The following is a 57,671-nucleotide window of genomic DNA, read 5'->3' on the forward strand; positions in this document are numbered from 1 at the left end:
ACAATCCGCACCAAACTTTCGTAAGAAACTTCAGAGCGAGTTCGTCGGTCGCCAGCAGCGCCGCCGCCCTCGTTGGTGAGCGGTTTATAGGCGACACACCCGAAACAAGTCAACACAGAGTTCAAAAGAAAATTAAGTTTTTCATAAGTGTCTGTTATTGCTGATGTATTCTGATTATCTGTGTGAGGACGTCAAAAGCCGGCGAATTAACCGGTCTTTAATCCTCGACGCGAGCAAAGGCTCTGTTTCGCGAGATTAGGAGAGAAGCCCACGCAGCATGCTCATTTTCGTGCGGCGAGCTGCCGTGATTCAACGCCGAGCGCGACAGGCTCGGCCCTAAGGCCAGACAAGGCGTAGCCCACAGCAAAACCATATTGCCGCATCGGCAACCGCCGGATATCGTCGGCGTGAACAGCAACCGGTTCCGCGAAAGACCATGTCATGACGGAAAGTGCAGTACGCAGAGCGCATGAGTTCGTTTCGACACCATCGGCGCGGACGCTTCATGCAGAACTGATGCTACTCTGTGCCCGTATCGGCTATTCGCCGCCCGTATCCATCTGACCCTGTTTCACCAAACATCAGAAATTCAAGGATACGATGATGACCCTCTCGAACCACAAATATTCCCTGCCGGAGTTGCAGGCGCAGGACGCTGCGCATTTTCTCCATCCGTTCACGGATCACAAGGAGTTGCGAGCCCACGGATCGCGCATGATCGTGCGCGGCGACGGGGCCTTTATCTACGATAGCGAAGGCGGCGAGCTTCTCGATGCGATGGCCGGCCTCTGGTGCGTCAATATCGGCTACGGCCGCGATGAACTGGCCGATGTTGCCGCCGCACAGATGCGCGAATTGCCCTATTACAGTGCGTTCTTCAAATGTGCGACACCGGCCCCGGTGCAGCTGTCCGCCAAGCTTGCCGAGCTTGCCCCACCGAATATCAACCAGGTGTTCTACGGCTCGTCGGGTTCGGAATCGAACGACACCGCTGTTCGTCTCGTGCGCCACTACTGGGCGCTGGAGGGCAAGCCGGAAAAGAACATCATCATCTCGCGCCACAATGCCTATCACGGCTCGACCCTGGCCGGTGTGTCGCTAGGGGGCATGAGCCATATGCACAAGCAGATGGGCGGCATGGTGCCCAACATCGTGCACGTAATGGAACCCTATCCCTATGGGCTGGCACTGCCCGGCGAAAGCGATGATGATTTTGGCCTGCGGGCGGCGGGCGCCATCGAGGAGGCGATTCTTGCGGCCGGCGCCGACAAGGTTGCGGCCTTCATCGGCGAACCGGTGATGGGTGCCGGCGGCGTCCGCATCCCGCCCGCCAGCTACTGGCCGGAAGTTCAGCGGATCTGCAGTAAATACGACATCCTGTTGATGCTCGATGAGGTCATTACCGGTTACGGCCGCACCGGTGAGTGGTTCGCCGCCACCACCTTCGGTATCGAGGCCGACACGATCACCACGGCAAAGGCGCTGACCTCTGGGTACCAGCCGTTGTCGGCACTGCTGATCGGGGACAGGATCGCCAGCACGCTGGTGGAAAAGGGTGGCGAATTCAACCACGGCTATACCTATTCCGGTCATCCGGTCTGCTGCGCCGTCGCCTTGAAGAACCTGGAGATCATCGAGAATGAAGGCCTGGTCGAACGGGTCCGCAACGACACGGGACCCTATCTTGCCAAGGCGCTCGCGGGACGGCTGAGCGATCATCCGCTGGTCGGGCAAACACGATCGGTCGGACTGATGGGTGCGGTTGAAATCGTCCGGGACAAAGGGGAACGGACACGGTTCAAGCCGGATGGGTCCGCCGCGATCAAGGTGCGCGACCACGCGGTGCAGAACGGCTTGATGATCCGTGCCACGGGCGACACCTTGATCATGTCGCCGCCACTGGTCTGGACCCGCGACACGATCGACCTCGCCCTGGACCGTCTGCTGGTGGCTCTTGACCTCGCAGAAGCCGAATTGGCGCCGCTTCGATAAAATTGGAACCAATGGCTGCCGTGCCCGCTACGGCGGACGGCAGCCATTGTTTTGAACCCCATTACCGATTGAAATCTGCGGGCCTGGGTGGTGCCAGATTCAGCGGCCGGTTCGAACCGCATCGATGAGCTTGCGGCAGGCGGCGGGAAGGTCGGACTTTTCACGCAACAGGGCTCCGCCGATCAGGTACATCACGTTGTCGCCATAGGCATCCCGCATTTCCGGCACGCGTTCGAAGGTCATGCCGCCGCCAGGCGCGGGCAGGATCGGTTTGAGCCCGCCGAGGTCGCATGTGCAGCCATCCACGATCGCCAAGCATTCATCACGGGAGAAACTGAAACGGCCACCGAAATTCGGATAGATCACCGCATCGACCCCCATCAGCCGCTGCAGGATGCCGTAAAAAAAGCGGTGAGAAAAGCCGATAGTGGGCGTGATGACGTTGGTTCCGCCGAAGGTCGGATGCGAGACGATCGGCAAGGCGAAGTCAGGGTTCGCGGCCAAAGCACGCGAAACGTCGAAGCCGACCAGCGACGGCGCCAGCATGATACCGCCGGCCCCCATCTCCTTGGCCATCCAGGCACGCTCGAAGATTTGATCGGATGGGCCGGTGATGTTCGGCACATAGGTGGTGGCAAAGCCGGTCTTTGCATTGGCATCGCCGATGGCGTCGGTGCAGGCTTTCAGGCGTTCAGTGAACGGCGATGTCTTCTGGTTGGCAAGGCCATGGTCGTCCTTGACATAATCCATTCCGCCCAACGCAAACTGATGGGCGAGCCCGGCAAGTTCGGCGGTGGAGAGGCCAACGGGTTTGATGGCTGACATCAGGATTGGGGCCCGTTTGACACCGGTGCGCTCGCGCAGTCCCACTATTCCGAACCGGGGACCGGACAACAGCGTGGTGATCGCGGGCGAAAGCGTCATCGTATCGACACGCGTCTGTGTCCGGATCGAGGAATTGCCGAAGACGATGTTCAGCAGTTGCGGAAAGTCGTCACCGATATCATCGTCGCTATAGGAGATTTCCGTGAGAAACCCGCCGCGCGCGTCAGTGCAGGGGTGGACGCTCTCGATCTGCCCGAGAATCTCGTCCTCGATATAACCGGCCGGCACGATATCGCGGGGGATTTCCACCGTCTGCTCGACGGCAATCTCCAGAGCCCGCGCGCGGGCCTCCGTTTCGCTGGCCACGCCGATCCAGTAGGTCACCGAAAAACGGGCCATTTACAGCGCCTCCGCCTTCTGGGCCGAATGCACGGTGTCGATCCGCACGGCTTCGAGCTCGGCATCGTCGATATCGAGATCCTTGCCGAGAAGCTGGCTGATGGCAGAGACCAGCGCGCTGGCATCGAGCCCGTATTTCTTCATCAGGTAAGGCTTGGAGGCGCCATGCGCGAACGTATCCTGCAGGCCGAGACGCCGCAGTTTGACGCCGAGCCCTTCCTCCGCCAGGATTTCCGCCACCAGCGAACCGAGGCCACCAGTGATGGTGTGGTTCTCCAGCGTAACGACCCCCTTCTTGCCGCGCGCCGCCTTGATCAAGCCGTTACGATCGAATGGTTTCAGGGTCGAGACATGCAGGTGGTGGATGCCAACGCCACGAGCCTTCAACGGCTGGGCCGCACGCAGGGCCTCTTCGGTGCAGACGCCCGCGGTCACGACCAGAACGTCGTCGCCTTCGCTGAGTGTGCGCAGCTTGTTGAATTCGAACGGGGTCGAAAACAGCCGGGGCACCTCGCCGCGCAGCACGCGAACATAAACCGGTCCATCGATGCTGTCGGCAACTTCGAGCACTGTTTCGACTTCGGTGGCATCGCCGCATTCAAGGATGGTCATGTTCGGGATGGCACGCATCACCGAGATGTCCTCGATCGCCTGATGGGTGATGCCGCCCGGCGTCGTGATGCCCGGTAGGAAGCCCATCAGCCGCACCTTGCGGTTGGAGTAGGCGATCGAATTGATCAGCTGGTCATAGGGGCGGCGATAGAGAAACACCGAGAACGTATGCAGGAACGGCCGGAAGCCCTGCATGGCGAGACCGCCGGCGAAGGACAGCATGTTCTGCTCGGCCATGCCGAGCGACAGGAACTGATCCGGGTGCCGGTCGCGGAAACCATCGACTTCGCAGGATGACGTGAGGTCGGCCGACAGGCATAGGATTTCTGGGCGGGCGGAAGCGAAGGTCTCGAAAGCCTTGGCATAGGGACGGTTGACGATATCGACCATGATCAGGCCCTCGCGATTTCGGCTTCATCGACACCGAGCTCGGCAGCGATGGCGGTCTGCATTTCCCGGCGTTCGTCAGCTGATTTGAACCGGACGTAATGGAGGCGAGGAAAGCGCTTTTTCAGGAACTCCATGCCCTGGTAAGGCGACGTGTTGGCCAGAATGATCAGCGGCTTGCCGGGCTGGGCGCTATCGGCAGCTTCACGCATGGCATTGAGGTCATGCCCGTCGATCGAGCGGCAGGTGACGCCGAAGGAGGCGACGCGGGCGGCGAGGTCTCCAAGGTCAAGCACCGACGACATCGCACCGTCGCATTGCTGGCGGTTGACGTCGACGATGACACGGATGTTGTCGATACCGTGATAGGCCATCGCTGCCAGGCATTCCCAGGTCTGTCCCTCTTGGAATTCGCCGTCGGACATGTAGACCCAGACCTTGCCGGGCTCACCCTGGCGCTTGCGGGCCCAGGCGATACCTGAAGCCATTGAAAGCCCCTGCGCCAGCGAGCCGGTGGTCACTTCCATGCCGGGGCTGTGCTCGGCGCCAATCATTTCGACGGAGCCGCCGTCGACGTTGAAGTGATCGAGCGCATGTTCGTCCATGCGGCCGACCTGGATCAGCGCCGAATAGATCACCAGCGCATAATGTGCCGGCGAGATGATCAGCCGGTCGAATTCGGGAGCAAACGGACCGTGATAACCGGCACCGGTAAAGGCATCGGGGTTGGTGGCCGACGGCACACCGCCGAACGGCAGCGGCACCTTCGGCAAGGTCGGTTCACCCAGCGTCAGCGCCTCGTTGTAGAGAAAGGCGAGGCTTTCGGCAGCCGAACAGGCTTGGCTCAGATAGCCGCCATTGTTGCGCATCGTATGCAGGAAGACCCGCTTGCGAATGCCCGCTGCGACATCCTCGGTGGTCTGCTGGTTGGACAGGTTCATCGCACTCAGCTCCGTTCCGGAAACAGGGCTTTCAACCCTTGAGGCGAGGCATCGGCAATGCCGCGCTCCGTGATCAAGCCGGTGATCAGCCGTGCCGGGGTGACATCGAAGGCCGGATTGGCGGCCGGGCTGCCCTCCGGCGAGATGCGCACCGTGGCAATCGAGCCATCGGCGGCGCGCCCCTGAACAAAGGTCACTTCATCGCTGTTGCGCTCCTCGATCGGGATTTCTTTGACGCCGTCATGCACGGTCCAGTCGATCGTCGGCGAGGGCAGGGCGACATAGAAGGGGACGCCATTGTCCTTGGCGGCGAGCGCCTTCAGATACGTGCCGATCTTGTTGCAGACATCGCCATCGGCGGTGGTCCGGTCCGTACCGACGATCACCATGTCGATCTGGCCATGCTGCATCAGATGGCCGCCGGCATTATCGACGATCAGCGTATGCGGCACGCCGTGGCCGTTCAGTTCCCAGGCGGTCAGCTGTGCACCCTGATTGCGCGGCCGCGTTTCGTCCACGTAAACATGAACCGGGATGCCGGCTTCCGTCGCCATGTAGATTGGTGCGGTGGCCGTGCCATAATCGACGGTGGCCAGCCAGCCGGCATTGCAATGGGTGAGAATGTTGACAGGCTCTCCGGGTTTCTTCTTTGCGGCGATCTCGCGGATTACCTTCAGCCCGTTGGCGCCGATGCTGCGGTTGAGCTGCACGTCTTCCTCGGCAATTTCGGCTGCACGCTTATAGGCCGCAATGGCGCGTTCGGACACGGGCAGCTTCCGAAGTCCGTTGCGCATTTCATCCAGCGCCCAGCGCAGGTTGATCGCCGTCGGGCGGGTTTCGTGCAGAACGTCCCAGACGGCGTCGAGTGCTTCGTCGCTGGCGTCGTTCTGCATGGCGATGGCAACACCATAGGCGGCTGTGACGCCGATCAGCGGCGCGCCGCGCACCCACATGTCACGGATGGCGACGGCGACATCATCGACGGTCTTCAGCGTAACGACGCGGAACTCATGCGGCAGCCAGCGCTGGTCGATGATATCGACCGACCGGCCATCCTCGTTGAGCCAGATGGTATGATAGTGACGATCTCCGACGTTCAAATGACTGTCTCCTTCTCGAGGCGTTCCGCAAGCGCATTGATCTCGGCAATGCTGTGGATGCGGCGCCGATTAACGGCAAGGTGGCGCCCAAGCTTGAGCGCCTTGGTTTCGCAGCAGGCCCGGACGTCCGGGTCTTCGATGGTTTCGAAATCGGCATTATGGGCCAGACCGAGGATGCGGCGGTGCATTTCGATGCCGGCGAAACCAAGCATGTCGGTCCACAAAGTATGCAGCACCTCGTTCAGGGCCTGCTCCGATCCCAGGTGATCGCCCTGGTCTTCGAACAATGTGCGCTGGTAGAGAATACCGGTGCGCTCGGTGCGCCAGAGATGCGCAAATTCGGCTCGGAAGGTCTCCCATATCTCAACGATGACACCGAGAAGATAGGTCCTCATGTCTTCGCGGCTGCCGCCCTGTTCGTGGCCGGACTGCGAAAAGTAGCTCATCCAGAAATTCGACAGCAGCATGCCGACATCGATCGCCATCGGCCCGTAGAAGGCAAATTCCGGATCGATGACTTTCGTTTCCGTGTCGGTGACCATGACGGAACCGGTGTGCAGATCGCCGTGCAGCAGCGTTTCGGCATTGGCCGTGAACAGATGTTTCAGCCGCTGCGCCTCGACCTTGAGATCGCGGTCGGCGCGCAGTTCTGCAACGATCCCGTCGAGCTGCGGCGTGGTGTAATGATTGAGCTTAGCGTCGAAATAAGGGTCCGAAAAGACCAGGTTTTCGGTGATGTCGCAGAGCTCGACATTATCAGCGAAGAGCGCCAGATCTTCCTTGCGCTTGCGCGCTTCCATGGAAAGATCGGAGCCGCGAAACAGCGTCCGGGCAAGGAACAGGCCCAGGTCGCGGCCGATCTTCGGCAGTTGCCGTCCATCGATCAGTGCCCGGCGCAGGATCACGTGCGGCGTCAGGAATTCCATGACGATGATCGCTTGTTCGCGGTCGAAATGAAGAACCTCCGGCACCATGCCGGGATCGCGCTCCGCCTCACGCTTCAGCGCATGATATTCGAAATAGGAGCGCTTCAGCGGCAGCGGCCAGCTCTCACCGACAAGACGCACATAGGGCAGCGCCTGCTTGACGATAGCGCTGCCAGTGTCGCCATCGACGATGAAAACGAGATTGAGATTGCCGTCGCCGACTTCGCGCACCTTCCAATGTGCACTATTCGCGCCGATCCGGCCTGACAGGGCGGCATTGCTGCCCAGCCGCTGCGGCAAGGTCTCTGGCGTCAGCGCTTCGAAATTGGTCGTACTCATGTTTCCTCCTCTCCATCGGAGCGGCGCGCCGGTTAGAAAAACGCCCGGCACTCTCCTCGTTCCGCTCCCGGCGCGATGCGTCTCCACACGCATTCACGCCGTCCTTTCCCTTTTGGTAAGCCACCATTCTGTCAAATGTCAATGGGCTTGACATTTGATTAGATGGCAGCCTAACCTGATTGTCAGGGAGGAGCAGATGATACAGGAACACGTTTTCCGTATTGAGGGTCTGCGCAAATCGTTCGGTCCAATCCAGGTTCTGGGTGGGGTCGATCTGAATTTGCGCGCCGGGGCCGTCACGGTGCTGATGGGCGCCAACGGAGCAGGGAAATCGACACTCGTGAGGATCGTCAGCGGTGTCTATGGACGCGACGCAGGCACGATCACGCTTGCTGGTCAGCCGTATACGCCTGTTACACCCGCCGATGCCATGCGCGCCGGTGTCGTCACCGTGCACCAGAACATCAATGACGGTGTCATCGCCGATCTCGATGTTGCCACCAACCTGACGCTCGACCGCATGAACGGTCGTGGCGCCCACCTGATTTTCAATCCTCGCCGCATCCGGCGCGAGGCAAAGGCTGTCGCCGACCGCATGGGGCTGGCCATCGATCTCAATGCGACGGTCGCCGATCTTTCACTGGCCGACCGGCAGATGGTATCCATTGCCCGCGCCATGGCGCACGAACCCAAGGTCCTTATACTCGACGAACCGACCTCGTCGCTGTCGAGTGCGGAGGCTGACCGGTTGTTCGAGCTGGTCGACCGCTTGCGCGCCCGTGGCGTTGCCATTCTCTATATTTCACACCGCATGTCCGACATCCGGCGCCTTGCCGACAGCATCGTCTCCCTGCGGGACGGCCGCATCGCCGGGCTGTTCGAAGGCGAAAACCTCGACTACGAGGGCGCCGTCAATGCCATGCTCGGCCAGAAGATCAGCCTGAGCAACATCGTTGTGCGCGACGGTACGGCCGCTGTGTTCAAGGCGGAGAAGCTCACCATCGCGCGGGGTGCAAAGCCGTTTTCAATGACGCTTGGCGATGGCGAAGTGGTGGCGATCACCGGCCTTGTCGGTGTCGGCAAGACGGCCCTGGCCGAGACCCTGTTTGGCGCCCGTGTCCCGGTGTCTGGATCGATGATGCTCGATGGGCGCGCCTATGCGCCGAAAACGACCCGTGCAGCGATCGACCAGGGCGTCTTCCTGGTTGCCAAGGATCGCGGCGACAGCGGCATCGTTCCGGATTTCAACATCTACGAGAATGTCAGCCTGCCGTTTCTGAAGCGGATCTCAAATTTCGGCATTTCCAATCGCCGGGCTGAGCGGGCACAGGCGCGCCAGCAGATTTCAGCGCTCGGCATCGTCTGCCGGACCGAGCGCGACGAGATGCACACATTGTCGGGCGGCAACCAGCAGAAAGTCATGGTTGGCCGATGGCTGAGCCAGGCATCGCGCCTGCTCATTCTCGACGAGCCGTTCCAGGGCGTCGATATTTCCGCGCGCCGGGATATCGCCGCGAAACTGCGGGCATCCGCCTCAGGCCGCGCCACCATCGTTTTCCTGACCGAGCTGGACGAAGCCTTCGAGATCGCCGACCGTATTCTGGTGATGTCGGAACACACGCTGGTCGGCGAGCACCGCAACGCCGACGTCAATGTCGACAGACTTCTGGCCGAAATTGCCGGCCAACATGAAATGGTACTTTAGACATGAGCATTGAACAGACGACTGCCAGTCCATCCAGCCACAAGGCCGCACCGGCGGCCGCAACGCTGACACCGCGCGAGATCGCCATCAAATATGGCTTCATCACGCTGCTGTTCGGCATGATCCTCTATTTCTGCATCATGACCAGCGGCTTTGCCTCACCGCAGAGCGCCGTCTTCATCTTCCAGTCCGTGTCGATCACCGGCATCCTGGCGCTCGGGGTGACCGCCACATTGGTCGTCGGCGGCTTCGATCTGTCGATCGGATCGGTCGCCACTACGGCGATGATGGCGTCGTCCTATGTCATGGTGGTGATGGGTGGCGATGCGCTGACGGCAACGCTTGTCTGCCTGGCCATCGGTGTCATCGTCGGCCTGATCAACGGTTTCCTGATCGTCTACATGCGCGTTCCGGACCTTTTGGCAACGCTCGGCATGATGTTCCTGTTGGTCGGCCTGCAGCGCATTCCAACCGAAGGCCGCTCGATCGCCACCGGCATGAGCATGCCGGACGGTTCGACCGCCACCGGCACCTTCAGCCCCGCCTTCCTGGCGCTCGGCCGTCACCGTTTCGATTTCGTCCTGCCCAATCTAGTGCCAGTGTCGGTCGTAGTCCTGATCGTGCTTGCCATCCTCATCTGGTTCTTCCTGGAATATACCCGCTTCGGCCGGATGATGTATGCGGTCGGGTCGAATGAGCGGGCGGCCGGGCTCGCAGGCGCACCCGTTAACGCCTACAAGATCTGGGCCTACATCATCTCCGGCGTCTTTGCCTCTATCGGCGGCATCCTGCTGGCAGCCCGTCTCGGGCGCGGCGATATCGCGTCGGGCAATAATCTTCTGCTCGATTCCGTCGCCGCGGCCCTGATCGGCTTTGCCGTGCTCGGCGCTGCCAAGCCAAACGCGTTCGGCACCGCCATCGGCGCACTGTTCGTCGGCGTGCTTCTGCAGGGGCTGACGATGATGAACGCGCCCTATTACACCCAGGACTTCGTCAAGGGCTTCGTGCTCGTCATCGCCCTGGTGTTCACCTTTGCGCTCTCGAGGAGGGGCAAACGCTAAGGAGCTAAGCTCCGTGCGGGACTGCAAATCAAACAACAAGTCTATTGTGGAGGAGACCCTTATGACTTTTACGCGGAGAACTTTTTCAAAGCTCGCGCTTGGAATGCTGGCAGCAACGACGCTCGGAGGCGCGTCGTTTGCCGCTGATATGCCGGCACCGTTCGATAAGCCCGGTGACGTGAAAATCGCACTGGTGCGCTACCTGTCGACAGGCGATTTCTTTCAGTCCTATCTGTCGGGCGTGGAAAGCCAGGCCAAGGCGCTCGGCGTCGATTTGCGCGTGCTCGACAGCCGCCAGGATGCAGCCTTGCAGGCCGACATGGTCGATCAGGCTATCGCACTTGGCGTTCAGGGCATCATCATCCAGCACGGCCTGACCGAATCCATGAAGGAAGCGGCCCAGCGCGCGGTGGACGCCGGCATCAAGGTCGTCGCCTTCGACGTCAATGTCGAAAACGAGAAGATTCCGCAGGTCGAACAGTCAGACCGCGACCTCGCCCGTCTGGCCCTGGAACAGGCGATCAAGGACAATGGCGAAAGCTGGAAGGCTGGTTATGTCTACGTCGCCGGCATCGCGCCGCTCGACCGCCGGGACGAAACCTGGAAGGAATTCAAGAAGAAATATTCGGGGATCAATGAGGCCGCGATGTTCGGCACCATGGACAATCCGATTGCCAATTCCGTCGCCAACCAGGCTCGTTCGGTCATATCAGCCAATCCGGACATCACCGTGATGTTCGCGCCTTACGACGAATTCGCCAAGGGCGTGAAAATTGCCGTCGACGAAGCCGGCATGTCGTCCAGCGTCAAGATCTACTCGGCCGACATCTCGACCTCCGATATCGCCGCGATGCGCGAGCCGGACAGCGCCTGGGCTGCAACAGCCGCCACCAACCCGGCCGTCGTCGGTCAGGTCTCGGTACGCACGCTGGCGATGATGCTGGCTGGCGAAGATCCGGGCCGGAGCGTCATCGTTCCGCCGACATTGATCACCCAGAAGGACCTCAACGACAACGACATCAAGAACATGGAAGAACTCGGCGCCAAACTGCCACAGTTCGCCCACGCTGATGTCGCCATGCCGAAGTGGATGCCGAACCCGAACGCAAAGTAATCCACACCCCCAGTGGTAACTTTAGGCGGCCTCCGGGCCGTCTTTTTTGTTTTGGTGTGGCGGCCCGGCTTGATTGCTCAGGATATCCTTTTTTGATATATGTATATCTCGAAGGGATATACACTTGGCTCTTTTCATTCGTGATGACACCGTCGATGCGCTCGCAGTACAACTGCAGAAGGCTCTCAAGACACCGACCAAGACGGAAGCGGTACGACAGGCTTTGCAGCGCGAACTTGATCGCGTGCAACAGCAGCGCCCGTTGCGGGACCGGATTGCCAAGGCCCAGGCCATCGCCGGGGCAATTGGCTCAAGCGATCCCAATTTCGATATGAAGATATTCACTGATGAGATGTGGGATAATCTCTGATGGTCCTTGATGCATCCGTCATCGTGGCTGTCATCACCCGTGAACCCGGCTGGGAGGAAATCGTCAAGCGGCTGGAAATCGGTGACGGGGCGTTCGTGGTATCGCCAGTCGCCCGTTTCGAAGCGGTGCTCGGCATCGCCCGGAAATTCCAGCCGCCAGACAAGCCGAAAAACAAGCGGACCGTTGCCGCAGCCAATGCCGCCGTCGCGGAGTTTCTGGCAGCGATCGGGACCACGGAGATGGCTGTGACGCCGGAAATCGGCTCGATCGCCATCGAGACAGCCATGATCTACGGCAAGGCGGTTGGCCACCCGGCGGATCTCAACTTCGGAGACTGTTTCAGCTACGCCTGTGCGAAGGCGCTGAACATCGCCCTTGAATACAAGGGCGATGACTTCGCGTTGACGGACCTCGCCTGAACGAGGTTACGATCTTGGCTTACCGCATCGCCGCAGCGATGTTCCCGCCATCGACTGTGGTGACGTCAGCGGTGGTGCGCTCGGCCAGAGCCTGATGCACGAAGGCCTGGGCGACGTCGTCGGCCGTCACCTCAAGGCCCAGCAGGTTGCCGCCCATATAGTCCTTGACCGACAAGCCGCGAGCCGCCGAACGATTGGCGATCATCTCTTCGTTGAGCAGGCCTGAGCGGATACGGTCGGCATTGACCGCGTTCACGCGGATGCCGTCCTTGCCGTGTTCCAGAGCATACTGGCGTGACAGGAACAATGCTGCTGCCTTGGGCAGGCCATAGGCTCCGAAATTGGCACCCGGATTGACCGCCTGTTTGCTGGCATTGAACAGCAGCACGCCGCCGGTGGCCTGCTCCTTCATGATCCGGACCGCATTCTGCGCTACGCTCTGATGCGAGAAGAAATTCAGCTCGAAGCTTTTGCGAAGCAGAGCATCGTCCATGGTGGCAATCGGGCTTTCCCACGCAGCACCCGCATTGGAGACAACGATATCGACGCCGCCATAGGTAGTGACGGCAGAATCGAAGGCTGCGCGAACCGAGGCAGGGTCGGTGACGTCGCAGGCGAGGCCGATCGATTGATTGCCAATCGACTTTGCAACCTCCGCCGCCTTGGCACCGTCGAGATCGAGTACCACGACATGGGCACCTTCACGGGCAAAAGCCTTGGCCGCCGCCGCGCCGATGGCGCCAGCGCCGCCGGTGACGATGGCGACCTGGCCGGTGAACGGCTTGGCTTTGGCGCCGGCAAGCTTTGCCTGCTCGAGAGACCAGTATTCCAGATCGAACAAATCGGGCTTGCTGACCGGCTGAAAGCGGCCGATGGATTCGGCATCGCGGGCCGCCTCGATCCACATTTCTCCGACATCGGCGGCGATCTTCGCATCCTTCAGGGTACGGCCGTGGCCGAACATGCCCAGGCCCGGCACTAGCGTCAAACGCGGCATCGGATCCAGCATGACGCGTGTGACGTCGTCGCGTCCGTCATTTGCCTCAAAATAGGCGGTATAATCCTTGGCAAAGGCCGCAACACGCTCGGCGATGACGGCCTTGTATCCATCCAGATTGTTCGCATCCGGCGCTGGCAGAACCATCGGTCCCGTCTTGATGCGGATCGACAGATCGGGCGTCGAAACGCCGCGCGAAGCCATGTCCTCGACCTGTGCGGCATTGACGAAATCGAGGATTGCCGGCGAGGTGCGGAACTCGCCGATCATCCGGTCGTACCGGCCTTCACCCTTTGAGACCGCGACGGCGCCGCGCAGCATCGCTGCGATATCGTTGGGCTTGGCGAGATTTGCGGGCAGGGCGGCCGGGGTGAACGGGTTCTTGCCGTTTTTCGCCACGTAATCTTCAGCCAACGTCACATAGTGGATCATCCGGTCATAGGCTTCCTTGGCGGTGGCGCCGAAGGTGAAGATACCGTGCTTGTCGAGGATCAGGCCATCCACCGTCGGGTCCCGGTCGAACACTTCGGCGGCCAGCTTGGCGAGATCGAAGCCCGGCATCACATAGGGCACCAGCCCCATCTTGGGCCCAAACACCTTGGCGCTGACCTCCATGCTGCCCTCAAGGTCGGCAATCGCCAAAACGCCGGTCGAATGGGTGTGATCGACGAACTTGTGCGGAATGAAGGCATGCAGCAGCGCCTCGACGGATGGATTGGGCGAGGCCGGATCGATCAGGTTGGCGCGCTGCAGCGTTACCATGTCCTCATCGGAAAGCTTGGTCAGCTTGCGGGCCTTCAGGAGTGGCGCGATCTTGACGGCGGGAAGGCCGGCAGGCTCGATGATGCCCATATCCCAGCCGCTACCCTTGACGCAGAGCACATCCCATTCGTCGCCGATGAGATCACTGACGGTTGTTTTCACCGATGTATTGCCGCCGCCATGCAGGACCAGTCGCGGATCACCGCCGAGCAGCCGCGTTGTATAGGTGCGCAACGCCAGATCGCGGTTGATGCCCTTTGTGGCATAGGTGGCGACCATGGCGTCGGCGTCGGTATCGCTCCAGAGATTTTTCATTGTTTGCTCCTCCCTTTGACAGGTATTCAAGCCCGATTCTCGCCGGGCGGATCAGGATATGATTGGGATCGTCTATGGTTTGGTGCGGCTCCGCGCCTCGGCGCTCCAGCGCTTAAGAAGCCGCCGGGCCATGGAGGTTGTCACCACCAGATGCGAAGCAAAGCCGCCCTTCAGAGCCGCCACAAGAGGTTCGAACTTGTCGTCTTCCTGCACCACCATCATGCGCTTGCCGATCGCGCGAATGGAATCGAGATCGGCGGAAATGCAGCGCCGATTATGGGCACAGTCCAGCCACCGGCCTTCACGGTCGATGATCTGGCCGGCGATGACGCCGGCAGCGCCGGTTTGCCCGAGCACATGCATTTCTTCCGCCGTCAGCGCACCGCATTTTACCAGGTGGCTATCATCTTCGATGCCGCCAACGGAATAGAGCGCCAACTGGCAGTCGGAAATCGTCGCCATCTGCTCGCGGATCACTGGTTCGGCCCGCAGTGCTGCGGCCAGTTGTTCGGAACTCAGCACCAGCGGCGCATAAACATTGATGCCTTCGGCATTGAGACGCCGGGCGATTTCCGTGGTGCACTGATCGGGCCGATAGGAATACGGCGCGCCGAGATTTCCACATAGCTGGACGACGGTGACGCCCTGCAGGTCTGCATAGGGCATGACATCGGCCAGGTGATAAACCGTGCGGCCCCAGGCAACGCCGACACGATCGCCCTTGTTGATCAATTCCAGGAACACGGCAGCCGCAACCACCGGCATTTCCGCCGTCGGATCCATGGCCTGCCGGTCTTCTGGCACGATCCACACCGAGGTCAGCCCGAGCTCATCCTCCAACTGGCGCGCCAAAATGTCGTCGGCAAACAGCTGTGTCGATGTGGCGATGTTGACGATGCCGGTTTCGCGGGCGCGCCGTAGATAGGTGGCGACGGACGCACGGGAAATATTCAGCCGCTGCGCCACTTCATCCTGTCGAAGGCCATGGGTATAATAGAGCCACGCCGCCTTGTGCAGGATCTGATCAGTGGACCGGATGGGCATCATGTCTCCTTCAAACGTCGAATTAGACAATAGTCATCACTGCTGACAAAAGTCAAATGCGACCCCTTGGAAGCAAGCATATTGTCGAGGGAGCCTTCCGATAAGGGGCGATGCACATCGAAAGGCAGGGCGCCAAATGCATTCAGTCACTCGCAAGGCGAAAAGGTCGAAGCGTGGAAGGCAGCATTGCCGTCACGCAGTCCTCAAACATGGCGAACGGCGCCGCGCTTCACGATGTGAGCGGGTCAATGGTTACGATTTTGGGCTGGGAGACAGCTCAATCACTCTGTCGGCAAAGCCGTACGCGGCGATGAAAGCGGCGTGTTCGCTGGCGCGCAGGAATGACTGGCAGCGCGGGTTCAGGCATCAGCATTATGCCGGAAAGTCAGTTTCCGGCATAACGGATCGTATCATTCACGCTGCAAGATACTTCTTCAGGAAGGCCCGGGTGCGGTCCTGGGTGGGGGCACGGAAGATTTCGCTTGGCGGTCCTTCCTCGACCACGACGCCACCGTCCATGAACAGGACGCGGTCGGCGACTTCGCCGGCAAAGCGCATCTCATGGGTGACGATCAGCATGGTCATGTGCTCGGCGGCTAGCTGCTTCATCACGGCGTTGACCTCGTCGACCAATTCCGGGTCGAGTGCCGAAGTTGCCTCGTCGAACAGCATCACCTTCGGCTGCATGGCAAGCGCCCGGGCGATGGCAACACGCTGTTTCTGACCACCGGACAGCCGCGACGGATAGGCATCGACCTTCTCCGCCAGCCCGACCTTCGACAACAGCTCGATGGCAAGCTCGCGGGCCGCTTTCTTGGCCATACCCTTGAGAATCACCGGACCCATGGTGATGTTTTCCAGAACGGTCAGATGCGGAAACAGATTGAAGTGCTGGAACACCATGCCCATCTGCTGGCGCACCACGTTGATATGGCGCTCGAAAGCAGCACCACGCAAAGGCTGATTGACCTGTACGCCATCAAGCCAGATCTCGCCGCCGTTCAATGTTTCGAGATGATTGATGGAGCGCAGAAGCGTGCTCTTGCCCGAGCCGCTAGGGCCGATAATGGCAACGATCTGCCCGCGCGTGACGGATAGATCGATCCCCTTGAGGACTTCCAAAGCGCCATAAGCCTTGCGGGCGCCCTTTACCTCGACCATGGGCCGCTGGACGGTCATCGGGTTACCTCCACTTGCTTTTCGACCTGCCGCAAACCGGTTTCAAGGACGAGATTGAGTATGTAATACAGTGCTGCCACCGTGATGTAGAATTCGAATGGCCGGAATGTTTCGCTGATGGCCAGTTGCGCCGAATGCACGAGTTCGGCGATGCCGATGATCGAAACCAGCGACGATTCCTTCAACAGGACGATGAGGTTATTGCCGATCGAGGGCAGGGTATTGCGTACCGCCTGCGGTATGACAACGTAGCGCAGCGTCTGGAACCGGCCGAAGCCGATGCTGCGCGCACCTTCCGTCTGTCCGACATCGACCGAGACGATACCGGCGCGCAGGACGTCGGCATTGTAGACGGCAAAGTGCAGCCCCAGACCAATGATGCCGGCAGCGAGCGCCGGGATGTTGATGCCGATCTGCGAAAGGCCGAAATAGATCAGGAACAGCTGCAAAAGCAACGGCGTTCCCATGAACAGCCACATGAAGAAGCGGATCGGATAGGCAATCACCTTCGGTGCATAGAGCACGGCGACGGCAAAGAAGATGCCGAAGAAGAAGCTGATGACTGCACCGGTAACGGTCAGTACCACCGTCCACCACACCCCCATAAGGAGGATGTCGGTATAGGGCGTGACGACGCTGAAATCGAGACCTTGCATGCTGCGCCCTCCCTCAGTTGATTGCGTAGCGGCGATCGAGGACATCGACCGCCCGCGCTACGGCATAAACGATGATCATGTAGAGCAGGGCGGCAATCCCAAAAATCTCGAACGGCTTGTAGGTGGAGCCGATGAAGCGTTGTGCCGTGTAGGTCAGTTCGACGACCGAGATCGTCGAGACCAGCGCCGAACCCTTGATCAAACCCACCGCGTTGACGCCGAGCGGGCGGATCATCAGGCGCGCTGCCTGCGGCAGGACCACCAGACGCAGGGTCTGAAGCTTGCTGAAGCCGATCGTGCGCGCCGCCTCTCCCTGGCCCCGGTCGACGCCGAGAATGCCTCCCCGAATGGATTCGGCCATGTAGGCGCCGATGTTCAGTCCGAGACCGATGACACCGGCAGCAAAGGGATCGAGATTGATGCCGATCTGCGGACCGCCGAAATAAAGCACGAACAGCTGGATCAGGCACGGTGTACCGCGAAAGACGCTGACATAAAAACTTCCGAATGCCCTTAAGACAAACGAGCCCGACATCTTCGCCGAAGCGATGACGGCTGCGACCGCAAGGCCGAGCAGCAACGACAGTACCGATATCTGCACTGTGACCCAAGCGGCTTCCACGAAAAACGGGAAGACGCGCAGCATCAGCGGGAAATCCATGGGAAAAACTCCGGGAGAGGCCTGCGAACGACATTTGGCCGGCTGATCTGGCCGGCCAAATGCGTCCGATTATCGATCGATCAGCGGATGTCGCTGCCAACCCATTGCATGGCGATCTTTTCGTAGGAACCGTCCGCCATCATCTCGTCGAGAGCCTTCTGCATGGCAGCCTTCAGCTCGGGATTGTTCTTGCGGATGGCGATGCCGATGGCGACGCTGCCGCCTTCGATATCAGGCGTTTCGAGACGGCGGACCATTTCACCGGTTTCCTTGACGGCAACCATCACCGGGATATTGTCGACGACGATGGCATCGACGCGCCCGGCCTTCAGTTCGAGCAGCAGCTCAGGCAGGCCCTTGTAGGTGCGCACGTCCCAGCCGCCCTGTTCGCGAGCCCATTTCTCATGGGTTTCGCCAAGCGTGACGCCGAGCGTCTTGCCCTTCAATTCGTCCAGCTTCTGGACGGCCGAAGCTTCGTTGACGAACACCGCGCGGCCGGCATGGTAGTACGGGCCGACGAAATCGACGACCTTCTCGCGCTCCGGCGTGATGGTCATCGATCCGACGACGGTGTCGAACTTGTTGGCGAGCAGGCCGGCGATAATGCCGTCCCAAGCGGTGGTGACGAGCGTACCCTTGACGCCGACCCGTTCGGCGATCGCCGTTCCGATCGAGGCATCAAAGCCAACGACTTCGTTCTTCTCGTTGACGAAGTTGAAGGGCGGGTACTGGCCGGACATGGCAATGCGGATTTCACCGGAGGACTTGATCGCCTCAAGATCGTCGGCACTGGCCGAAAAAGCGGTAAAGCTGGCAGCAAGGGCCAGGGTGGCGGCCATGAGGCCTGAAATGAGTGTCTTCATGTGCTGTTTTCCTCTGGATGAAAGCGCATTCTCTGTCGCTGGGGTACGCGTGGACGCGCCTTCCGGTTTTGATGATTGCCTTTGTGCTATTATTGCGCAAATAGATAATGGAAATAGAAGGTATAGATTTCAGGAATGATACCATCACGATCCGAAAGGCTGGTTTGGGAGCTCGACTGGAACCTCCTGCGAACCTTCGTGGTTATCGCCGAGGTCAACAGCATCACCCGCGCCGCCGAGCAGCTTAATCTCAAGCAACCCAGTGTCAGCAACGCACTTCGCCGGCTGGAAGACCGGATAGGCCGCAGGCTGGTAGAGCGCGACGCCACCCGGTTTGAGCTGACCGATGTCGGCCAGCTGCTGTATGAACAAAGCATCGAGGTCTTCGGCACGATCTCGCAGCTTCCGCAACTGGTGCGTGGCGTCGGCGACGACGTCACCGGCCATGTCACGATCGCGGTCGCCAGCCACGTCGTCTCGCCGATCTTCGACAAGGCATTGACGGCGTTTCATCGCAGCCACCCGCGCGCAACGGTCACCATCTCGGTCGCAACCAGCGGCGACGTGTCCCGGCAGGTCCGTGAAAAGCGGGCGTCTCTGGGGCTTTGCCTTGTCAGCAATCGCGATGCTGCCCTGGATTACACCATGGTCTACCGGGAATTCTTCGGTTTTTTCTGCGGGCCGGATCACCCGTTCTTCGGACAACAGGGCTTGAAGCTCGCCGATTTGAAGGGCGAGCCTTCCGTCTCGTTCCACACGGACAATGTTGCCGATGTGCTGCGGCCAGTGGCGCTTTTGCGCAGCGAGGCAAAACTGGCAAGCAATGTGGTCGGCGTCTCGTCAAGCCTTGAGGAGGTCCGGCGCATGATCGTGGCAGGGCTCGGTATCGGCCCGCTCCCTGTTCACGTCGCCAAGCGCGATGTGCAGGATGGCCTTTTGTGGCGGTTGCCGCCCTATGAGGCGCCCCCCGCGATCGACGTGTTCCTGCTGGTGAACCCTGAGAAAATCATCAACCGTGCCGAAAAGGCGCTCATCACCGGTATCCAGACCGCAATCGCCGAAACGCCGCTCGATGAGCGCATCTACGGCGCTTAACCGGCACTGTTTTCGTTGGCTGCTGCCTCAGTCTGAAACGCCTCTGCACGTGTCCGCATCTCGGGGTCGATTGCAACGGCGACCCGCCCGACAAGATCGAACCGGACGCTGACCGTGCGGTTGACCGCATGGACGACGCCGTCGAGCGAACCGGACATGACCTGCTCGAACGTCACCGAACTGCGCCCGGCCTTCACCACGCGAGAGTGGATCGTCAGCAACGCGCCAGCTTTGGTCTCGTGCTTGTATTCAACCTCCGAGCGGACATCCGCCCAGCCTCGGCTTGTATCGGCAAGACCGTCTGCGCCGGCGATATGACCAAGAAGCTGAAAACTGGCATCGTCGAACATCGCGGCATAATAGCGAACGTTCATATGCCCCATGACGTCGCACATCCACGGATGGGCCACGCCAACATAAGTGACAAGCGATTGATCCGGCATGTTTTCCTCCCGCACCGCGCCCAACGGCGAGTTTCCCGCCATCGGGCGGCGAAGGCTTAGCGTAACCGCTTAAGGGCCGCAACACGCGGTCACACGAGACGTGGCCGCTGCGAACGTCCTTTCGGACATCCGCCGCAGCGGCCTGTAGGAATTATTTCCTTTATACAGCGGAAATTCACTGAGGGTTGCAACTCGGCCACCTGCAGGGGAATCACATTTGTCTCCCGCGACCGAGGGTGCGCGCCACATGGAGAGCTATGAATGCTGGAGAAGCAACGAGGGACCTGCATCGCTGAAATATGGACTTGCAGAGCCACAAGCCTTTGGAGCTTGCAATGGTACCAGCGTACCAGCAGTCATTAACCGGACCGCTCAAGGAAGAAAAGCACTGCGGGTCGCGGATGCGATCGGCGAACGATCGACCGCCACAGCGCCACCGTCACGGCCGATGGCCGCCGCATCTCTCAAATCTACGTATCCGGAAACAACGAAAACTAGCGCGTCCGGATACCGGACGCGCCTTAGACTAGAAAGCCCCAATCTCGTCGAAAGCCGCCGCTATTAGCGGGTTGGCTTCTTCTTCGGTGCCGGCAGAAGGCCTTCGCGCTGCAGCTGCTTGCGCGCATTCTTGCGCTGACGGCTGATAGCCTCGGCCTTCTGGCGTGCCTTTTTGACGGACGGCTTTTCGTAGGCTTCCCGCATACGCATTTCACGGAAGACGCCTTCGCGCTGAAGCTTCTTCTTCAACACTCGGAGAGCCTGATCGACGTTGTTGTCGCGAACCAATACTTGCATGTGAATCTTTCAAAGTCTGATGTTCACTAAAGAGATGGCAGGGGCAGTAGAGCAATTTACGAACCAAATCCAGAGCGTGGGGCAAATTTTCTCACATAATTCGCCTAGTCTTTTGCTCAAGCCCTCACATTTTAGCAGGAACTCCCTTCATCAATCCGGCGGTTTTCCGCCGGAGACGCTGTAAAACAGACCGCAACGCCTCGCATCCAAGCCGGGATTTACAGCTCTCGCCATCCAGTTTCCTTCCAGCTGCGGCCGTCACTGGCCATAGGTGATGGTGATCGCCCGTCCAATTGTCGCTATCCACACGACAAGGGCAAAGATCGCAACGCTGCGCTCCGGGTGATCGGCGAGATTTAAAAAATTCATTGGACGCTCCAACAACAGATGATGGAGCCTGAATATGCGCAATCCTCCGGTCCGGCGGTTACCGCGGGAACACCGCATTGCCCATACACACCAGGCCGGGGCATTCCGCAAGCATGCGGGGCGGGGCGCCGGACGCTGCAGATCTTACGGCACGACAAGCAACAACCCATGCATCAGGCGCCCAGTCCCGCTTGACGACCACTTAGTAATAAAATAACATTACGTTCACGATGATGATATCGAAAGATTGGAATCCGGCGTTGTCAGGTTGTTGGAATCGTGCGAGATGTCGCTCTGATGGTGCTGCTTCCAGGTGACCCTGGAGCGGCTGAAAAGGGAACACGGTGAGGATGACCCAAAAGGGGCCAAAACCGTGGCTGCCCCCGCAACTGTAAGCGGCGAGCGCATTCACAACATCCCACTGGCCAAAAGCCGGGAAGGGGTGGATGCGCACTGACCCGCGAGCCAGGAGACCTGCCATCATCGATGATCAACTGCAACGGACGGGGTGTTCCGATGGAAAAAATCTGGCTTGAAAGCAGCGCTTTTGCGCGCCTGCACTTTGTCGCCATGTGGACTCCGGACGTTGCCTCCGGGGATAAGACATGGCGCATCATCCACAGCACATCATAACCGTCTGCACCGATTGCCGGATCACCGGAACGGCATGCCGCCCCGGATTGGAACTGCTGGCTCGTCTCAACGACAGCCTGTCGCGCCTGGATATCGCCGGCGGGTCCGACTTTTCGATCGAGGGCACCGTCTGCATGGCCGGTTGCCGGCGCCCCTGCACGATCGCTTTCCAGGCCAGCGGCAAGGCGACCTATCTGTTTGGCGATATCGCGCCGGACACGGATATCCGCGCACTTGTGGATTTCGCCGTGATCTTTGCTGAACGGCCGGATGGCCTGACACGCGAGGCCGAACGTCCGCGCGGCCTCGGAGGCAAGACCATTGCCCGGATTCCGGCCGTTTTCCTTGTGTCGGAACAGAACGGAGCGCGCATCCAATGAAAACCGTGATCCCGGGGGGCAACCGATGAGCTGTGACGGGCGTGGCGCCAGTCTGAACGTTTTGGGCCTTAGCTGGGGTCCAAAAGCCAATCTCCTTCTCGTTCGCGACGTCAGCTTCTCGCTGGGGGCCGGTCACCGGCTTGCCATCGTCGGGCCGAACGGTGCTGGCAAGACATCGCTGTTGCGCTGCCTTTATCGTGGGACGGCCCCGATCGAGGGCCGGGTCGAGATCGATGGCGAGGATATTCGCAAGCTTTCCGCCCGGGCTGCCGCCCGCCGTGTCGCCGTGGTGCTGCAGGAAATGCCGGCAGATTTCCCCTTCACCGTGCTCGATGTGGTCATGATGGGCCGCATTCCGAGACGTCAGGGCCTGACAGGCTGGACGGACGAGGACCGCGCGCAGGTTGCTCACTGCCTGCAGCATCTCGATCTCGCTTCAATGGCCAGCCGCCAGTTCACGACACTGTCGGGCGGCGAGAAGCAGCGGGTGCTGGTTGCCCGAGCGCTGGCGCAGGAACCGGATATCGTCATTCTCGACGAACCGACCAACCATCTCGATATCCGCCACCAGCTGGAAATTCTTCATCTGCTGGCCGGGCTGAAGCTCACCATCGTCACCACGCTGCATGATATCAATCTGGCCAGTACGTTTGCTACCCATGTGGCGCTGATGCGCGACGGCCGGATGGTCGGCTTCGGCCTCCCGGACGACGTGCTGACACCACACGCGATTTCGACCACCTTCGGCGTCACCGCCCTTGCCCATCCGGTAAAGGGCAACGCCGCCGCGCGCTTTTCATTTTCCCTCAAGACCGCCTGAACCGAAAGGACAAACCATGCCCTCTTTCCGCTTGCTTGCCTCTGCCGCGGGGTTCCTCGCCACCGCCCTCATCGCCATGCCGGCGCTTGCCTATCCGGTCACCGTGAAGAGCTGCAACCGCGACGTCACCTTCGAGGCCGCGCCGAAGCGGGCGATTTCCAACGATGTCAATCTCACCGAGATGATGCTGGCTCTGCAGCTGCAGGACCGCATGGTCGGCTATACCGGCATTTCCGGCTGGAAGACATTGGATCAAAAGCTCCGTGACGGTGTCAAGGAACTCCCCGAACTGTCGGAGAAATATCCGACCAAGGAAGTCCTGCTCAATGCGGACGCCGACTTCCTTTTCGCCGGCTGGAACTACGGCATGAAGGTTGGCGGCGAGGTCACGCCCGAAACACTCGCGCCGTTCAAGATCAATGTCTACGAGCTGACGGAATCCTGCATTCACATCATGGCGAAGGCCAAGCCAACGATGAGCGACATGTTTGTCGATATCCTCAACCTCGGCGCAATCTTCGGGGTCGATGACAAAGCCAAGACGCTGGTCGCAGGCTATGAAAAAGGGCTTGCCGACATCAAAAACCGGATTGGCGAGGTCAAGCAACCTGTTCGCGTTTTTGTCTACGATTCCGGCACCGAAAAACCATTCACATCCGGACGGTTCGGTATTCCAACCGCGATGATCGAGGCAGCCGGTGGCGTCAACATCATGGACGATGTGGACAAAAACTGGGTCGAAGTCTCCTGGGAGCCGGTGATCGAACGCAATCCGCAGGTGATCGTCATCGTGAATTATGGCGACGTGACAGCCGAGCAGAAGATTGCCTTCATGAAAGAAAATCCCGCGTTCAAAAACCTCGACGCCGTCAGGAATGATCGTTTCGCTGTGCTCGACTATGTCGAAGCGACACCCGGCCCACGCAACATAGACGCGATCAGCCGCCTTGCCGACACGTTTCATCCGCGCAGCATGTAGTAATTTTTGATCCAAATTATCCGGCCGGGCGGGTCTATCTGCCCGGTCTTGCTTTCTGCGTACAAAATGGACACGACATGACGAGCGGCCGAATTTTTCTGAGTGTAACCGTACCGGCGATCCTGATCGTTCTGAGCGTCACGGCAGGCGTCTCGCTGGGCGCTGCGCCCATTTCGTTCGTTACTGTCTGGTCGATCGTTGCCAACCACCTGTCGCCGGGCTTGATCAAGGTTACATGGTCTGCCGGCCGCGACAGCATCGTCTGGGATGTCCGCTTTCCGCGGGTTATCCTGGCAGCATTGGTGGGTGCAGGTCTTGCCGTCGTTGGCACCGTGTTGCAGGCCGTGACGCGCAACCCGCTCGCCGACCCGCATCTTCTTGGGGTTTCGTCCGGCGGCACGCTTGGCGCTATCGTGGCATTGCTTCACACCGGCCTCATCTTCGGTCTTGTCACCGTGCCGCTGTTCGCCTTCATCGGTTCGCTCCTCGCCACTATCGCCGTCGTCGCGGTCACGCGGTTTTCAGGCCAGGCGGCCGATCGGCTGGTGCTGTCCGGTATTGCCGTCGCCTTCGTGGCCACGGCGCTCGCCAATCTCATGATCTTTCTAGGTGACCCCCGCGCCGCTCATACGGTTGTGTTCTGGATGCTGGGTGGCTTGGGTCTGGCGCAATGGCCGCACCTTGTCTATCCGGCCGCAATTCTTGGCGTCTGCCTCGCCTGGCTGGTCTTGCGGGCGCGGGAAGTCAACGCGTTGGCCATGGGCGATGAAACGGCGGCGACACTCGGCATCCCTGTTGCCCGCTTCAGGGCACAACTTTTTGTGGTTACGGCCCTTTTGACAGGGGTGATGGTCGCCTTTTCCGGCGCCATCGGATTTATCGGACTGATGGTGCCGCACTTCGTCCGGCTCGTTGCCGGTAGCGACAATGTTCGCGTCATTCCATTGTCGGCACTGGCAGGCGCAGTGGTGCTGATTCTCGCCGATATCGCCGCCCGCGTTGTCATGGCACCGGAAGGCATCCCGATCGGCGTGATAACGGGGCTGGTTGGCGGCCTTGCCTTCATCGCAATCCTGCGGCGTTGAACAAATCAATCGCAACTATACCATGACAAAAACTGGCACCTTCGCGCATTTGGCTGGGGAGCAATCGAAATGGATCAGATTTTTGGAATTTAGGGGAAGCTTATTTCCATCGTTAACTTGCAATCTGGCTCCAGCCTCCGCAAACATATGGAATGGTCACTCAGCAAAGCCGATTTCAACCGCCGGTAAATGGCGGCCAGCATGTCAGGCGCCGCAACCTGCTTCAGCAGTTGCAGCGTGTGGCGCCGCGCCGGCTGACGACCATCATAGCCCCGGCCGGTTACGGTAAGACGTCTTTTGCCGCGCAATGGCACGATCTGTTGAGAAACCACGGGGGAAACGTGGTCTGGGTGCCGTTGGAGGCCGATGATTGCGATCAAAACCACTTCCTCCTCGCCCTGCTGGAAGCCCTTCAAGATCTCCACCCGGGCGAGGGGCGGGGCCTTGATGCCAGCAACATGCCCGTCGCCACACTTTTATCCGTACTCATCACCCGGTTGCGCCGGATCGAAGCAGCAGTCACGCTTTTCCTGGACGACTATCATTTTGCCCAAACGGATGCGACGGAATCCCTTTTGGCAAAACTATTGGCTGCGAAAGAGCTCGCCCATGTCAAATTCGTCCTGATTTCCCGCAGCGCGCCACGGTTTCCCATCTCCGCACTTCGGCTGAATGGTGAACTCAAGCAGATCGGCGTTGCTGATCTCAGTTTTTCGGACACGGAAGCGCAGGAATTCTTTGTCGGACGGGCCGAAAAACTCACGCGCGAACAGATCGGCGAACTCAACAAGCGCACCGAAGGCTGGGCAGTGGCGCTGCAGATGGTACGTGTTCTCGTTGCCGAAAGCAGCGATAGCGCCTCCATTCTGGAGTCCTTCGACGGCAGCAATGCCGAGATGGCCCGTTATCTGTCCGAACAGGTATTCTCCAGCCTACCCGAAGACATTCAGCATTTCCTCGTCGAGACGGCATCACTTCCTGCCATCAGCCGCACGCTGGCTGCAGCGATATGCGACAGCCCGGATGCGGCCACACTCTTCAATCGGCTCGCAGACTATGCGCTGCCGATCGCCACTCTGGATGCCCAAGGAATGTGGATACGCTGCCACCCTGTCTTCAACAGCTTCCTCAAGGAGGAGGCCGTACGGGTTGGCATAGAGACCCATGATTTCCTGCGAAGGGCCGCCCGCTGGTTTCAAACCCGCGACGATTGCGAAGCAGCCGTCCGTCACGCGCTTTTAGCCGGTGACACGGCACTGGCGGCTGAAATCATCGAGACATCCGGCGGATGGCGGCGGGTTTACGCGACCACTCGGGGCGGCACATTGCTGTTTCAAACATTGATCACCAAGGCGGCTGATATAAATCTTTCCGGCTACCCGCTGACAACCCTTGGCCTCTGCGTCATCAGCGCCAAGGCAGGCCAGCTCGACGCAGCCAACCACTATCTGGCGATCGCCGAGCGGGTGTGCACCGGCCAGATATTGTCACGTGACCTGCGTGTGGTGCGTGTGCTGATGTCGCTTTATACCGATCGTTGGGCCAGTACCGCCGATCTTTCCGCATTGGAAGACGACCTGGCTTACGGCAGCGATATCGAGCTTATTCACCGCGCGCTGGCACTCAACATGCTGGCCTACAATTTCCTCATCCGCACGGACCTTGATCGCGCCATCCACTATGGTCAGCTTGCCATGCGGGCATTTCGCGATGGTGGCGCGGATTTCGGCGCCATGCATCTCTATACCCATATCGGCCAGGCGGCATTCTTCAGCGGCGATAGCGCAAGCGCCGAGGATGCTTACCGAAGCCTGATTGCCGAGGCTCAATCCAATGTCGGTGAGGGCAGCGATCTTGATGCCGTGGGTCAGGTCTTGCTGAGCGAAGTTCTGTCGATGCGCGGCGAGCACGATGCGGCTTCTGCAGCCTTATCCTGGGCGCTGCCTCATCTGGAGCGCCACGACACCTGGTTCGATCTGCTTGCGGCTGGGTTCATGGCGCAACAGCGCGTGCTTCGCCTCAACGGCGACGTGCTCGCAGCTCACGCCGCAATTGACAGCGCCAGATCGGCCGCTCGCCGCCGGGGCTTCGACCGGCTGACGCGGCTGATTGACGGCGAACGGGTGACGCTTCTCGTCGCTACCGGAAGTGTCGAGGAGGCGGTCCGGTACGCCGAAGCCAGCGGCTTTGCAGTGCAGACTGCCTATGCCGACACGACCAACAATCTCAGCCTGAACCTTCGTGGTTGCGTTCCAGCTCTCCTTTGGACGCGAATTTATGCCGCGCGTGGCGATAATGCGCGTGCACGCGACGTGTTCGATCGCATGAGAACACAGCAGGCGTTGAAGCCCCATGTGCCGCGCCGGATCGAGCTCGAGATTCTGGACATCCGCTTGTCGTTGGCCGAGGATCGGCCGGACCGGGCAGCTGCCTGCCTGTCGAACCTGCTGCTGTCGCAACCGGTGGCGGACTACCGGGCAATCCTGCAGATCGAAGGCGCAGATTTCACCTGCCACCTGCGCTGTTTGGCAACCTTGATGGAAATCCCGGAGGTGATATCGCAACGGCTGGCCCATGTTCTTGATGGGCCGCCAATGCCGGCCCCGGCAGACAGTGCTTCTGCGAGCGCAGCGGCTGCCAAGACGGTAGCTGAACCTGGCGGACTGACCGAGCGCGAACGCAGCGTGATGCGCCTTCTGAGTGCAGGTCTCAGCAACAAGGAAATCGGCCGCCAGCTGGATCTCAGCGACAACACGGTCAAATTTCACCTGCGCAATATCTTTGCCAAATTCAACGTCACCACCCGCACCGCGGCAGTGACGGCTGGGCGGAACTCTGGCTTACTGCCGTAATCAAGTACCTACCCATACGGGTAGGCGGCGAAAAACCCACCACCCATCTGACCAGCTACCGGTAGGCGGAAAACGCTCCTAGTCTGCTCTTATTGAGTGCATGGAGGGTTCGCAGACGATGACCACCGGCGGGAGACTTGTCGACCCTGTGACCCAGGAGATTATCGAAGGCAAGCTGATGGCGACCGTCGATGAGATGGGGATCGTCATGGCCCGCACCAGCATGAGCCCGGTCATCTACGAAGTGCTCGATTTTGCCTGTGGTCTCTTGACTGCGGATGGCGAACTGGTCGCCCAGATGAACGGCATCACATTGTTTACCGGCACGTTCGGCGTGCAGGTCAAGGCGCTCATCGAGAAGTTCGACGGTAATCTGGCGGATGGCGACATCCTGCTGTCCAACGATCCCTATGCCGGCGGTACCCATGCCTGCGATTTCGCCATCGTCAAGCCACTGTTCGCCGGTGGTGAGATCCTGGCTTACGCCATCAATGTCGCCCACTATCTGGATGTCGGCGGATCTGTGCCGGGCAGCCTTGCTCCGGATGCAACATCGGTGTTCCAGGAAGGCTTGCGCCTGCCGGGCGTCAAGATCGTTCGCGCCGATGTGTTTTCCGATGAAATTCTGCATATTATCAGCGAGAATGTCCGCCTGCCCGATGTCGCTTTGGGTGACCTCAATGCGCAGGTGGCAACCGTCAGGGTTGCCGGACGCCGCATGGCCGAACTTGCCACCCGGTACGGGACCTCTGTCGTTCATTCCGCATTCGCCAATCTTCTGAACGCCAGCGAGACCCGCAGCCGGGCAGCGATCGCAGCTCTTCCCGACGGCCGCTACGAGGCAACCGACATTATCGATGGCGACGGTGTCATTAAGGAGCCAATCCACGTCAAGGTCGCTGTGACCATTGCCGGCGATGGCATCACCATCGATTTCACCGGCTGCCCGCCAGCTGTTGCTGGACCCATCAACTGCGCGCGGGGGGCATTGCAGTCGGCGGTTAGAACGATCGTCAAGGCGATGGTCGGTCCCCAGGCTCCGTCCAACGAAGGCTGGTTCCGGCCGCTGACGGTCATAGCGCCGTCCGGAACGATCTTCACCGCCGAAAAACCGTCCCCGACCGGTTGGTATTACGAGGGCTCGGTGCACGCCTCGGAACTGGTCTGGAAGGCATTGGCGCCCCTGATGCCGTCGCGGTTTTCCGCCGGGTCCTATTCCAGTCTCTGCGTCGTCTACATTTCCGGCAAGGACCGTAGCGGCCAGCCGTTCATCCACATCGAGCCGCAGCATGGCGGCTGGGGCGCCAGCGAACACCGGGACGGCGCCGGTGCGCTGATCGCGCTGACAGATGGCGATACCTATAATTACTCCGTCGAAGTGATCGAGGCGCGGTTCCCCTTACGGGTTATGCGCTACGGCTTCAATGTCGAAGGCGGCACGGGAGCGGGGCGCCGGCGCGGCGGCTTTGGTATCGTCCGGGAATACGAAATTCTCGGCACCGGCGCATCGGCCTATGGCAGCTTCGGGCGAACGGCGACGCAGCCCTGGGGCATGGATGGCGGCGGGCAGGGAACCGTCAATGCCCTGCAGATCGCACCGGTGCAGGGCGGCGCTGTGCGGACCTATGGCCGCGTTGCGCATATCGATCTCAACAAGGGGGACGTCTTGCGCGTCATCACGGGCGGCGGCGGCGGATGGGGCGAAGCCTGCAAGCGCGAGCCACTGCTGATCGAGCAGGACCTGCGCAACGGCTTTCTGACCAAGGCACAAGCGGCAAGTCTTTATGGATACAACACGGAGGTTTCAGGATGATCAGACTGGCAACCGATGTCGGCGGCACTTTCACCGATCTCGTCGGATATGACGAACGCAGCGGCGAACTGTTCACGGCAAAGAGCCTGACAACCGTCAAAAATCAATCCCGCGGCGTACTCAACGCCATCGCTTCGGCAGAAGAGACGTGTGGGCTTCGAACGCGGGATGTCACGTTCTTTGCCCATGGCGGAACGACTGTCATCAATGCCATCACCGAACGCAAGGGTGTTCGCACAGCGCTGGTCACCACCGCAGGCTTTCGTGACGTTCTGGAAATCGGCAGGGGAAACCGCCCCGATCTCTACAATCTGCAGTTCCACAGTCCGGAACCCTTCGTTCCGAGGGACTTGCGCTTTGAAGTGCGCGAACGGCTCGACGCTTCCGGTCACATTGTCCTGCCGCTCGAACTTGATGACCTGCGGCCGATCATTGCCCGCTGCAAGGAGGAAAAGATCGAGGCAATCGCCATTCTGTTCCTGCACAGCTACGCCAACCCCGAACATGAAATTCTGTGTGCGGGCATTCTCGCCGACGCGCTTCCAGAGGTCACGGTCTGTGCCAGCCATGCCGTATCGCGGCAATGGCGGGAATACGAGCGCACCAACACGGCGGTGCTGAACGCCTATGTCCAGCCGATCATCCAGTACTATTTCGAGCGGCTGGAAGATGCGTTGATGAAACGCGGCCTGACCTGCCCCTATTACGCGATGCAGTCCAACGGCGGCATCTCGACTTTCGATCAGGCGGTGGACAGCCCGTTGACCCTCGTCGAATCCGGTCCTGCGGGCGGTGTTGCCGGCGCGGCGCGGATCGGAGAGGCTCTCGGTGAAAGCGAAGTCCTTTCGCTCGATGTCGGTGGCACCACCGCCAAATGTTCGCTGATTCATGGCGGTCGCCCGACCTTGAATGTCGACTACAAGCTCGAACACACCCGCATCCGCCCCGGCCACCCGGTGCAGGTGCCGGTGGTGGATATCGTCGAGATCGGCTCCGGCGGTGGCTCGATTGCCCGCATCGACGATCGGGGCGCGTTGCGCGTCGGGCCCGAGAGTGCAGGCTCCACTCCCGGACCTGCCTGCTATGGACATGGCGGCAAGAAGCCGACGCTGTCGGACGCCATTCTGACCGTCGGCATCTTTGATCCGGCCACCTTTGCCGGTGGCAGCATGCATCTGGACAAGCAGAAGGCAGCCGATGCGATCGCCACCGTTGCCACCCCACTCGGCATGAGTGTCGAGGATGCGGCAATCGCCATTATCGACATTGCGCATGCCAGCATGATCAACGCCTTGAAGCTGGTGACGGTCCAGCGTGGTCACGATCCACGCGATGCGGCTTTTGTCGTCAGCGGCGGTGCGGGACCTGCGCTGGCCACCCGCCTCGGCCGGGACCTGAGCGTCAAGGCAACCATCATTCCGCCGCATCCGGGCATTTTTTCCGCCTGGGGCATGCTGGCGGCGGAACCGCGCGCCGATTTTCGCAGCACGTGGTTTTCGGCGTTGACGGCGGAGGCGCTGGACGAATTATCAGGCCGGTTCGATGACCTCGAAGCCGAAGCCATCGCCTATTTCGCCAAGGGCCACGATGCTGACATCCGCTTCACCTACCAGGTCGAGGCCCGCTATCGTGGGCAAGAGCATGGCGTCTTTGCCCAATTCGATCGCCGTGACGATGCCGGGAGTTTTGCCGAACGCTTTCATGCGGCACATGAACGCGCCTATTCGTTCCGCTTGGCCAACGCCGGAATCGAGATCACCACCCTTCACCTTGAAGCTGTTCTGAACGGTCCCGTGATTACCTTGCCGTCACTGTCTGCAACCGGTAGTAGTGCCCATGCGGCCATGACCGCCCGCCGCGATGTTTATTTCGGTGCAGCGCTCGGCTGGGTTCCATGCCCGGTCTATCAGCGAGGCCTGCTGGGAGCGGGGCAAGTGATCGAGGGGCCGATGATCGTGGAGGAAGCAACGGCGACGACACTCGTTCTGGAAAACCAGGTGCTTGAGGTGACGGATACGGGTATCCTGATCATCCGCGAGAGCAATGGTGAGGCGAGGTAAGATGGCGATATCGATCCAGATTGATCGTGTCAGCCGGGAATATGGACCGGTCAAAGCGCTCGATGATGTCACCCTCGACATCAAGGCCGGCGAATTCTTCACCCTGCTCGGTTCGTCCGGATGCGGGAAAAGCTCGCTTCTGAAGCTCATCGGCGGCTTTGACAGGCAGACCTCGGGACGCGTCGCCTTCGACGGCAAGGACTTAGGCGATCTGCCAGCCAACAAACGGCCGGTCAATACGGTGTTCCAGAGCCTCGCCCTATTCCCCCATATGAGCGTCTCTCAGAACGTCGGCTATGGTTTGCGTCTGAAAGGCCTCTCAGGCGCCTCGCTGGAAACCAAGATCAACGATGCCCTGGATCTGGTCGAACTCTCGGGCTTTGGTCCGCGCGACGTCAATCTCCTCTCAGGCGGCCAGCGGCAGCGCGTAGCGCTTGCCCGCGCTCTGGTGATGGAACCAGGCATTCTTTTGCTCGACGAACCTTTGACCGGCCTCGACGAACGTCTGCGCCAGCAGATGCGCGACGAATTCGGCCGGCTGCACAAGCGCACCGGCGCAACTTTCATTCTCGTCACACACAATCAGGACGAGGCGCTGAGCCTGTCGGATCGCATGGCGGTGATGCACAAGGGGCGGATCGAACAAGTGGATGCCCCCGCCCGTTTCTTCGAGGCGCCTGCCAACGCGTTTGTCGCTCGCTTCGTGGGGATAGATACGCTCTTGCGGCCCGAAAGTGTGGTCGCGACCGCTGGCCAGACGGTAGCGACCGTCGCCGGCCAAAAGCTACCACTCCGCGCACAAGGCGCTGCCGATCCTATGGCCAGCGTCATTGCCATCCGGCCCGACCGGCTGTTTCTTGCGCCGCAAGGCTTGCAGCATGCTTTGATGCTGACGGTCGTCGAAACGACGTTTCGCGGTCTGCATCGCGATCTGAAACTCGCTTTTGCCGATGGCCAGACACTGGTGATCGCCATCGACGCCGACACGGATATCGGACAGCTTTCCGCCGGGCAACAGGTCCCCGTCGGCCTCAAGCCCGACGCAGCGGTGCTGATTTCCAACGCAGGATTACCGCCGGCAGGATGAAACCAGAGCCCAACATTCAATGCATGCCAAAAACCAAAAGGGGAATGATCATGACAAAACAGAGCAGGCCATTTTTGCCCCGGCAACACAGCAATGTGCAACGGCGTGACTTCCTAAAGCTGATGGGGGCGGGTGGTATTGCGCTGTCGGCAGGCGGCTTGGGTTTCGCCTCGCGCCTTGCCGCCCAGGATGCTGCGACTGTGGCGTTTTGGGCAACCGCAACGCTGGATATCGGCGAGAAATGGCCGGAATTTGCCAAGCAGACCGGCGTTACGCCGGAATTCACCGATAATGGCAATGATCTCGGCCCGGTCATCGCTCGCCTGGCCGCCGGCAATGCCAACGATCTCTTCGATATCGGCGGCTTCCAGGGTGGTGCCGAAAAGGAGCTGGCACGCCAGGGCGTGATCATTCCCTGGGATACCGCCAAGATCCCCAACTATGAAAGCCTTTGGCAATGGGCAAAGGACATTCCCTACCTGAAACAGGAGGGCAAGCAGTACGGCATTCCGGCCGTGGTCAATGCCGACTCGATCATTTACCGCCCCGACAAGCTCGGCAAGATCGACAGCTATGGCGCGATCTTCGATCCGAAACTGAAGGGCCGCGTGGCGATGGAAGATGCCTGGATCAACAGCGCCATCTTTACCGCGATGTATCTGAAGGAAAGCGAAAACCAGCCGATCGCCGATCCCGGCAATCTGTCTGAGTCCGAACTTGGCCTGGTCATGGAATTCCTGATCAAGCACAAGTCCGACGGCCAGTTCCGTACCTTCTGGAACGGCTGGGAGCAGGGCGTCCAGCTCGTCGCCGATCAGGAAGTCGATGCCATGACCGGCTGGGAGCCGATCGTCTACGAAGGCCGCAAGCGCGGGCTCCAGGTGGAATATGCCACCCCCGTCGAAGGTTACGAGGGCTGGGGCAATAACATGGTTCTGCTCAAGGGCGCCGGCGATCGCGGTGTTTCGGACACCGCCCATAAATTCGTCGATGGTCTGCTCGGAGGCTTCTACGGATGCGAACTCGGCCAGGCGCGCGGCTATCTCGTGCCGACGGATAACAACGTCGCCTACGCCAAGGCCCACCCGGATGAATACAAGCCGGAGGAGGTCGAGAAGCTGGCCGAACACGTGAAGGCTAAGTTTGCCGGCAAGATTTATTGGCAGAATGCCCGGCCGGACAATTTCCAGCTCTACGAAGAATGGTGGCAGAAGCTGCGCAACGCCTGAAGTTGATGACAGGTAGCGGCAAACGCCTTGCCGCTACCGCCCGCTCTTTAAGGACAACCATGACCGGACCGCGCCTGCCAATTTCATCGGTTTTGATGACGCCGCCATTGCTGGCGATCCTGGCGTTTGGGCTGGCGCCGCTGACCATCGTTGTCGTCTGGAGTTTCTGGAGCTGGGATCCCTCGACTTATTGGATCAAGCCAGACCTGAGCCTCGTTGGATATGCGGGCATACTGGAAGCGGGGCGCTGGACGGTGATCGTCTCGACGCTGGTCAAAGCCTTCGCCACGGCGCTGCTCTGCCTGCTCATCGCCTATCCGACGGCCTATGCCGTACATTTCCTCGCCGGTCGCAGGCTCGGCATCATCCTGTTGGCCTTGATCACTATTCCCTTTTTTACATCGTATCTGATCCGATCCTTCTCCTGGCGGCTGGTGCTTGGGCGTACCGGGGTGCTCAATACCTGGCTGCAGGATTTGGGCATCACCAACGCGCCGCTCGACTGGCTACTGTTCAGCAATTTTGCTGTTGTCGTCGGGCTGGTCGCCTCCTATCTGCCGTTTGCGACTTTCCCCCTGCTCCTGTCGATGCGCCGCGTCGATCCGGCCTTTCTTGCCGCGGCCCAGGATCTGGGTGCCGGCTTCTGGAAAAGCCTGACCAGCATCCTGTTGCCGCTGACCATGTCCGGCATCTTTGCCGGCTTCCTGTTCGTTTTCGTCATGGTGGTGGGCTCCTCCACCGAGGTGCAGATGCTGGGTGGTGCCGGAGCGTCGATCGTCTCGGTGATGATCAACGACGTCATGCGCGTCGCCAACTACCCGCTGGCCTTCGCCATTTCCACCATCGTGCTGATCGTGATCTTCGGTCTTGTGCTGATCGGCAACCGCATTTTCGGGCTTGCCTCACTGTTTGAGGATCAGTCGCCATGATGATCCGGGAAGGTCTATCCAACCGCGTCCTGCTCTGGGCAATCACCATCGCCGGATTGATCGTCATCTATGCGCCGCCGCTCTATCTGCTGGCAGCATCCTTCAATCCGGCCTTGCAGCCCGGCCTGCCGCGCCTCTCCGATCTCAGCCTCACATGGTATGCGGCACTCCCGAATGACCGGGCGCTTGTCGGGGCGTTGCAGCAATCGCTGATGATCGCGACGATAACGGCGGTACTGGCGACCGGCATGTCGCTGCTGGCAGCCCTTGCCTATTTCGAATTGCGGGCACGGCGAACGGCCTGGTTCCTGACGGTGATCCTGCCGATGTTCGTGCCGGGGGTCATCCAGGGACTTGCGCTATCTGCCGTCTTCACGCGCAGCGGCATCAAGGCCTCGAGCCTGACGGTGATCGCCGGTCATCTGTTGTGGGCGATGCCTTTCGCGTTCATCGTCATTCTCACCAGTTTCGCCGCCGTGCGCCGTTCCTATCTGACCGCTGCGGCCGATCTCGGCGCGACATGGTGGCGCCAGTTCGTCGATATTACATTGCCGCTGATTCGCCCTGGCCTGATCAGCGCCTTCATCTTTTCGTTCCTGCTGTCGCTCAACGAATTCACCCGCGCCTTCTATCTGGCCGGCCGCCAGAATACTTTGCCGGTGGTTCTGTTCGGCAAAATGAACTCGGGCGCATCACCGGTGATCTACGCGATGTCGGGCGCGATTTTCCTGGTTTCGGTGGCCTGTGTTGCCCTGGCCTCGCTGCATTTCATGCTGCGCCGGAACTGACCCAGACGGGCTCTTACGCTTTCAGGTAACCGATAACGGCATCGGCAATCATCGTGCGGTGGCGTTCGATCGTGCCGGGCTCGGAGAGATCGCGGCGAAAGATCGAGCCGAAAGTGTAGCGGTTTGAAACGCGGAAAAAGCAGAACGCGCTGATCATCATGTGAATGTCGATCGGATCGGCCTGGCGTGTGAAGACACGCTGGTTGACGCCACGCTCAAGAATACCGGCGATCGTCTCGATGACGGAGACGTTGAGGTCGCGGATTGCCTCCGAGCGCAGCATATGGGCGGCATGATGGATGTTTTCGATGCTGACCAGACGCACGAAATCCGGATGCGCCTCGTCATGGTCGAAGGTGGTCGAGATCAGCACCCGCAACGCCTCTTCCGGTTCCAGATTGGAGAGCTGAAGGTCCGCCTCCAGCGTGCGGATCTTGCGATAGGAGCGCTCCAGCACCGCAAGATAGAGGCCCTCCTTGCTGCCGAAATAATAATAGATCATGCGCTTGGACGTGCGGGTCCGCTCGGCAATGGCATCGACGCGCCCGCCGGCAAGGCCATGCGTGGAGAACTCTTCCGTCGCCACCTCAAGGATGTTCTCCTGCGTGCGTTGCGGATCGTTTTTCCTGCCGTTTTCAGCCTTGCTTGCCATGCTCCGCCGCTCCCTCCCGGCGCCTCGCTCGTCCGTCCACATGTCTCCCACACGCGAATCCGCATCCGGTTACCCCGTATGCCCATCAAGTCATAGTCAGCTTACAGCGTGCTTTCAATAGATGCCTCTTGACATACGTACCAGTTCGTACATTTTAATCTCGCACTGGTTATCCCTGAGGAGGAGGCGCCAGTGCGGATACCTGGTCACGGCATTGTGCGGCCGCTGCGGATGCAGCACAGGACGCACAATCGCCACGACGGAATCCATTTGGGGGACAGGCATGACACGCATCATCGATTTTTATTTTCTGGGCCTGAAGGCGATTATCGCCTTGCTGCTCGCCGCCATGGTCGTTTTGGTGTTCGGCAATGTCGTGCTGCGCTATGCCTTCAATCAGGGCATTACCTCGTCCGAAGAACTATCCCGGGTCTTCTTCATCTGGCTGACATTCCTGGGTGCGGTCGTTGCCATGCGCGAACACGGCCATCTCGGCGTCGATTCGCTGATCAAGCGTCTGCCGCCGGTCGGCGCCAAGCTGGCCGTTCTGGCGGGGCAGGGTTTGATGCTGCTGGCAACCGCGCTGATGATCAGCGGCAGCTGGACACAGACGATCATCAACCTACCGGCGACGATGCCTGCAACCGGCCTGTCCATGGGCTTCTTCTATGGCGCCGGCCTGGCCTTCGGAATCCCAACCTTCCTCATCATCCTCTGGGACGCGTTTTGCGTCGCGACCGGCCGCATCGACGTGACCACCGCCGAGTTCGTCCGTGACAGCGAGGAACAGGTGGCTCTCGACGATCACCCCGCACCGCCAGCCGTCACCGGCGCGAAGATCTGAGGAGAACACCATGACCCTGACGATTTTCCTCGGTGCACTTCTCGGTCCCATGGCACTCGGCGTGCCGATTGCCTTTGCCCTGATCCTCAGCGGCGTTGCACTGATGATGTATATGGGCATTTTCGATGCTCAGATCGTCGCGCAGAATGTGATGAATGGTGCCGACAGCTTTCCGCTGATGGCCGTGCCGTTCTTTCTTCTGGCTGGCGAGGTGATGAACACCGGCGGCCTGTCGCGCCGGATCGTCAATCTTGCCATGGCGCTGGTCGGCCATGTACGTGGCGGACTGGGTTTCGTGGCGATCTTTGCCGCCTGTGTTCTCTCCAGCCTTTCCGGCTCTGCGGTGGCGGATGCGGCAGCGCTCGGCGCGCTGCTCTACCCGATGATGCTGAAATCGGGCCATGACCCGGCCCGCACCGGCGGCCTTCTGGCATCCGCCTCGGTCATCGGCCCGATCATCCCGCCATCCATCGGTTTCATCCTCTATGGCGTGATCGGCGGCGTTTCGATCACCAAACTCTTCCTGGCCGGTATCGTGCCGGGCCTGCTGATTGCGCTGGCGCTCTGCGTCACCTGGCTTCTGGTGGCGCGCAAGGAGCAGTTCGCGCTGCCGCCCCGGCAAAGCGGTGCAGTCCGCCTGAAAGCCTTCGTCGATGCCATTTGGGCGTTGATGCTGCCGCTAATCATCGTCTTCGGCCTGAAGTTCGGTGTCTTCACACCGACGGAAGCCGGTGTTGTTGCCGCCGTCTATTCGCTGTTCGTCGCCATGGTGATCTATCGCGAGCTGCCGCCGTCCCGGGTGTTTCACGTCTTCGTGGCGGCGGCAAAGATCACATCCGTGGTGATGTTCCTCGTTGCCTGTGCTGCCGTCTCCGCCTGGCTGATCACGGTTGCGGATGTGCCCGGCGATCTCGTCGCGCTGCTTGAGCCGCTGATGGACAACCAAACGCTGCTGCTGATCGCCATCATGGTGCTGATCGTGCTGGTCGGCACCGCCATGGACATGACACCGACGATCCTGATCATGACGCCCGTGCTGATGCCGGTCATCAAGCAGGCGGGCATTGATCCCGTTTATTTCGGCGTCTTGTTCATCATCAACAATTCCATCGGCCTGATCACTCCGCCTGTCGGCACGGTTCTCAATGTCATCTGCGGCGTTTCCAAGCTGTCGATGGAGGATCTGATGAAGGGCGTCATGCCCTTCCTGATCGCCGAACTGATCGTGCTTTTCCTCCTTGTTCTCTTCCCACAACTGGTGATGGCACCGGTTGCCTGGTTCGGACATTGAGGCGGAAGGCATTTGTTAAAACCATTCAACCGGCCGGGAAACACCGGCCAAAATCTGGGAGGAAAACATGTTGAACAGGATGATGAAAATGGCGTTGGGGCTCGCTCTGCCCGCAATGCTTTTGGCGGGTACCGCTTCGGCCGAAATCCGTGAAACCACGGTGAAATTTGCCAGTGCAAACAATAAAGGCCATCCGCAAGTCACCGGCATGGAAAAGTTTGCCGAGATCGTCAAGGAAAAGAGCGGCGGCAAGATCGACGTCAAACTGTTTCCGGGCGGCGTGCTCGGCGGCGATGTGCAGACCGTTTCGTCGCTGCAGGGTGGCGTCGTCGAGATGTTGGTGCTGAATGCCGGCATTCTGGCGAGCAACGTCAAGGCGTTCGGCGCGGTCGACCTGCCGTTCCTGTTCAACAGCGGCGAGGAAGCCGACAAGGTCATGGACGGCCCGTTCGGCCAGAGCCTGTCCGATAAACTCCCGGATACCGGCCTCGTTGGCCTTGCCTACTGGGAACTGGGCTTCCGCAATCTCACCAACAACCGTCATCCGGTCACCAAGCTCGAAGACATCAAGGGCCTGAAGATCCGCACGCTGCAATCTCCGATCCCGATCGAGCTGTTCAACGGCCTCGGCGCCAATGCCGTTCCGCTGCCTTATACCGAACTCTACACGGCGCTGGAAACCGGCACTGTGGACGGCCAGGAAAACCCGGCCGCCAACATCCTCAACGCCAAGTTCTTCGAAGTGCAGAAATACATGACGGTGACCCGTCACCAGTACAATCCGCAGATCGTGCTGATCAGCAAGGCCTTCTGGGACAAGCTGAACGACGAGGAAAAGGCTGTCATCCAGTCGGCGGCGATCGAAGCCCGCGACTATCAGCGCAAGGTTTCGCGCGAGGTGGATGCCAAGGCGATGGCCGAGATCAAGGCAACCGGCATGGAAGTCTCCGAGCTTGGCCCGGAAGAAACCCAGAAGCTGCGCGACGCCGTCAAGCCGCTGGTTGACAAGTTCAGCGGCGAAATCGGCCCTGACACCGTCTCGTTGCTCTTCAAGGAACTTGCGGCGGCCCGCGGCCAGTAATGCCTTCGCCGGCCCGCCTTTGGGTGGGCCGGCTCATTTCTCCCGACAATCATGGAACCTGCTGCAATGGTCGAAACACGTCTGAAACCCTTGAAAGCCGGATTGATCGGCGCGGGCATCCAGGCTTCGCTGACACCGGCGATGCACATGCAGGAAGGCGCTGCCCAAGGTTTTACCTATGATTACGAACTGATCGACCTCAACCAGCTCGACCTGACGCCAGAAAGCTTGCCGGATCTTTTGAACCAGGCGGAGCAACGCGGTTTGAGCGGCCTCAACATTACCCATCCCTGCAAGCAGCTGGTGATCCCCTATCTGGACGAACTTTCCGACGAGGCACGCGCATTAAATGCCGTAAACACCGTCGTTCTCAGGAACGGCCGGCGATACGGTCATAACACCGACTGGTGGGGGTTTGCCGAGAGTTTTCGGCGCGGCTTGCCTGATGCCGATCTTGAGGCTGCGGTCCAGATCGGTGCGGGCGGTGCCGGTGTCGCCACCGCCTATGCCATCCTGTCGCTTGGCCTGAAAAACCTCGCGGTGTTCGATCTCGCACCGGAGCGGGCAACCCAACTGGCGCAGGCTCTGTCCGCACTATTCCCGGAAGCAACAATTGCGGCACCCGATCACTTGGCGGCAGCGATGGGATCAGCATCCGGCCTGATCCATGCGACCCCGACCGGGATGGCGAAATATCCCGGTGTCCCGCTTCCGCCTGAACTGCTTTCACCCCGCCATTGGGTGGCTGAAATCGTCTATTTCCCGCTCGAAACCGAGCTTCTGAAGACGGCAAGGCTTCGGGGATGCCGGGTATTGGATGGTGGTGGTATGGCCGTCTTCCAGGCCGTTGGCGCTTTCAGCCTCTTCACCGGACGCAAGCCGGACGCCTACCGGATGATGCGGCATTTCGACAATCTGACGTCTGGAAGCCGTCCAAGCGAGGATTCGCAATGAAGACCTCAATCGCCACCGTATCGATCAGCGGCGAGCTTCCGGAAAAGCTGGCGGCAATCGCCAAGGCAGGATTTGACGGCGTCGAAATCTTCGAGAACGATTTCCTGGCCTTCGACGGCAGCCCGGCGGACGTCGGCCGGATGGTGCGCGACCATGGGCTGGAAATCACGTTGTTCCAGCCATTCCGCGATTTCGAGGGCATGCCGGAGCCTTATCGCACCCGTACCTTCGACCGCGCCGAACGCAAGTTCGATATCATGCAGCAGCTCGGCACCGATCTCGTGCTGGTCTGCTCCAATGTGTCGCCGGTGTCGCTGGGTGGCATCGACCGGGCCGCAGCGGATTTCCAGGAACTCGGCGAACGCGCGGCCAAACGCGGTCTGAGGGTTGGCTACGAGGCGCTGGCCTGGGGAAAGCACATTTTCGACCATCGGGATGCGTGGGAAATCGTCCGGCGGGCCGATCACCCCAATATCGGCCTGATCCTCGACAGCTTCCACACCTTGGCGCGCAAGATCGACATCAATTCGATCCGCTCGATCCCCAAGGAAAAAATCTTCATCGTCCAGCTGGCCGACGCGCCGCTGATCGACATGGATCTGCTGTACTGGAGCCGCCATTTCCGCAACATGCCGGGCGAAGGCGACCTGCCGGTCAACGCCTTTACCACCGCGATCGCCGAAACGGGCTATGACGGCTACTTCTCACTGGAAATCTTCAACGACCAGTTTCGTGGCGGCTCCGCCAAGGCGATTGCTGCCGATGGCTATCGCTCGCTGATCACGCTGGGTGACCGCGTGCGGCGCAATCCGAACGCGTCGGGCCTCACAGTTGCCGAGATGCCGGAACGCGCGGCGGTGAAGACCATCGGCTTCGTCGAGTTCTCCCTTGATGAAACCGACGCCACGGACCTGATCGCTCTGCTGCGCACACTTGGCTTCCGCAACACTGCGCAGCACAAGAGCAAGCAAGTGCAGGTCTACAGCCAGGGCGACATCCGGCTTTTGGTCAACACCGAGCGGGCAGGTTTTGCCAATGCGTCCTACGCAGTCCACGGACCGTCGGCCTATGCGGTGGCGCTCGTGGTCGGCGACGCTGGCGAGGCCATGGCGCGGGCGGTGGCGTTGGGGGCAGAACCCTTCAGCCAGCCGGTCGGCACCGGCGAACTGGCAATTCCGGCCATCCGCGGCGTCGGCGGTGGGTTGATCTACCTGCTGGACGGGAAAGCCGATCTCGGCCGCATCTGGGATATCGATTTTGTCCCTGTCACGGACGGGAACGAAAGCCAGCCGGCACATCTGTGCACCATCGATCATATCGCCCAGACGGTCGCCTACGAGGAGATGCTGACCTGGCTGCTGTTCTATACCGCTATCTTTGAGACGCAAAAGACGCCGATGGTGGATATCATCGATCCGGCCGGCGTCGTGCGCAGCCAGGTGATCGAGAATACCGCAGGCACCCTGCGCATTACCCTGAACGGCGCGGAAAACCGCCGCACGCTTGCCGGTCATTTCATTGCCGAAACCTTCGGATCGGGCATCCAGCATCTGGCGTTCAGCACGGACGATATCTTCGCCACGGCAGCAGCGTTGAAACGGAACGGCTTCCAGCCACTGCACATTTCGCCCAACTATTACGACGACGTAGAAGCTCGGTTCGGCCTCGCCCCGGAGCTGAGCGAGCGGCTGAAAATGGAAAACATCCTCTACGACCGCGACGAGCACGGCGAATTCTTCCAGCTCTACAGTGGCACCTACGGCGAAGGCTTCTTCTTCGAGATCGTCGAACGCCGCGGCTATCGTGGCTACGGTGCTGCCAACGCCATCTTCCGCATCGCTGCGCTGAAGAAGCAGATCCGGCCGGAAGGCATGCCCGCCGTTGCTCAGAAACGGCCGGAATAACATGCCGAAGGCTGGCAAGACCCCTTCTTCTGATTTGGGTGGCCTGTTTCCCGCCCCTCCAGCAAAGTGTCGAAACCCGCGCGCACCGCTGACTTAAACCATTTCAAATCAATCACCTAAACCCGCTGCAGCTGTGCGCGAACGGATTTTTAATCGCTATGCTGTACACCCGAGCAAACAACAGGAAGCAACGGGTGCCCGGGCGGATGGACATTGCGGCAAAACAAGCAATTGCACTTTCCGTGGTTATCCCCTGCTACAACGAACGGGACGGCATCGCAGAACTGCACCGGCGGGTGACGGCTGCATGCGATGCGCAAGCCGGTTCATCCTACGAGATCGTCCTTGTCATCGATGGCGCAACGGATGGGACACGCGAAGCGATCTTCGACCTCGCCGGCAAAGATACCCATATCGTTGCAATTGACCTGGCGCGAAACTACGGCCACCAGATCGCGCTGAGCGCTGGACTGGAACTGTGCCGTGGTCAGAGGATTCTCATCCTCGATGCCGATCTCCAGGATCCGCCAGAACTGCTTGGCCCGATGATGGTGAAGATGGATGAGGGCTTTGACGTCGTCTACGGCCAGAGGCTGAAGCGCGACGGCGAGAGCCTGTTCAAGAGAACGTCTGCATCGCTGTTTTACCGGTTGCTAAGGCGGATGGTCGATATCGACATTGCCGCTGATACCGGCGATTTCCGGTTGATGAGCCGCCGGGCCGTCGATCACCTCAACGCCATGCCGGAGCGCTACCGCTTCATCCGCGGCATGGTCAACTGGATCGGCTTGAAGCAGACCGCTTTTCACTACCATCGCCAGCCCCGCTTTGCCGGCACGACGCATTACCCATTGCGCAAGATGGTGCTTCTGGCGATCGATGCGATGACCAGCTTTTCGATCGCGCCGCTTCGTTTTGCCTCGCACCTCGGCATGCTCTTCGGTCTGATCGGCCTTGTGGCGCTGGGGTACACCATCTTCTCCTGGCTGGAGGGCAACGTCCTCCCCGGCTGGACGAGCCTGGCGGCGATCGTGCTCATCCTGGGCAGCGTCCAGTTGCTGTTTCTGGGTATCTTTGGCGAATATCTCGGGCGGATGTACATGGAGACGAAAAGGCGGCCACTCTACATCGTCAACGAAATTTTATGTTCCGACATGGTTGCAGAAGCCGCGGATGCGCATGTCCATCGCTTGCAGGCCCTCGTTCGGGGTAACGCCGGTGTTTGAGGCCGAGTTCGACAAATTCGCCGATGAATATGAACGGGAGCACGCTGCCAGTATTCGCCTGAGCGGTGAGGCGCCGGCGTTTTTTGCCCGTTACAAGATCAACGACGTGGCTGACGTTTTGCGGCGACGAGGCGAGAAACCGCTGCGAATACTCGACTTTGGCGCCGGTGTCGGTAACTCGCTGGGGCCGATGCGCGAAGCCTTTCCCGACAGCGAGATCGTTCTTCTCGATCCATCCTCGCAATCACTGGACATCGCCCGGACCCGTTTTCCGGGCCAGGCGCAGTGCCAGCCATTCGATGGCGAGACCATTCCTTACGACGACGGTCATTTCGACTTGGTTTTCACGGCCTGTGTTTTCCACCATATCCCCGAGGAGTTTCATGTCGGCCTTCTCGCCGAGATCGGCCGGGTGATGAAGCCGGGCGGGAGCTTTTTTCTGTTTGAGCACAATCCCTGGAATCCGCTGACCCTGCACGCGGTGAAGAACTGCAGCTTCGATGAGAACGCCGTTCTGATCAACGCCGTCCAGATGAAGACCCGGATGGCCAAGGCGGGCTTCCTCAAGACCAAAACCGTTTACCGGATCTTCTTTCCGCGTTTTCTTGCCAAATTACGGCCACTGGAGCGCTATCTCGCCGGTGTTCCGATGGGGGCTCAATATTTTGTTCACGCGGTCAAACCAGGTCTTTGAAGCCACGCGTCTCCTGCGGTTTGCAGCCGTCGGATTGCTCAACACCGCACTTGGGTACACGATCATCCTGGTGGCACTTAAGTTCGGTTGCGGCGACATCGCGTCCAATATTCTTGGTTATGCCTGCGGACTGATGCTTGGTTTTGTCCTCAACAGCCGCTTTACATTTTCAAGTGTCACACGCCTGCGCAAGGGCACGGCACTCCGATACGCATTGAGTTTCGCGGTCGCCTACGGGGCCAACCTGGCAGTTGTTTTCACGGCGCTTTCCTTCGGTTTCACCAGTAATCCATGGGTGCATCTGGCCGGTATCTGCATTTACTCGGTTCTGTTTTATCTCGCATCGTCGTGGTTCGTTTTCGTTCCCGCCCCTTTGCGTAACCCATCAGACGACACGGCATTTTGAGAGTGGATCATGGCTGCGACTGAGATGATTTTTGGGGAAACGAGTCCGCAGGATGTGCCTGTTCTGGGGCAAGAACAAGCCTCTATGGAACAGAGCCGGCGGATCCGTTTGGTCATTTGCCTGTTGATGGTTCTCGCCTTCACCGCACATTTGCTTTTCTATTCATCGGAGCTTTTAAAGGATCCCGATAATTGGTGGCAGGTGAAAGTGGGCCTGGACATGTTGGCAGACAGGGTTATCCCGGTTGCCGATACCTATTCGCATACGTTTGCGGGCCAGCCATGGATTGCCAAGGAGTGGCTGAGCCAGGTGCTTCTGGCGTCGGCCTACCAGGCTTTCGGCTGGAGCGGCGTGATCGCCATAACGGTCTCGGCGGTTGGCCTGATGACGTTCATTTTGACGTGGTATTTGAGCGCTGCGCTCAAGCCGATTGTCGCGATCGCCGTCGTCATCGTGGTCACGATCGTCGCGAGTTCCGTCTATAACGCGCGGCCGCTCATTTTCAGCCTTCCGATCATCGTCTTATGGACAGCGGTGCTTTTCCAGGCTGCCCGTGAGCGGCAACCACCGCCGTTCTGGCTTTTGGCGCTGATTGCCCTCTGGGCCAATCTGCACGGTACGTTTACCTTCGGCTTCGTGATCGCGGCCTTTGCCGGACTGGATTTTTTAGCGCGGGCACGCCTGTCGCAACCCCGGATTCTTGCCCAGTGGATCGCCTTCGGCCTGCTGTGCCCCGCAGTTACCCTGATCAATCCGTATGGCGTAAAGGCCATCCTGGCGACCTTTACCGTCACGTCCGGCAACGAGGCGGTTGCCTATATCGGCGAATGGAACCCCTTCAATGCCCGCACGGACGTTCTGCCCGAAATCCTGCTACTGACTGTCGTCGCCGCCCTGCTGATCACGCGAATCCGCATCCGCTGGACCTATGCCGCCTTTTTCCTCTTCACGCTGCACCTGTTCCTGGCCTATTCGCGCTTTCAGTATCTCTGGCTGCTGCTGGTGCCGCTGGTCTTGGCGGCGGATATCGCGGAACAGTTTCCAGCCTTGTCGATGCGTCAGTGGATGGATGAGGCCCGTGATGGTCTCGAACGGGCCATCGTCAAACATTACCGCCGGATCACCGGTATGATCGTGGTGAGCTGGTTTGCTGCCTGCGCAGCCTTCCTGAGTTTTTCCACGGTCGCTCCGAGCGACACAACGTCCGCATCGGGTGCACTCGCTTTCGCACGAACACAGGGCGTATCCGGAAATGTTCTGAACAGCTATAATTTCGGTGGCACGCTGATTTTCCACGGCATCAAAAGTTACATCGATGGCCGGACAGATCAGTTGTTCTTGAATGGCTTCATGAACGCAACGGCTGAAATGGGAACGGCCGGAGGCAAACCCGTTCTCCAAAAAACGATTGAAGACCACAACATCAAATGGGCGCTCTTGACACCGGACGACGCGCGCATTCCGTTTTTCAACGAGCTCTCCGGTTGGAAAAGAGCCTACGAAGATGCGTTTTCCGTCGTCTACGTCAACGGCGACTGACACCTATAGTCTGTGACAAGGAGCCCGCAGCAGGTTCCGGCGGGCTCTTCTGCCGTTTGATCACCGGGAATTACCGCTTGCGGCGAAGCAGCTGCATTAATTCAGGCATTGTCCGTGCCCTCCAGCGGCGGCCGGGAAACGAGACCACCTTAAATGGCCCCAGCCATAAGGGTTGACCGGATCATCGCAATGTCCTCCCGCAGGAAAGGCACGGCATCTCTCGACGGTGTGGTTCGGAACTCCCGCGCATATTGATGGCCTGAATAATTCGCCGCCGCGATCAGCCCCGGCGCCAGACAGTCGCCGATGCGAGTCACGGACTGGATTCCCGCATCCGCCCATTCGCTTCGGCGGGCAGTCAGATCCAGCCACAGCCTTTCGTCGGGAAGGCGGGCCGTGACCGGGACGAGGGCGGCGCAATCGATCGACCGCGTCTTGCCACTGTAGATGCAAGCCAGTTCGAGGGTCCCGGCCGTGCGGCCGGCAAGACAGTGGGCGGGGATGATCGTCACGTCCAGATCGATCAGCCGCCGCTGCACCCGGGCCTGTTCCAATGTGTGATTGCTCCAGGGGGAGACCTGAGCCTCCGGCGTCACAAACGTGACTTTCCGCCCAGACGCCGCCAGCAGTTCGGCCAGCACGCTGCCCATGTAGAAACAGTCATCGTCGAAAATCACCACCGGACCATCGACCGAAACGGCCTTCGCCCCGTCGCTCAGCAAGGCATCAGGAGATAGGGTTACACCCGCCTGCAGATAGTCCAACGGCAGACAGTGGGTGCGCCCGACACCATCGGAGCGCCAATGCGAGCCGGTGGCGATGGCGATATGGGGGATGCCGTATGCAAAGATATCGTCGGCGCTCAGCGCGCTTTGCAGATACATCTGTGCATTCTGGTAGGTTTTCAATTGCCCCACCCGCCAATCCCGCACGCGTGCCCATGTGGCCAACCCGGGCAGCCGGCTTTCGCGGCTGACCCGGCCGCCCCATTCGCGGCCGGCTTCAGCCAATGTAACGTCGAGGCCGCGCTGTGCCAGCGCCCGTGCCGCTTCAAGTCCTGCAGGTCCGCCTCCGACGACGAGCACGGCATCGGCAGTCTCCGAAGCTGGGATCCTTTCCGGATGCCAGCCCTTGCGCCATTCCTCGGCGACGGTTGGATTCTGCGTACAGCGCATCGGAGCCGACGTGTTGTCGCCGGATGTGCAGATGTTGCAGCCGATACACTCGCGGATATCGTCGATACGGCCTTCCTCGATCTTCAGCGGCAGGAATGGATCGGCAATGGAGGGGCGCGCCGCCCCGATAAAATCCATGATACCCCGCTTGATCACCCGCACCATGCTGTCCGGCGAAGTGTAGCGCCCGACGCCGACGACAGGCTTGGTGGTCACTGATTTGACAAAGCGGATATAGGGTTCCTGAAAACCTTCCTCTGAAAACCGTGACGTCTGGCTGTCGTTCGACCAGTTCGACAGGTTGACGTCCCAGAGGTCCGGCACCTCGGCCAGCGCCTCGATAATGTCGCGTCCTTCGCCCTCGCAGGTAATGCCCGAGGGGCCAAGCAGTTCGTCGACGGCCAGACGGACGGCGAGGGCGCAGGTGTCGCCGACAACGTCCCGGACATCGCCCAGAATCTCCCGGAACAGCCGCAGCCGGTTGTCGAAGGACCCGCCATATTCGTCGGTACGATGATTGTGCCTGCGCGACAGGAAGTGCTGGATCACGCTCATGTCGTGGCCGGAATAGATGTAGATGATATCGAAACCGGCCTGCTTGGCGCGGATGGCGGCATTGCGGTACCAGCGGCGCATGTCAGCGATATCGGACTTGTCCATGGCCCGCGCCTGAACCGGATCCAGCCCATCGCCGACGACATGCGACGGGGCAAGCGGGATCATCCGGCTGAAACGGTTGGCGACGTGCAGGCCGTTGTGAACCAGCTGGATCGCCGCCAGGCTGCCATGCGCGTGGATCTTGCCGGCGACCAGCGAAAGCGCGCCGATATCGTCGTCGTCCCAAAGCCTGGCCTCATTGGCCGGTGTGAGGTCTGACGTGGGATGGATTTCCGCTTCCTGCGTCGAAATGACCGCCCAGCCGCCTTCCGCCTTGATCCCACGCATCTGCGCCTCGGCATTGGGATAGCGATAACCCATGCCGGAACAGTGGGGGACCTGGTAGAAGCGATTTCGTGCCGTCAGAGGCCCGATTTTCACCGGCTCGAAAAGCACGTCGTAGCGAGGATCTCTTGTCATCTTCGGGCCGTCGTCCCCTCACACAGTTGTCGCTGCCGCCACGTCTTGCCGGGCAATCCACTAAGGCAGGATAGTGGGCTTCAGCCATCTTGCAAGAGAAATTATACAGTCATATAATTACCCTGTACTGCTTTGATATGGTTCAGTTTCAACGAGAGCCTCACAATTCGGCCGGAAAGCCCGGCGCACGCAGATCTGTGCCCACCGCATCCTCCAGCAGCTTCACCACCTGCGACGACCAGGCATTGCCGCCATAGGTCGAGCGGGCGCGGATGAAGGTCTGCAATGTGTGCGAGGCGAGATCGAGCGGTACGCCGAATTGCTTGCCGAAGCCGAGCGCGAAGCCGAGATCCTTGCAGGCGAGATCCATGGTGAAGTTGATGTTGTAGCTGCCGTTCAGGATCACCTGGCCTTCCGTCTCGTGCACGAAACTGTTGCCGGAACTCGCCTTGATGATGTTGAAGGCATCGGTCAGGTCGATGCCGCCCTTCTTCGCCAGCATCAGCGCCTCGCCGGTCGCCAGAAGGTGGATGAAAGCCAGCATATTGGTGATGACCTTGATCACCGCCGCCTTGCCGAGCGGTCCGGCGTGAAAGATCTCGCCGCCCATGGCGCTCAGTGCCGGCAGATGTGTTTCAAACAGGTCGCGGTCACCACCGGCGATGACGGTGATGTCGCCAGCGGCTGCGCGGTGAACACCGCCGGTCACCGGCGCTTCCAGCATACGAATGCCGTGAGCGGCAGCGATCGCTGAGAGACGCTCAATATCGTTCTGGTCGAGCGTGCTCATCTCGATCCAGGTCCCACCGGCTTTCAAGCCCGACAGGATGCCGTCCGGACCGGTCAGCACGGCCCCGGAGATCGCCGGTGAGGGCAAGCAGGTGATGACGGCATCAACTTCTATCGCCAGCGCCTGCGGACTGTCCGCCCACCGCGCGCCACGCTCAAGCAGCAGTTCCGCCCGGCTGCGGTCCCGGTCGTGAACGGTGACCGGAAACCCCTCGCGCACAAGACTGCCCGCCAGGTGCTGGCCGAGATGTCCAAGTCCGATAAAGCCGTAGCGCATGTCCGTCCTCCGTTTCAGGTTGGCTCGGCGCACTGGTGGAAATGGCTCCCTCCGTCGCCGCACGGCCGTGGTCTTCAGGTTCTCAAGCCGCGTCTTCGAGGATCATCGCAGCACCCTTTTCCGCGACCATCATCGTCGGTGCATTGATGTTGCCGGCCGTGACATTGGGAAAGACCGAGGCATCGACGATACGCAGGCCTTCGACCCCATGCACACGAAGACGGGCGTCCACCACCGATGCCGAAGCATCCGGTCCCATCATGCAGCTTCCGCAGAGATGGTAGATCGAGCTGGCATTGGCACGGAAATAGTCGAGCAGGCTTTCGTCGCTTTCAGCGGCCGGCGACGGGGAAACCTCTGCATCGATAATGGCTGCGAGCGAAGGCGCCGATGCGATCCGGCGCACCAGCCGGCTCCCCTCGATGACATCGGCGATATCGCGATCGGTCGAAAGGTAGTTCGGCTGGATCAGCGCTGCGGCTGCCGGATCGCCCGAGGCAAGGGCAATCCGGCCGCGGCTGGTGGGACGGCACGAGTTGAAGGCAATGAGGAAACCCGCATAGGGCTCCGGCACCATCGAGGCGCTGGCGTCGACAGGAATGCGGTAGGACAGCGGATTGAAATAAAGCTGGATATTGGGCCGCTCACGCGCCGGGTTGCCGCGAAAGAAACCGCCCGCCTGATTGACGCTCATGGCGAACGGCCCCTTGCGGGTGAGGATATATTGGAGCCCCAGCCGCGCCTGTCCAAACAGGCTGCCGAATACGCCGTTCAACGTCGGCCGGTTGGCGCGGTAGTAAAAGCTCGCCGCCAGATGATCCTGCAGATTTTCGCCGACGGCCGGCAGATGACGGCGGCTGTCGATACCCTTAGCACCGAGCGCTTCGCCATCGCCGATCCCCGAAAGCTGCAGCAGTTTCGGCGTATCGATCGCGCCCGCCGAGACGACGACTTCACGCCGAGCCGAAAATGTCCGCCTGACGCCATCCTGCAAAACCTCTACCCCGGTCGCGCGCCCATCCGACGCGAAGAGCAGCCTCTGTGCAAAGGCACGGCGCTCGATCGAGACATTGGCCCGTCTGAGGGCCGGACGAAGGTACTCGGTGCTCGAATGCGAGCGCCGGCCATTGCGGGTATTGATATCGTAGACCCCGGCACCCTCGATCGAAGCGCCGTTGAAGTCGGTCGTCGATGGCAGTTGCAGCTCTTCGCAGCCTTTAAGGTACGCGTCGGTGACCGGATGGGTCATGCCGCGCATCGGCATCACATGGATCGGGCCATGGCCGCCATGCCAGTGCGAGGCGCCTTTTTCATGGGTCTCAAGCTTCTTGAAAAACGGTAGGACATCGGCAGCGCTCCAGCCCGGGTTCCCAGCGGCTTCCCAGTCGTCGAAGTCGTCCGCAGCACCCCGCACGAACACCATCGCATTGATCGAACCGGACCCGCCCTGCACCTTGCCGCGCGGCACATAAATCCGACGCCCGTCGAGCCCAGCCTCCGGCTCGGTCGAATACATCCAGTTGACCTTGGGGTTGTAATAGCTCTTGGCGTAGCCGATCGGGATCTTGAACCAGAAGGACGAGTCCTTGTCCCCCGCCTCTACGAGGAGAACGCTGTAGCGGCCGCTCTCGCTCAGGCGGCTTGCAAGGATGCAGCCCGCCGAGCCGGCGCCGATGATGACGAAGTCGTAGATCATGAACGGTCTCTGTTCGCGCTCAGCCCCTGGCGGGCATGAACTCCTTGATATCGGCGGGCGCTGCGGCCATCTGCAGATGCAGGCGGTCGCCGGTATAGGGGGAGTGCTTCGCAACGACATCGAGATTGAGCTCGATGCCGAGACCCGGTTCGCGCGACGGGATGAGATAGCCATCGTCGAACTGCAGCTTGGTCTTCAGCACCTCACCGTGAAAGCCGCCAAAATCCATGATCGCTTCGTGGATAAGGAAGTTCGGCGTTGCGGCCGAAAGCTGGATACTGGCGGCGGCACCCACCGGACCATTGTAGAGATGCGGCGCGATCTGGGCGTAGAAGGCCTCGGCCATCCCCGCGATCTTCTTGGCTTCCAAAAGGCCGCCGACACGGGCGACATTCATCTGCAGGATCGCCGCCGCGCCGAGCTGTAGCACGCGCTGGAATTCGTATTTCGTCGTCAGCCGCTCGCCGGTCGAGATCGGGATGGATGTGGCGCGCGCCACTTCGGCCATGGCCGCTTCCTGTCCGGGCGGCACCGGCTCTTCGAACCAAAGCGGATCGTATTTCTCCAGCCGCCGCGCCAGCCGGATCGCCGAGGATGGCACCATCTGCCCATGCGTGCCGAAGAGGATATCGGCGCGGCTGCCAATCGCTTCGCGGATCTTAGCGCAGAAGAGTTCGCAGCGGTCGAGAACCCCCATCGAAAGCTGGTGGCCGGAATAGTTGGTGTAGGGGCCGGCCGGATCGAACTTGACGGCGGTAAAACCCATCTCGACCATGCGGATGGCTTCGTCAGCAGCAAGGTCCGGGTCGTTGTAATCATAGTCGCCGGCCGCATTCCTTGGATAGAGATAGGTATAGGCGCGCAGCTTTTCGTGGACGGTGCCGCCGAGCAGATCGGAAACCGGCCGGCCGGCAGCCTTGCCGATGATGTCCCAGCAGGCGATTTCCAGGCCCGAGACGATCCCCATCATCGTCGTGTCGGGGCGCTGCGTGAAGCCGCTCGAATAGGCCGCCCGCCAGAAACGCTCGATCTGGTGAGGATCGTGATCGAGCAGATAGCGCTGGAAGACATCGTCGATCAGCGGAACCATGGCCGAGGGATGGAACGAGGTCGCATAGATTTCGCCGACCCCCGAAATGCCGCAGGCCGTCTCAAGCTGGACGAAAATCCAATACATGCCGCCGACATGCGGCGGTGGAACGGCGACCACGTGGGTTTTCAGCGATGCGATCTTCATGGGTGGTTCCTCCCTTGCCAGGTGATCAGTGTTTCAGGATGACAAGCCGCGTCTGCGTGAATTCCAGCATGCCGTGTTTGCCGTCGTCGCCGCCGAGCCCGGATTTCTTCCAGCCGGCGTGATAACCCTGGTACGGATCGGCCGGGAAACGGTTGACATAAAGCTCGCCCGCCTCAATCTCGCTCGCCGCCTGCATCACCTTGCGGTAGCTTTCCGAAAACAGCACCGAGGCGAGCCCGAACTGGTGATCGCTGGCGAGCGCCAAAGCCTCGTCGAACGTCTCGTAGGACAAAACCGCCAGCACCGGGCCGAACACCTCTTCCCGGACGATCTCCATCTCCTGGCGGCAGCCGGTGATCAGGGTCGGCGGATAGAAATAGCCGTCACCGTCCGGAACGGTGCCACCAACGACGACAGTTGCTCCCTCGGCCATGGCCCGTTCGACCATCCCATGGATACGATCGCGCGCTACAGCATTGGCAAGCGGCCCCATCATCTCGGGATCGGCGGCGCGATCGCCGAAGCGGCGGGCGGCAAAGCCTTGACGCAGTTTTTCGACCAGAGCGTCGTGGATCGAGGCATGCACATAAAGCCGCTCCGCAGAGGTACAGACCTGTCCGCAATGGGCCGTCTTTGCGCCCAGAACCAAACGGGCAACCGCGTCGAGATCGGCATCGGGTTCGACGATGACAGGCGACTTGCCCCCAAGCTCCAAAGAGGGTTTGGCAATATTGGTCTTGCAGTAGTCGAGCACCGTCTGGCCCGCAGAAACGCTGCCGGTCAGCGTGATCATGCCGACTGCCGGATGCGTGCACATGGTGCGGGCCACATCGTGGGACATCGTCATGATATTGACGAGGCCGGCCGGCAGACCGGCTTCCAGCACGGCTTGCGCAAACGCGAAGGCTGAGGTGGGCGTGGTGTTGCTCGGGCGGACAACGACGGCATTGCCGGTGATGAGGGCGGGCGCAATCTTGCGCACCAGCGTGTAGATCGGGAAATTGAACGGGATCAGGCAGGCAACGACGCCGATGGGCTCGCGCTTGAGCAGCAGGGTCTCGTCGGGCGTATCGCTTTCAATGATCTCGCCTTCGATGCGGCGTGCCCATTCCGCGTGATAGCGCAACAGCTCGACGCCGTAGATGGCTTCGGCGGTGGCGTCTGCAAGGCTCTTCCCGGATTCCAGCGCCAGCGCCTCGCCAATCCTTGGTGCATGATGCTCGATCGCATCGGCGAGTTTGCGCAAGGCATCGCCCCGCTGAATCGCCGGGAGCTGGCGCCAAAGCTTTTGCGCGCCTTTCGCTGCCTCGACTGCTGCCGCGACATCAGCGTCGTCTGCGGCCGGAATCGTGGTGAAGACCTTGCCGTTGGCCGGATTGCGCACCTCGATCCCGGACAAGCCGGACGCTTCGACAAAACGGCCACCGATGAAGTTGCGATGCTGCGTCATGAGCCCACCTGAAACATAGTCTGTTTCAGGCAGTAGAGTGGACGCAGCCCCCGGTTCGCAAGCGACTTATTATCGGGCCAAGCATTCCAAAAACGAATGTTCGGTCTTGCTCATTTTGCGCCGCCGCAAAGGCCATAGTCCGACGCGACCTCGTTTAGAAGCCACGTTCGAAACTGTCGAACATTTGCGGCTTCAGGCTGATCCGTGCGGGTGACCAGCCAGTAGGATTCATGGCCTTCGACTTCGACATCCAGCACAGGCACGAGCTGGCCGCTTTGCAGCTGGCTGCTGACCATGAAGCGATCGACCACGGCAATGCCCAACCCGTTGCAGGCGGCTTCGATCACCAGGTCGAGAAGATCGAATTCCATGCCGCCGCGCACATCGGTGTCGCTGAGGCCGGCGGCGTCCAGCCAATGTTGCCAGGTGAGATAGCGCTGGTCGGCTGCGGCCAGCACATGCAGGAACGTCAGGGATGAAAGGTCGATAGGACCGCTTCGGCTGGCTGCATCCAAAAGGCCAGGCGCGCAGACGGCGATGTGCCGTTCGGTCATCAGGATGCGCGATTGCAGCATCGGCCATTCGCCATCACCGAAGCGGATGGCGCAATCCAGCAGGCTGCGCTCGGCCAGCGTGTCCTTGAGATCGGTGCTGAGGCTGATCTCGATCTCCGGCAGCGCTTCGCGCAGACGCGACAACCGGGGCATCAGCCAGCGCTTGGCAAAAGTCGGCGGGACGTTGACGCGCAGCCGGTTGCGATTGTTCTTCTCCATGATCGAGCGCACCGTCTGCTCGACATTGTGAAAAGCGAGCTGCAGCGTTGCCAAAAGTTCGGCGCCGGCCCGCGTCAGCTCGAGATCGTGGTGATGGCGGATCAGCAGGTTTTCGCCCAGCTGTTTTTCCAGATTGCGGACCTGTCGGCTGACCGCACTTTGCGTCAGGTTCAGCGTCTGTGCCGCCCGCGTAAAGCTGCGGGTCTGACCGACGACCTCAAACACCTTCATCGCCGAAAGCGCAGGTAATTTCCGCATTCCATCGCTTCCATTCAGTCTGGTGAACTGTGTTGGCCGAGCCGTGCATTCATCTATGTTCCAGGCGTCTGGACAAGGTCAAGTTTCTCTGAGCTATATCGGCCATGTCAGCAGCAGCATTGGCACACTGACGATCAGCACGAGCAAGGAGAGGGGCAGTCCAAGGCGTGCATAGTCTCCGAACCGATAGCCGCCAGGTCCCATCACCAACGTATTGCACTGGTGTCCGATCGGAGTGAGGAAATCGCACCCGGCACCAATCGCCACTGCCATGAGAAAAGCATCGGGGGCAAAGCCGAGTTTTTCTGCAAATGTTGCAGCGATCGGCGCCATCACAAGCACGGTCGCCGCATTGTTGAGGAAGGGCGTCACCGCCATCGCGGCCACCAGGATGAGCGCCAGGGCGCCGTAAGGTGGCAGCATTTCTGCCGTTTGCGACAAAAGATCGGCGATGACGTCTGTCGTTCCGGTGGTTCTCAGCGAGTCACTGATCGGGATCAATGCCGCCAGCATCAGCAGGATAGGTGCATCGAGATAGCTGTAAATCCCGCGCAACGGCAGGGCTCCACTGATGACCATCAGGAACGCCGCTGCGAAAAACGCAGTTGCGACCGGTACGCCGCCGAAAGCCGTCGCTCCCATGGTCGCGATAAGGATCAGCACCGGCACCAGGCCGTTACGAACACTGCCCAGCTTCACATCCCGCTCCACCAGCGGCAGGCAGCCCCACTCACGCAGCATATCCGGCAGGCGCTGCAAGTCTCCCTGAAGAACCAGCACGTCGCCGTTGCGGATCTTGATCTCGCCCAGACGTTCGACAAACCGTTTGTCGCGGCGGCTGACCGCCAGAAGGTTGACGCCCGTATTTTCAAACAGCGACAGGTCCTTGGCACTCACTCCGATCAGCCGTGAATGTTCGCCGACGATCGCTTCCACCGCGCTGACGTCCTTTGCCCCGTCCTTTTCAGGGGTGCGGTCGGACAGCTGCAGTTTTCCTTCGCTGACGATCTTGTTGAGGGCGCCCTGCTCCCCCTCGATGATCAGCACATCACCTTCCTTGAGGATCGTATCCGGCAGGGGGGTCCGTTTTCGATCATTGTTGCTGATGATCGCGGTCACCATTGCATCACCATGTGCCGGCTTTTGCAGCCAGCTGACCGATCGGCCGACGGCAGACGATTGCGCGGTCAAGCTCGCCTCGGTGGTGTAGTTCTTGATCTTCACAGCCTCGTCCATCGAAGCCGCCTCCTTCACCCGTTCGGGAAGCAGCTTGTAGCAAACGGCAAGAAAGATAATTCCGGTCACGGTCAGGGCCGCTCCCACCGGCGTGTAATCGAACATCGTGAACGGCGTCCCGGTAATGTCCTCGCGCACCCGCGAGACGATGATGTTGGGCGATGTGCCAATCTGCGTCATCAGGCCCCCCAACAGGGACGCAAACGACATGGGCATCAGAAACATCGAGGGTGATACCCGGGATTTTCTCGCCATGTGGATGGCCACCGGAATCATGATCGCCAGGGCGCCGATATTCTTGATGAAAGCCGAAAGGACCGCCACGATGACCACTAGAATGACAAGCTGGGTCCGGGGGGATCGCTTTTCGGGAGAAAGGTGCCGGAGCGCGACATCCATGATGCCCGATCGCGATATCGCCGCGCTGACGACCAAAGCGCTGCCGACGATAATGACGATATCATCGGAAAAGCCGGAAAACGCATCTTTTGCCGGGACGATACCGATAAGAACAGCGGCCAGCAGCGAACCTGCCGCAACTATATCATAGCGATACCGTCCCCACACGAATGCAGCCATCATCAACGCGATGATGAGTAGGGAAAGCCATTGATCTGTTTGCATGAATGTATCCTGATGGGCGCTGCTAAACGCTTAAGACCGCATTTTGATGCACGCGGTCAAAACAAATTTTGCGAACATCATCTCGCTGCCGATCCGTTCCACCGTCCCGCCAGGTTCGGCCGCTTATTGCCGAAAAAGGGCAATGGGCGATCCCTTCCTTCCACGCGGAGCCGATAAAATAGAACACTAATTCAATAGACTATCTTGATCAAAAGCCTCTTTGGTTTACCCTTTTCCTCAGCTTACAATTTGAGGATATCCAATGGGAATTTCGGGAAAACTCAAGGCAGCAACCGTCATCGGCGCGGTGCTGATGTCGCTGGCATCGTCGGCGGCCTTTGCTGAGGATGCTGCCAAACCCGCGCAGGGCGGCACGCTGATTTACCTGGAGCAGCAACCGCACACCAACCTGTATCCACCGGCCGGCGGTTTCTACCCGAATGGCGGCGTGCTCAACCAGATCA

General features: G+C 60.2%; 49 protein-coding genes and 1 riboswitch (1 of these 50 running past the window's edge). Of the genes, 28 read left to right on the forward strand and 21 right to left on the reverse strand.

The window, feature by feature from the left end; all coding sequences use genetic code 11:
* Positions 1 to 603: 603 nt before the first annotated feature.
* Complete coding sequence (locus ACP7BS_RS27205) at positions 604 to 1,992, forward strand: aspartate aminotransferase family protein (RefSeq protein ID WP_426240592.1); 1,389 nt, start codon at positions 604 to 606, stop codon at positions 1,990 to 1,992.
* Positions 1,993 to 2,091: 99 nt separating this feature from the next.
* Here ACP7BS_RS27205 and ACP7BS_RS27210 read toward each other — a convergent pair whose 3' ends face one another.
* The 5 genes from ACP7BS_RS27210 to mtnK are packed head-to-tail and all read right to left on the reverse strand — an operon-like array spanning position 2,092 to position 7,521.
* Entirely contained in the window at positions 2,092 to 3,216 is a 1,125-nt protein-coding gene (locus ACP7BS_RS27210) for a RuBisCO large subunit C-terminal-like domain-containing protein (RefSeq protein WP_426240593.1), read from the reverse strand.
* Complete coding sequence (locus ACP7BS_RS27215; protein WP_426240594.1) at positions 3,217 to 4,218, reverse strand: transketolase family protein; 1,002 nt, start codon at positions 4,216 to 4,218, stop codon at positions 3,217 to 3,219.
* 2 nt (positions 4,219 to 4,220) lie between these two features.
* Positions 4,221 to 5,156, reverse strand: coding sequence for a transketolase (locus tag ACP7BS_RS27220; protein WP_426240595.1), 936 nt, complete (start codon positions 5,154 to 5,156; stop codon positions 4,221 to 4,223).
* A 5-nt stretch (positions 5,157 to 5,161) separates the two neighbouring features.
* Positions 5,162 to 6,256 (reverse strand): S-methyl-5-thioribose-1-phosphate isomerase, encoded by a 1,095-nt coding sequence (mtnA, locus tag ACP7BS_RS27225; RefSeq protein ID WP_426240596.1) that lies wholly within the window; start codon positions 6,254 to 6,256, stop codon positions 5,162 to 5,164.
* A complete protein-coding gene (gene mtnK, locus ACP7BS_RS27230; RefSeq protein ID WP_426240597.1) occupies positions 6,253 to 7,521 on the reverse strand; it encodes an S-methyl-5-thioribose kinase in 1,269 nt (422 codons plus the stop codon). The genes mtnA and mtnK overlap by 4 nt, the downstream gene beginning before the upstream one ends.
* 196 nt (positions 7,522 to 7,717) lie before the next feature.
* Here mtnK and ACP7BS_RS27235 point away from each other — a divergent pair, with 196 nt between their 5' ends.
* The 5 genes from ACP7BS_RS27235 (at position 7,718) to ACP7BS_RS27255 (ending at position 12,190) form a co-directional block, all read left to right on the forward strand.
* The gene (locus ACP7BS_RS27235; RefSeq protein WP_426240598.1) at positions 7,718 to 9,226 is read left to right on the forward strand and encodes a sugar ABC transporter ATP-binding protein; all 1,509 of its coding nucleotides are present in this window, start codon (positions 7,718 to 7,720) and stop codon (positions 9,224 to 9,226) included.
* 2 nt (positions 9,227 to 9,228) lie between these two features.
* Complete coding sequence (locus ACP7BS_RS27240) at positions 9,229 to 10,287, forward strand: ABC transporter permease (RefSeq protein ID WP_426240599.1); 1,059 nt, start codon at positions 9,229 to 9,231, stop codon at positions 10,285 to 10,287.
* A gap of 61 nt (positions 10,288 to 10,348) precedes the next feature.
* On the forward strand, positions 10,349 to 11,401 hold the full coding sequence (locus tag ACP7BS_RS27245) for a substrate-binding domain-containing protein (protein WP_426232792.1): 1,053 nt from the start codon (positions 10,349 to 10,351) through the stop codon (positions 11,399 to 11,401).
* A gap of 124 nt (positions 11,402 to 11,525) precedes the next feature.
* Positions 11,526 to 11,771, forward strand: a complete 246-nt coding sequence (locus ACP7BS_RS27250) for a type II toxin-antitoxin system VapB family antitoxin (protein WP_426240600.1) — start codon at positions 11,526 to 11,528, stop codon at positions 11,769 to 11,771.
* Positions 11,771 to 12,190, forward strand: coding sequence for a type II toxin-antitoxin system VapC family toxin (locus ACP7BS_RS27255; RefSeq protein ID WP_426232796.1), 420 nt, complete (start codon positions 11,771 to 11,773; stop codon positions 12,188 to 12,190). Before ACP7BS_RS27250 ends, ACP7BS_RS27255 begins: the two co-directional genes overlap by 1 nt.
* A 19-nt stretch (positions 12,191 to 12,209) precedes the next feature.
* Here ACP7BS_RS27255 and ACP7BS_RS27260 read toward each other — a convergent pair whose 3' ends face one another.
* The 6 genes from ACP7BS_RS27260 to ACP7BS_RS27285 form a co-directional block, all read right to left on the reverse strand.
* Positions 12,210 to 14,264 carry a bifunctional aldolase/short-chain dehydrogenase gene (locus ACP7BS_RS27260; protein ID WP_426232798.1) on the reverse strand — a complete coding sequence of 685 codons (2,055 nt, stop codon included), beginning with the start codon at positions 14,262 to 14,264 and terminating at the stop codon, positions 12,210 to 12,212.
* A 72-nt stretch (positions 14,265 to 14,336) separates the two neighbouring features.
* Entirely contained in the window at positions 14,337 to 15,308 is a 972-nt protein-coding gene (locus tag ACP7BS_RS27265; RefSeq protein WP_426232800.1) for a sugar-binding transcriptional regulator, read from the reverse strand.
* Positions 15,309 to 15,722: 414 nt separating this feature from the next.
* Positions 15,723 to 16,487: an amino acid ABC transporter ATP-binding protein gene (locus ACP7BS_RS27270; RefSeq protein ID WP_426232802.1), complete on the reverse strand. Its 765-nt coding sequence runs from the start codon at positions 16,485 to 16,487 to the stop codon at positions 15,723 to 15,725.
* Entirely contained in the window at positions 16,484 to 17,143 is a 660-nt protein-coding gene (locus tag ACP7BS_RS27275; protein WP_426232804.1) for an amino acid ABC transporter permease, read from the reverse strand. Before ACP7BS_RS27275 ends, ACP7BS_RS27270 begins: the two co-directional genes overlap by 4 nt.
* A gap of 13 nt (positions 17,144 to 17,156) precedes the next feature.
* On the reverse strand, positions 17,157 to 17,804 hold the full coding sequence (locus ACP7BS_RS27280; RefSeq protein ID WP_426232806.1) for an amino acid ABC transporter permease: 648 nt from the start codon (positions 17,802 to 17,804) through the stop codon (positions 17,157 to 17,159).
* Positions 17,805 to 17,884: 80 nt separating this feature from the next.
* The gene (locus ACP7BS_RS27285; protein ID WP_426240601.1) at positions 17,885 to 18,667 is read right to left on the reverse strand and encodes an ABC transporter substrate-binding protein; all 783 of its coding nucleotides are present in this window, start codon (positions 18,665 to 18,667) and stop codon (positions 17,885 to 17,887) included.
* 135 nt (positions 18,668 to 18,802) lie between these two features.
* Between ACP7BS_RS27285 and ACP7BS_RS27290 the strand changes: the two genes are divergently transcribed.
* A complete protein-coding gene (locus tag ACP7BS_RS27290; protein WP_426232809.1) occupies positions 18,803 to 19,762 on the forward strand; it encodes a LysR family transcriptional regulator in 960 nt (319 codons plus the stop codon).
* Here the strand turns inward: ACP7BS_RS27290 and ACP7BS_RS27295 are convergent.
* Together ACP7BS_RS27295 and rpsU are read right to left on the reverse strand one after the other, a co-directional pair.
* On the reverse strand, positions 19,759 to 20,205 hold the full coding sequence (locus ACP7BS_RS27295) for an acyl-CoA thioesterase (RefSeq protein WP_426240603.1): 447 nt from the start codon (positions 20,203 to 20,205) through the stop codon (positions 19,759 to 19,761). The two genes, ACP7BS_RS27290 and ACP7BS_RS27295, sit on opposite strands and share 4 nt — an antisense overlap.
* A gap of 561 nt (positions 20,206 to 20,766) precedes the next feature.
* On the reverse strand, positions 20,767 to 21,000 hold the full coding sequence (rpsU, locus tag ACP7BS_RS27300) for a 30S ribosomal protein S21 (RefSeq protein WP_037110421.1): 234 nt from the start codon (positions 20,998 to 21,000) through the stop codon (positions 20,767 to 20,769).
* A 650-nt stretch (positions 21,001 to 21,650) separates the two neighbouring features.
* Positions 21,651 to 21,865: riboswitch (cobalamin riboswitch) on the forward strand.
* Positions 21,866 to 21,974: 109 nt separating this feature from the next.
* Here rpsU and ACP7BS_RS27305 point away from each other — a divergent pair.
* The 11 genes from ACP7BS_RS27305 (at position 21,975) to ACP7BS_RS27355 (ending at position 36,024) form a co-directional block, all read left to right on the forward strand.
* Complete coding sequence (locus tag ACP7BS_RS27305; RefSeq protein ID WP_426232812.1) at positions 21,975 to 22,382, forward strand: DUF1636 family protein; 408 nt, start codon at positions 21,975 to 21,977, stop codon at positions 22,380 to 22,382.
* Positions 22,383 to 22,407: 25 nt separating this feature from the next.
* Positions 22,408 to 23,202, forward strand: a complete 795-nt coding sequence (locus ACP7BS_RS27310) for an ABC transporter ATP-binding protein (RefSeq protein ID WP_426240604.1) — start codon at positions 22,408 to 22,410, stop codon at positions 23,200 to 23,202.
* A gap of 16 nt (positions 23,203 to 23,218) precedes the next feature.
* The gene (locus ACP7BS_RS27315) at positions 23,219 to 24,181 is read left to right on the forward strand and encodes an ABC transporter substrate-binding protein (RefSeq protein ID WP_426240605.1); all 963 of its coding nucleotides are present in this window, start codon (positions 23,219 to 23,221) and stop codon (positions 24,179 to 24,181) included.
* A gap of 77 nt (positions 24,182 to 24,258) precedes the next feature.
* Positions 24,259 to 25,266 carry a FecCD family ABC transporter permease gene (locus ACP7BS_RS27320; RefSeq protein WP_426232818.1) on the forward strand — a complete coding sequence of 336 codons (1,008 nt, stop codon included), beginning with the start codon at positions 24,259 to 24,261 and terminating at the stop codon, positions 25,264 to 25,266.
* A 152-nt stretch (positions 25,267 to 25,418) separates the two neighbouring features.
* Positions 25,419 to 28,118: a LuxR C-terminal-related transcriptional regulator gene (locus ACP7BS_RS27325; protein ID WP_426240606.1), complete on the forward strand. Its 2,700-nt coding sequence runs from the start codon at positions 25,419 to 25,421 to the stop codon at positions 28,116 to 28,118.
* Positions 28,119 to 28,236: 118 nt separating this feature from the next.
* Positions 28,237 to 29,931, forward strand: a complete 1,695-nt coding sequence (locus ACP7BS_RS27330; RefSeq protein ID WP_426232822.1) for a hydantoinase B/oxoprolinase family protein — start codon at positions 28,237 to 28,239, stop codon at positions 29,929 to 29,931.
* Positions 29,928 to 31,991 (forward strand): hydantoinase/oxoprolinase family protein, encoded by a 2,064-nt coding sequence (locus ACP7BS_RS27335; protein WP_426240607.1) that lies wholly within the window; start codon positions 29,928 to 29,930, stop codon positions 31,989 to 31,991. The genes ACP7BS_RS27330 and ACP7BS_RS27335 overlap by 4 nt, the downstream gene beginning before the upstream one ends.
* Position 31,992: 1 nt before the next feature.
* Positions 31,993 to 33,078 carry an ABC transporter ATP-binding protein gene (locus ACP7BS_RS27340; protein ID WP_426240608.1) on the forward strand — a complete coding sequence of 362 codons (1,086 nt, stop codon included), beginning with the start codon at positions 31,993 to 31,995 and terminating at the stop codon, positions 33,076 to 33,078.
* Positions 33,079 to 33,128: 50 nt separating this feature from the next.
* Positions 33,129 to 34,307 carry an ABC transporter substrate-binding protein gene (locus ACP7BS_RS27345; protein ID WP_426240609.1) on the forward strand — a complete coding sequence of 393 codons (1,179 nt, stop codon included), beginning with the start codon at positions 33,129 to 33,131 and terminating at the stop codon, positions 34,305 to 34,307.
* 59 nt (positions 34,308 to 34,366) lie between these two features.
* Complete coding sequence (locus ACP7BS_RS27350) at positions 34,367 to 35,236, forward strand: ABC transporter permease (RefSeq protein ID WP_426240610.1); 870 nt, start codon at positions 34,367 to 34,369, stop codon at positions 35,234 to 35,236.
* On the forward strand, positions 35,233 to 36,024 hold the full coding sequence (locus ACP7BS_RS27355) for an ABC transporter permease (RefSeq protein WP_426232832.1): 792 nt from the start codon (positions 35,233 to 35,235) through the stop codon (positions 36,022 to 36,024). Before ACP7BS_RS27350 ends, ACP7BS_RS27355 begins: the two co-directional genes overlap by 4 nt.
* Before the next feature lie 13 nt (positions 36,025 to 36,037).
* Here the strand turns inward: ACP7BS_RS27355 and ACP7BS_RS27360 are convergent, their stop codons facing one another.
* Positions 36,038 to 36,676 carry a TetR/AcrR family transcriptional regulator gene (locus ACP7BS_RS27360; RefSeq protein ID WP_426240611.1) on the reverse strand — a complete coding sequence of 213 codons (639 nt, stop codon included), beginning with the start codon at positions 36,674 to 36,676 and terminating at the stop codon, positions 36,038 to 36,040.
* A 283-nt stretch (positions 36,677 to 36,959) separates the two neighbouring features.
* On the opposite strand from ACP7BS_RS27360, the gene ACP7BS_RS27365 reads away from it, so the two are divergent.
* The 9 genes from ACP7BS_RS27365 to ACP7BS_RS27405 all read left to right on the forward strand — a co-directional run bounded on the left by ACP7BS_RS27365 (position 36,960) and on the right by ACP7BS_RS27405 (position 46,615).
* Positions 36,960 to 37,520, forward strand: coding sequence for a TRAP transporter small permease (locus ACP7BS_RS27365; RefSeq protein ID WP_426232836.1), 561 nt, complete (start codon positions 36,960 to 36,962; stop codon positions 37,518 to 37,520).
* 10 nt (positions 37,521 to 37,530) lie between these two features.
* Positions 37,531 to 38,811: a TRAP transporter large permease gene (locus tag ACP7BS_RS27370; RefSeq protein ID WP_426232838.1), complete on the forward strand. Its 1,281-nt coding sequence runs from the start codon at positions 37,531 to 37,533 to the stop codon at positions 38,809 to 38,811.
* Positions 38,812 to 38,878: 67 nt separating this feature from the next.
* Positions 38,879 to 39,892 (forward strand): TRAP transporter substrate-binding protein, encoded by a 1,014-nt coding sequence (locus ACP7BS_RS27375; RefSeq protein WP_426232840.1) that lies wholly within the window; start codon positions 38,879 to 38,881, stop codon positions 39,890 to 39,892.
* A 66-nt stretch (positions 39,893 to 39,958) separates the two neighbouring features.
* A complete protein-coding gene (locus ACP7BS_RS27380) occupies positions 39,959 to 40,846 on the forward strand; it encodes a shikimate dehydrogenase (RefSeq protein ID WP_426232842.1) in 888 nt (295 codons plus the stop codon).
* Entirely contained in the window at positions 40,843 to 42,750 is a 1,908-nt protein-coding gene (locus ACP7BS_RS27385; RefSeq protein ID WP_426240612.1) for a bifunctional sugar phosphate isomerase/epimerase/4-hydroxyphenylpyruvate dioxygenase family protein, read from the forward strand. The genes ACP7BS_RS27380 and ACP7BS_RS27385 overlap by 4 nt, the downstream gene beginning before the upstream one ends.
* Positions 42,751 to 42,956: 206 nt before the next feature.
* Positions 42,957 to 43,976, forward strand: coding sequence for a glycosyltransferase family 2 protein (locus ACP7BS_RS27390; protein WP_426240636.1), 1,020 nt, complete (start codon positions 42,957 to 42,959; stop codon positions 43,974 to 43,976).
* Positions 43,924 to 44,670: a class I SAM-dependent methyltransferase gene (locus ACP7BS_RS27395; RefSeq protein WP_426240614.1), complete on the forward strand. Its 747-nt coding sequence runs from the start codon at positions 43,924 to 43,926 to the stop codon at positions 44,668 to 44,670. Before ACP7BS_RS27390 ends, ACP7BS_RS27395 begins: the two co-directional genes overlap by 53 nt.
* Complete coding sequence (locus ACP7BS_RS27400; protein ID WP_426240637.1) at positions 44,618 to 45,076, forward strand: GtrA family protein; 459 nt, start codon at positions 44,618 to 44,620, stop codon at positions 45,074 to 45,076. The genes ACP7BS_RS27395 and ACP7BS_RS27400 overlap by 53 nt, the downstream gene beginning before the upstream one ends.
* A 219-nt stretch (positions 45,077 to 45,295) precedes the next feature.
* Complete coding sequence (locus tag ACP7BS_RS27405) at positions 45,296 to 46,615, forward strand: hypothetical protein (RefSeq protein WP_426240615.1); 1,320 nt, start codon at positions 45,296 to 45,298, stop codon at positions 46,613 to 46,615.
* 149 nt (positions 46,616 to 46,764) lie between these two features.
* On the opposite strand, the gene ACP7BS_RS27410 is transcribed toward ACP7BS_RS27405, so the two are convergent.
* The 7 genes from ACP7BS_RS27410 to ACP7BS_RS27440 form a co-directional block, all read right to left on the reverse strand.
* A complete protein-coding gene (locus tag ACP7BS_RS27410; protein WP_426240616.1) occupies positions 46,765 to 48,867 on the reverse strand; it encodes an NAD(P)-binding protein in 2,103 nt (700 codons plus the stop codon).
* A gap of 160 nt (positions 48,868 to 49,027) precedes the next feature.
* On the reverse strand, positions 49,028 to 49,933 hold the full coding sequence (locus ACP7BS_RS27415) for an NAD(P)-dependent oxidoreductase (protein ID WP_426240617.1): 906 nt from the start codon (positions 49,931 to 49,933) through the stop codon (positions 49,028 to 49,030).
* 82 nt (positions 49,934 to 50,015) lie between these two features.
* Positions 50,016 to 51,629, reverse strand: a complete 1,614-nt coding sequence (locus tag ACP7BS_RS27420) for a GMC family oxidoreductase (RefSeq protein ID WP_426240618.1) — start codon at positions 51,627 to 51,629, stop codon at positions 50,016 to 50,018.
* 19 nt (positions 51,630 to 51,648) lie between these two features.
* The gene (locus ACP7BS_RS27425) at positions 51,649 to 52,866 is read right to left on the reverse strand and encodes a mandelate racemase/muconate lactonizing enzyme family protein (RefSeq protein ID WP_426240619.1); all 1,218 of its coding nucleotides are present in this window, start codon (positions 52,864 to 52,866) and stop codon (positions 51,649 to 51,651) included.
* Between the two features lie 25 nt (positions 52,867 to 52,891).
* Positions 52,892 to 54,316 (reverse strand): aldehyde dehydrogenase, encoded by a 1,425-nt coding sequence (gene aldA, locus ACP7BS_RS27430; RefSeq protein WP_426240620.1) that lies wholly within the window; start codon positions 54,314 to 54,316, stop codon positions 52,892 to 52,894.
* A 110-nt stretch (positions 54,317 to 54,426) separates the two neighbouring features.
* Positions 54,427 to 55,347, reverse strand: a complete 921-nt coding sequence (locus ACP7BS_RS27435; RefSeq protein WP_426240621.1) for a LysR substrate-binding domain-containing protein — start codon at positions 55,345 to 55,347, stop codon at positions 54,427 to 54,429.
* A gap of 93 nt (positions 55,348 to 55,440) precedes the next feature.
* On the reverse strand, positions 55,441 to 57,207 hold the full coding sequence (locus ACP7BS_RS27440) for an SLC13 family permease (protein WP_426240623.1): 1,767 nt from the start codon (positions 57,205 to 57,207) through the stop codon (positions 55,441 to 55,443).
* Between the two features lie 262 nt (positions 57,208 to 57,469).
* Here ACP7BS_RS27440 and ACP7BS_RS27445 point away from each other — a divergent pair, with 262 nt between their 5' ends.
* A protein-coding gene (locus ACP7BS_RS27445; protein ID WP_426240624.1) for a TIGR04028 family ABC transporter substrate-binding protein crosses the window boundary here: on the forward strand, positions 57,470 to 57,671 show its beginning. Its footprint extends 1,439 nt past the window's final position; only the first 202 of its 1,641 coding nucleotides appear in the window; the start codon lies at positions 57,470 to 57,472; the stop codon falls past the right edge of the window.

Source organism: Pararhizobium sp. DWP1-1-3 (genome assembly GCF_049896125.1).
GTDB lineage: Bacteria > Pseudomonadota > Alphaproteobacteria > Rhizobiales > Rhizobiaceae > Pararhizobium.

Excerpts from the sequence above, each read along its gene's own strand:
- ACP7BS_RS27330 (WP_426232822.1), top strand. The coding sequence starts at position 28,237 with ATGACCACCGGCGGGAGACTTGTCGACCCTGTGACCCAGGAGATTATC.
- ACP7BS_RS27380 (WP_426232842.1), top strand. The coding sequence starts at position 39,959 with ATGGTCGAAACACGTCTGAAACCCTTGAAAGCCGGATTGATCGGCGCG.
- ACP7BS_RS27340 (WP_426240608.1), top strand. The coding sequence starts at position 31,993 with ATGGCGATATCGATCCAGATTGATCGTGTCAGCCGGGAATATGGACCG.
- ACP7BS_RS27425 (WP_426240619.1), bottom strand. The coding sequence starts at position 52,866 with ATGAAGATCGCATCGCTGAAAACCCACGTGGTCGCCGTTCCACCGCCG.
- ACP7BS_RS27310 (WP_426240604.1), top strand. The coding sequence starts at position 22,408 with ATGAGCTGTGACGGGCGTGGCGCCAGTCTGAACGTTTTGGGCCTTAGC.
- ACP7BS_RS27335 (WP_426240607.1), top strand. The coding sequence starts at position 29,928 with ATGATCAGACTGGCAACCGATGTCGGCGGCACTTTCACCGATCTCGTC.
- ACP7BS_RS27385 (WP_426240612.1), top strand. The coding sequence starts at position 40,843 with ATGAAGACCTCAATCGCCACCGTATCGATCAGCGGCGAGCTTCCGGAA.
- ACP7BS_RS27390 (WP_426240636.1), top strand. The coding sequence starts at position 42,957 with ATGGACATTGCGGCAAAACAAGCAATTGCACTTTCCGTGGTTATCCCC.
- ACP7BS_RS27270 (WP_426232802.1), bottom strand. The coding sequence starts at position 16,487 with ATGACCGTCCAGCGGCCCATGGTCGAGGTAAAGGGCGCCCGCAAGGCT.
- ACP7BS_RS27350 (WP_426240610.1), top strand. The coding sequence starts at position 34,367 with ATGACCGGACCGCGCCTGCCAATTTCATCGGTTTTGATGACGCCGCCA.
- ACP7BS_RS27325 (WP_426240606.1), top strand. The coding sequence starts at position 25,419 with ATGGTCACTCAGCAAAGCCGATTTCAACCGCCGGTAAATGGCGGCCAG.
- ACP7BS_RS27210 (WP_426240593.1), bottom strand. The coding sequence starts at position 3,216 with ATGGCCCGTTTTTCGGTGACCTACTGGATCGGCGTGGCCAGCGAAACG.
- ACP7BS_RS27355 (WP_426232832.1), top strand. The coding sequence starts at position 35,233 with ATGATGATCCGGGAAGGTCTATCCAACCGCGTCCTGCTCTGGGCAATC.
- rpsU (WP_037110421.1), bottom strand. The coding sequence starts at position 21,000 with ATGCAAGTATTGGTTCGCGACAACAACGTCGATCAGGCTCTCCGAGTG.
- ACP7BS_RS27315 (WP_426240605.1), top strand. The coding sequence starts at position 23,219 with ATGCCCTCTTTCCGCTTGCTTGCCTCTGCCGCGGGGTTCCTCGCCACC.
- mtnK (WP_426240597.1), bottom strand. The coding sequence starts at position 7,521 with ATGAGTACGACCAATTTCGAAGCGCTGACGCCAGAGACCTTGCCGCAG.
- ACP7BS_RS27240 (WP_426240599.1), top strand. The coding sequence starts at position 9,229 with ATGAGCATTGAACAGACGACTGCCAGTCCATCCAGCCACAAGGCCGCA.
- ACP7BS_RS27365 (WP_426232836.1), top strand. The coding sequence starts at position 36,960 with ATGACACGCATCATCGATTTTTATTTTCTGGGCCTGAAGGCGATTATC.
- ACP7BS_RS27435 (WP_426240621.1), bottom strand. The coding sequence starts at position 55,347 with ATGCGGAAATTACCTGCGCTTTCGGCGATGAAGGTGTTTGAGGTCGTC.
- ACP7BS_RS27420 (WP_426240618.1), bottom strand. The coding sequence starts at position 51,629 with ATGATCTACGACTTCGTCATCATCGGCGCCGGCTCGGCGGGCTGCATC.
- ACP7BS_RS27255 (WP_426232796.1), top strand. The coding sequence starts at position 11,771 with ATGGTCCTTGATGCATCCGTCATCGTGGCTGTCATCACCCGTGAACCC.
- ACP7BS_RS27235 (WP_426240598.1), top strand. The coding sequence starts at position 7,718 with ATGATACAGGAACACGTTTTCCGTATTGAGGGTCTGCGCAAATCGTTC.
- ACP7BS_RS27395 (WP_426240614.1), top strand. The coding sequence starts at position 43,924 with ATGCGCATGTCCATCGCTTGCAGGCCCTCGTTCGGGGTAACGCCGGTG.
- ACP7BS_RS27440 (WP_426240623.1), bottom strand. The coding sequence starts at position 57,207 with ATGCAAACAGATCAATGGCTTTCCCTACTCATCATCGCGTTGATGATG.
- ACP7BS_RS27320 (WP_426232818.1), top strand. The coding sequence starts at position 24,259 with ATGACGAGCGGCCGAATTTTTCTGAGTGTAACCGTACCGGCGATCCTG.
- ACP7BS_RS27220 (WP_426240595.1), bottom strand. The coding sequence starts at position 5,156 with ATGAACCTGTCCAACCAGCAGACCACCGAGGATGTCGCAGCGGGCATT.
- ACP7BS_RS27410 (WP_426240616.1), bottom strand. The coding sequence starts at position 48,867 with ATGACAAGAGATCCTCGCTACGACGTGCTTTTCGAGCCGGTGAAAATC.
- ACP7BS_RS27285 (WP_426240601.1), bottom strand. The coding sequence starts at position 18,667 with ATGAAGACACTCATTTCAGGCCTCATGGCCGCCACCCTGGCCCTTGCT.
- ACP7BS_RS27345 (WP_426240609.1), top strand. The coding sequence starts at position 33,129 with ATGACAAAACAGAGCAGGCCATTTTTGCCCCGGCAACACAGCAATGTG.
- aldA (WP_426240620.1), bottom strand. The coding sequence starts at position 54,316 with ATGACGCAGCATCGCAACTTCATCGGTGGCCGTTTTGTCGAAGCGTCC.
- ACP7BS_RS27405 (WP_426240615.1), top strand. The coding sequence starts at position 45,296 with ATGTTGGCAGACAGGGTTATCCCGGTTGCCGATACCTATTCGCATACG.
- ACP7BS_RS27205 (WP_426240592.1), top strand. The coding sequence starts at position 604 with ATGACCCTCTCGAACCACAAATATTCCCTGCCGGAGTTGCAGGCGCAG.
- ACP7BS_RS27290 (WP_426232809.1), top strand. The coding sequence starts at position 18,803 with ATGATACCATCACGATCCGAAAGGCTGGTTTGGGAGCTCGACTGGAAC.
- ACP7BS_RS27280 (WP_426232806.1), bottom strand. The coding sequence starts at position 17,804 with ATGGATTTCCCGCTGATGCTGCGCGTCTTCCCGTTTTTCGTGGAAGCC.
- ACP7BS_RS27305 (WP_426232812.1), top strand. The coding sequence starts at position 21,975 with ATGGCGCATCATCCACAGCACATCATAACCGTCTGCACCGATTGCCGG.
- ACP7BS_RS27260 (WP_426232798.1), bottom strand. The coding sequence starts at position 14,264 with ATGAAAAATCTCTGGAGCGATACCGACGCCGACGCCATGGTCGCCACC.
- ACP7BS_RS27375 (WP_426232840.1), top strand. The coding sequence starts at position 38,879 with ATGTTGAACAGGATGATGAAAATGGCGTTGGGGCTCGCTCTGCCCGCA.
- ACP7BS_RS27295 (WP_426240603.1), bottom strand. The coding sequence starts at position 20,205 with ATGCCGGATCAATCGCTTGTCACTTATGTTGGCGTGGCCCATCCGTGG.
- ACP7BS_RS27245 (WP_426232792.1), top strand. The coding sequence starts at position 10,349 with ATGACTTTTACGCGGAGAACTTTTTCAAAGCTCGCGCTTGGAATGCTG.
- ACP7BS_RS27370 (WP_426232838.1), top strand. The coding sequence starts at position 37,531 with ATGACCCTGACGATTTTCCTCGGTGCACTTCTCGGTCCCATGGCACTC.
- ACP7BS_RS27275 (WP_426232804.1), bottom strand. The coding sequence starts at position 17,143 with ATGCAAGGTCTCGATTTCAGCGTCGTCACGCCCTATACCGACATCCTC.
- ACP7BS_RS27265 (WP_426232800.1), bottom strand. The coding sequence starts at position 15,308 with ATGCCCATCCGGTCCACTGATCAGATCCTGCACAAGGCGGCGTGGCTC.
- ACP7BS_RS27360 (WP_426240611.1), bottom strand. The coding sequence starts at position 36,676 with ATGGCAAGCAAGGCTGAAAACGGCAGGAAAAACGATCCGCAACGCACG.
- ACP7BS_RS27215 (WP_426240594.1), bottom strand. The coding sequence starts at position 4,218 with ATGGTCGATATCGTCAACCGTCCCTATGCCAAGGCTTTCGAGACCTTC.
- ACP7BS_RS27415 (WP_426240617.1), bottom strand. The coding sequence starts at position 49,933 with ATGCGCTACGGCTTTATCGGACTTGGACATCTCGGCCAGCACCTGGCG.